This window comes from Paenibacillus liaoningensis (assembly GCF_059609455.1).
On sequence record NZ_JCAALU010000002.1, the window covers coordinates 230,687 to 288,357 of the forward strand.

The following is a 57,671-nucleotide window of genomic DNA, read 5'->3' on the forward strand; positions in this document are numbered from 1 at the left end:
TTGGAGATGATGATTCGCTCCGTATCATCTACAATATGGCTGTCAGCGGTCTGCGGGTTGCCGAATTCGCTCACTTCATTTCCCGTATCATAGGTGACATAATGATGCTGATTATTCAAGCTGACCGTAAATGATTTAAGCGAGATATTATCAGCCTGAACGGTTTCCCCTGCCACCAGTGTCTTATTAAAGCTTACGGGGCTCAAGCGCGATACGAACCTAAAAGCATCATAAGGCGCAATAATTTCCGCTGCCCCGCTGCCAACATTCGTAAAAGCGGCGCGTTCTCCCGCACTGATGCTGAAGCTGCCTAAAGAACGATTTGCATAGTAATTATTAATATTCCCTAAGCTGTCGTACATCGCATAATCGTACAGGCCATTCATCGTAAACGATCCGTTGCCTGACAAGCGATTCGTCGCTTCATAGCTTTGTCCTACTGCTATTGAGCCAATAAAAAGAGCTGGGTCTGTGCGGCCAGTGAAGCTGAATCCGTCTGGAGGCCCGACGACTTCGGCTGTACCACCGTCTGTTTTGGTAATGACGATGCTGCCGCCAGCAGGAATTGTCTTCGTCCCTGCCGTTGTCGTTATTTTCCGTCCATAATCGGCAACACTGCCGTTTGCGCTATATTGTGCAAAATCATATGCCCCTTTTAAATTCAGGACATAGCTTTCGGATGATGTGTTTTTGACTAGAACACTTTGACCACTGGTCAGCGTCTGCGTATAAAGCGCAGGGTAAGCACGTGCTTTAGTTGGAATCGCATCATAAGGACCCTCGATTACGAGCGGTACGTCCGAATAATTGCTCACAATCATTTTTCGACCAGCATACAACATATCTGATGTAAAGCCTGTATGACCATAAGAGTCGAGAACGCCTGCTGCATCGTAAATCGCATAATCATAATTTTTATGGCTGAAATACATCGTGAACGTATAAGGGGTTACATTTAGAGCTTCCAAATGCTGACCCTGCTGCAGCGTTTTCACAAACACCGCTGGATTAGTACGGCTAGCGAACGAGAACACCTCATAAGGCGCAAGCACCTCATAGCTGACGGTTCCTGTATTTGTAATCGCTATACCTTCCCTTGCTGGAATCGGCATCGTTCCACCAGCATGAGTGCGGTCATAGGTGTTGGGAATATCATTGGCATTGTAATCGGCATGGCTGTTTTTGCCGCCTACGTCAATGCTTTCCGATGTGGTAATCAGATTGGTTGCCTTCATGCTCTGCCCTGGAAACAGCAAATATTTTTTTAAGGCAGGTGTAGAAGTATAACTTGCACCGAGCTCTCTTGTTACCGTCTTCAGCACAACTCCGCTTGCTGACGTATTCGTAATAACGAGCCGCTGCCCGCCTACGATGCTAAGCGACTTTTTGCCTGTACCTTGGCCAAAGTTGACAACTGACCCATTGGCCGCATAACGGGCATAATCATAAGACGTGCCTTCAGCGGTTACCGCTGTAGTGGATGCAGCAAAACTAGAGGTTACAACCGCTGAAGAATAACCTGGAACGGTATAGTTAAGCGGAGCTGCATAAGTGACATTTGGCTTCACGAGGAAACCCATCGTAAAAGCTAAAGCAAGGCAGGCTAAGGTCAGCCACTGTATCGTTTTGCGAATCATTATGGTTGCCTCCGGCTGATTGTGAAGTCATCTACATAAAATCCAACGGTTGCATCAGAGCTTTCGACATACAGAGAAAGCTCCGATGCATCTCCGCTATAGCTGTAGGGCCCTTCAAGAATCGCCCATTCCCCAGCCTTTACGACATTTACACTGACGTTATCGTAGTAATCGGCACCTTCTGCTGTCTTTCTGTGAATCGTCATCAGCAGATTGGCTGGTGCAGAATCGTCTAGCAAACGGAAAGCCGCTCTCACCGTGTAGGACTGGTCCGCTTGCAAGGCGTTCGTCAAATTCAATAGCGGCCCTTGCCACTCTGCCGTGCGATTGGTTACTTTGAGACTGCGCTGGCCGCTGCTGGCTGCCTCATCGGAATTGCTGAGTACGACTCCTTCTCCAAGCGCATTCCAGCCTTGCAAGCTGCCATCTTCAAAATCATGGCTGACGACAGGAGGAGCAGCTTCATGCTTCTTCACCTGAAATTCATCCAAATAGAAGCTGGCGGTGGCGTTTGCACTTTCCATATAAACGGTCAAATGGGTTACTTCCCCGGTAAAGGTATAAACCCCTTCGAAGAAAGCCCAGCCATCTGCCGTCACATGGCTCGCACTAATATTTTCATAATAATCCGTACCATCCGCGGCTTTGCGATTCATCGTTAATAAAATATCAGAGGAGGGCGTTCCTTCCGAAAGCTTAATTTTGCCGCTAATATCGTAAGTGACTCCTTTCTTCATAAAGGAGGTCAAATTCAGAATAGGGCCTTGCCAGGAAGCTGTTCTTCCCGAAATTTTGAGGCTGTGGCTTCCCGCACTTGCTGCCTCTTGGGAATTGGCTGCCACAACACCATCACCCTGCGCGCTCCAGCCTTGCGTCGTCCCATCTTCAAAATCATGCAATAGCGTTTCAGTAGAAGGGGCAGGAGCAACATAAACATCAAAGCTCGCATCATCCAAATAGAAGGCAGCTGTATCGCTTGCACTTTCCAAGTAGAGAGACAGATTAGACGCCTCTTGGCTAGTCATATAAACTCCCTCTAAAACAGCCCAGCCATCAGCGGTAACCGTTTGGGTATTCAAATGGTCATAAAAGCTGCTTCCATCAGCCAATGTCCGCCTAATCGTCATCATGATTTGTGTCGATTCCTCACCTTGAGGAAGACGTACAGCTGCTTTAATGCGGTAGCTTTTTCCTTTCTCTATCCATTGGGTTGCATCAAGAATCGGGCCCTGCCACGCCGCTGTGCGGTTGGTGACTTTCAGACTGTGCTTCCCGCTTCTCGCGATCTCCTGAGAATTAACGAGTTGAACACCGTCGCCTTGCGAGGTCCAGCCCTGGGTGGTGCCATCTTCAAAATGGTGGACTACGCCTGTTCCACTAACCGGAGGAGCTACTGGGGGAACTACGTCCGCTTTCGTATACTTGGAAGAAAGCATATTTCCATTTTTGTCATAAACATATTCCACACGATCGCCATTGTCATAATCTACAGCTACCAGACGATTAAGCTCATCATACGTATACGTAGCCGCAAAAGCCGATGAACTAAGCAAACCAAACATAACCAATGTAAACAAACTAATTTTGCCCCACAAGGTGAAACGGCTGCTGCTGTCCTCTGGCGGTGCAGCGCGTTTCATTCCAAGAAATATAGAGAAAGGATGAAAATCATCTACTTTCCTATATTTAGAAAAATACGTAAAACCTTTTAACAATCGACTTCGCCTCCTGCTTTCTCTTGCTGCATCCTGCATGTCATCCATCCTTTTTTGTCATTTATTAGGTCCCAACTTTAATATACAGACATTTCCAATCCTTTTCATTGAGTGATTTTGTCGAATATAGCTTTAAGATGTCGAATCGTGTGAACAAATTTTGATTTAACGACATTTTTCTCCTTTTTATTTTCCTTTTCAAGGTTTTAAAACAAAAAAATAGAACGATTTGTTAACCGTCTATGAAGACAGTTAAACAAGTCGTTCTATTGTTATAGCCACGCTATGAAATATCGGTTACCCCTCGCGCGCTGCCTCTCCACCGGAAGCATAATACAGAATACGCTCAAGCGTCGCTTCCTCTCTTAACATCGTATGGCGGATGGATCCGCCGTGCATGACGGCAATTCTATCGGACATGCCGAGCATTTCCGGGATATCGGAGGACAGCATAATGATCGATTTGCCGGACAGCACCAGCTCGTTCATAATGTTGTAAATGTCGATTTTGGAGACGACGTCGATGCCTGCCGTTGGCTCTTCAATAATGAAAATACGGGCATTGCTGAACAGCCACTTAGCTAAAATGACCTTCTTCTGTTTGCCGCCGCTGAGGTGCATTGGCAGCTCCGTCTCTTCGCCGGTAATTTCCAGGCGATCCATCAAATCTCTCGCATAAGCAGCTTCCTGTCCGCTGCGAATAAATCCGGCTCGCGACACGCGCGGGAGATTCGTCAGCGTAATATTTTTAGCAATCGGCGCATTTAAGATCAGCCCTTCCTCTGAATGGAGGCCCGTCACATAGCAAATGCCATTTGCCTTCGCCTTATGCGGCGTCATCGCCCTAAAGGTACGCCCATTCAAATGAATGGCACCTTCATACGGCCCCTCTATGCCAAAAAGCACCTTGGCGAGCGTTCGCCTCCCTGCGCCGCCAAGCCCGGCAATCGCCAAAATCTCGCCCCTGCGCAAGCTCAAATTGACATGGTTCAGCCTTCCTGCCACGCTGAGCCCTTCCGTTCTCAGCAGCTCGCCGCCGAGCTGTACCTTCAGCTTCGGATAGCGGTTATGCAGCTCCTTGCCCGCCATCGCTTCCATTATTTCCGGCATGCTGGCCGCATCGTTCATGCGCCAGGTCCGAATGACCGCACCATCACGCAGCAGCGTAGCCTGATCGGCAATTTGCTGGAGATCCTCCATGCGGTGGGAAATGTAAATGATAGCCACACCCAGCTTTTTCACATGGCGAATAGCCTCGAACAGCCGCTCGCATTCCTGATTGTTCAGTGCGGCCGTCGGCTCATCCATAATAATGATCCGGGCCTGCTGGGACAGCGCCCTGATCAGCTCGACGAAACGTTGATCGCCGATGGACAGCGTATTTACGCGAGCCCGGGAATCGACCGCCATATTAAATTGCTGCAAGTAGCTTGCGGCCTGCTCATGCAGCCGCTCCCAGTCGATCAGCTTCGGCCATAACAGCGGCTTCAAGGGCTCGCGGCGCATAAAAATATTTTCCGCAATGCTCAAATCCTGAAACAGCCGCAGCTCCTGATGAATCGCTGCAATGCCAAGCTCCTGCGCCTCATTCGGGCTGCTGATGCTGACAAGCTCCCCGCCAAGCGCAATCTCTCCAGAGTCTGGCGGAAACAGTCCGGCTAATATTTTCATCAGCGTCGATTTGCCCGCCCCATTTTCCCCGATAATCGCATGAACCTGGCCGCTTTCAATCGTCAAATGGATGCCATCCAGCACACTCATTTCATTAAAGCGCTTTCTAATATTTCGCAGCGTCAATAATTCGCTCAACTTCGTTCTCTCCCCCGCAGGACTACTCCAGCTCAAACGTCGTATACAGCTTGATTGCATGTTCAAAATAATATTTTTTATATTCGGCCGGCAGCTGTTTGTTTGTGATTACTTTGCCCGCCATCGTCAGCTCTCCCAGCTTCGCAAAGCCCGGCGCATCAAATTTCGTATAATCCGCTGCTATAATGATTTCACTCGCCATGCGCTGCACGCTCTGAATCATCATCGCTTCCTCATAGCTGTCTACCGTATAACCCGCCTGAAAATGAGCTCCCTTCACGCCAATAAACGCCTTCGTCACATAAATGCCGCTCAGCGTCTGCAGCGCAAAACCGCCTATGAGCGTAGAGGTGCCTGCAATTAAATCGCCGCCTGTCAGCATAACCTTCACACCTTGCGTATCTTTAAGTGCTAACGCGACTAGCAAATCATTGGTGACGACCGTCACTTTCTTCTCCTTCAAATGCCTGGCAATTTCCAAACAAGTTGTACCCGTCCCGATAAAAATCGCTTCGCCGTTCTCAATATGCCGCGAGGCAATTTGCCCAATAAGCCGCTTCTCGCCCTGCAGCTTGTCTTCTACTGCCAGTGTCGGCATGCCCGGCTGATCTTCCTCATTCAGCACGGCACCGCCATATATTTTCACCAAAAAACCTTGCTGCTCCAGCTTGTCGAGATCCCGGCGAATCGTTACCTCGGTTACCGAGAAGCGTTCGCTCAGCTCCACAACGTCAACACGCTTGTCTTTTAATAAAATTTGTTTAATTTTTTTGATTCTCTCTATCGCAAACATAAGGTATGCTCCACTTTCTATGAATGATTCTTATGGTGCGATTATAGCATATTTCTGTTTGTTTGTGATTGGCCCTCTGCCCGCCCTAATAACGCCTTCTATTTTTGCCGATACATATAGGTAGTAAAACTTACGAACTATTGCTGCAAAAGATGCCAGGGAGGCTGCTTTCATTGATGAATAGCTTGTTTATGCGTATTTTTTTGTTTTTCTCGATTATTTTGCTTATTATTGGCTCGGTGCTTGGTGTTACGCTCTATCGTGCTTCCGCTCATTTAGTAGAAAACTCGATGGGAATGCAAGCGCAATCCGTAGCGGAGCGGGCAGCCAGCCTTGTTGATACGCAGCAATATGATAAGCTCAGCGAAGGCATGGAGCAAACTGATTATTACAATGAGCTTCGTGCCCAGCTTAACGATATGCGTGAAGCGAACGGCTTAAAATATTTATACACGCTCGGCATGCGCGAAGAGGACGGACAGCCGGTCTACTTCTACGTCGTTGATGGCGCCCCTCAGGACGTAGCAGAGGATGATTTTTCCCCCTTCGGCTCGGTCGAAGAGACTCCCTATGCTGGCATGATTACAACCTTTCAAGAAATGAAGCCGAGCATTGGCGAGCTGACTCAAGATGATTATGGTTCTACTTTATCTGCTTATGTGCCGATTATGTCTGCCGATGGCAAGCTGCTTGGCCTCGTCGGGGCTGATCTTGATGCGACTAAGGTGTTCGAGCTAATGGAACAAAACCGCAATACGATGATATGGATGGCACTGGCAATTTTTGTGCTCAGTCTGCTGCTCGTTTATTTGCTCGCCCGATATTTGACAGGGCCGCTCGTCCAGCTTAAAAAGCTGATTGCCCGTGTCGGCAGCGGCGACTTAACGGTCGCCATTGATCTGAACCGCAAGGATGAGGTTGGGCAGCTGGCTGCTGCTTTCAAGACGTTTGTAGAAGATACGCGGATGGTCATTAGCGGCATTCGCAGCAGCTCAGACCGGCTGCTTACAGCTGCCGAAGCCGTTTCTTCCCATTCCCTTGCGACGAAGGAAGCAGGCGTTACGATTACAGACAGCATTCAGCAAACGTCGGAAGGCGCTGCCGCACAGGTTGTACGCGCCGGAGAAGTCACGCATGCGATGGAAGCGATAACTTCAAGCATGCAGCATATTGCCCATTCCGCTGCCATCGTCTCATCCGTTTCGGAAGCGACGACAAGCAGCGCTAAAAATGGCGAAGAAGCCATTTCCGCTGTCATTGAGCGGATGGACACCATTCATGCCGCCACTTCCAAAATGACCGCAACGTCTGTACAGCTTGAGCAGCATTCCGGTAAAATTGTCGAGATTATTGCGATTATGAAAGGCATTGCCGCACAGACCAATTTGCTTGCCCTTAATGCTGGAATCGAGGCTGCCCGTGCAGGCGAGGAAGGGCGCGGTTTCGCCGTCGTTGCCTCCGAGGTGAGAAAGCTTGCCACACAATCCCAGGAATCCTCCGAGCATGTGGCGACGCTCATCGCTGAAATTGTCCGCCATACCTCCGAGCTGTCCAGGCAGATGGAAACGAGCAATACGGAAGTAGTCGCAGGACTAAGCGTTGTACAGGAGGCCGGAGCATCGTTCTCCTCCATCCATTCCGGCATTGGCACGATTAATGAGCGCCTGCACGAAGTATCTGCCGCATCCGAACAGCTATCCGCCGGATCGCAGGAGGTTGCAGCCTCCATCGAGGATATGGAGAGCATCTCCCGCGGGTCGGCCTCCCGTTTTGAACAGGTAGCTGATGCTTCCGGGCTGCAGCTGGCCTCGATGAATGAGATCAGCTCATCAGCGGAATCGCTGCGTCAGCTCTCTGAGGAGCTGAACGCACTCATTAGCCGTTTTAAAACGGAACAAGCGTAAATAAACGTTTCCTTCCTTTGTATACGGCGTGCGTTTCGCAGTGAAATAGAAGCATAAAATACCGTCATTTCTAGGGCCTTCATTTCCCCGAAGGCCCTCCTTGTTATATAATGAAGGTTGGCCCACTAGCCTGCCACACTGGCATGGAAGCCTGGTTGAAAGATAGGAGAGTAGATATGGACATTATACAAATGGATATTAATCTGATTGATGAAGATACGGACCAGCCCCGTTACCAATTCGACGAGCAGTCGCTGCAGGAGCTCATAACCAGCATCTCGGAGCTCGGCTTGCTGTCGCCGATCAAAGTCAGAAAAACGGATAACGGACGTTACAAAATCATATATGGCAACCGCAGATATAAAGCTTGCATTGCGCTTGGGAAGCCGACGATTCCTTGCATCGTCTCGACGATGACCAATGAAATGGATATTTATTTGGAGCAAATCGCCGAAAATTTGACGCGTGAGGGCTTCTCGCCGATTGAAGAGGCGGAGGCGTTTCACAAGCTGCTGAACAATGAGAAATTCAGCAGCTCGGTGAAATTTCTGGCGAGCAAGCTCAGCAAGCCGGAATCGTATATTAAAAATAAATGCGAGCTGCTCAAATTCAGCAGCGCGGTCAAGAAGCGGATCGTCAGCGGCACAGCAATCCGCAAGGATATGCTGACGGAAGATCAGCTGCTTCCGATTAAAGACTTGCCGATGGAGCTGCGCGACCCGCTCGCGCTTATTTTTGCGCGTGACGAAATGCCAGTCAGCGATGTCAAGAAAATCGCCAAGCTATTCAAAGATCCAGACATTTCCGCTAGCACGAAGGAGAAGCTGCTGTTCAAGAACGGCCCCGCGCTGCTCGAAACGTGGTCCATTCGCCAGAACAACAAAGCTGAACGGGCCAAGCCCGCCCAGCCAGCAGAGCCGAAAAAGAAAGCTGCCCCCTCGCAAGCGGAGCAGCAATCTGGGCAGCAGCCTATGCAGCAGCTTGTACAAGGGCAAGAACAGCAGCAGGTCGGCGTATTGGACAATCTGCCTAATCAAACAGCTTTGCTTGCTGCTGATGCGGCTTCTGCAGATATCGCAGCTGTTTCGGTTTCGGCCGCGCAGCCACCAGCTGCTAATGGGTCTGCAGCAACTGCTCCTGCTCCTGTTACAGGCGTAGTGACAGGAGCTACTGCCGAAGCAGAAGCGGATGTCGATGGGGATGTCGATGGTATGCCTCCTGTGCTAGCCCAGCTTCAGCAATTAATGATGACGCTGGAGGCTGCGGGCGCGCCGCCACTGGCAAAAGCGCTTGAAAGCATGGAAACGGAAGCCAGAGACACTTTTCTACAGGACGTCGACAAGCTAATTGTCCATTTGCAGCATCAGCTGATGGAATGGAACCAGCTTAAAGAATAGCCTACCTAATACCAAGCTTTATACGTTCTTTGAGAGTTTACTATTGCTATTGCTATTGCTAGTGCTACTACAATTGCTATAAACCCGCTGCATCAAACACAAAAAAGGCTGCCCTATCGTCCATACAGACGAGGGGCAGCCTTTCTCTATTGCAAGCTGAATCCAGCTCTATTATTCTGCGTACATTTTTTCCCGAAGCGCTTTAACCTCTTCGCTTTCAAGGTACTCATCATACGTCATCATGCGATCAATCAGTCCGTTAGGCGTAATTTCCATAATGCGGTTGGCAATCGTTTGAACGAACTGATGGTCATGCGAAGTGAACAGAACCGTGCAATCCGTATCGATCAAGCCGTTATTGAGCGCTGTAATGGATTCGAGATCCAAGTGATTCGTCGGCTCATCCATCAGGAATACGTTGGAGCCGCTGAGCATGATTTTGGATAGCATACAGCGGACCTTTTCTCCACCGGACAATACGCTTGCTTTCTTAATCGCATCGTCGCCAGAGAACAGCATGCGTCCAAGGAAGCCGCGAATGAAGGTCTCATCCGGATCTTTGGAATACTGGCGCAGCCACTCGACCAAGTTCAGATCAACACCGTCGAAGTACGACGAGTTGTCTTTCGGGAAATAGCCTTGCGTTGTTGTAACGCCCCACTGGTAAGTACCAGCATCCGCTTCAACCTCGCCCATCAAAACTTGGAACAACAGCGTCTTCGGCTGTTCGTTCGGGCCAACAAAAGCGATTTTGTCGCCTTTATTAACGGCAATCGTCAGGTTATCCAGCACCTTCACGCCATCTACAGACTTCGTCAAGCCTTCTACGAGCAGCAGCGATTTGCCTGCTTCGCGTTCGCCCTTGAAGTTGATAAACGGATATTTCCGGTTCGAAGGACGAATGTCATCGAGGGAAATTTTATCAAGCAGCTTCTTACGGGAAGTTGCCTGCTTGGATTTCGATTTGTTCGCGCTGAAACGCTGAATGAACGCTTGCAGCTCTTTAATTTTGTCTTCCTTCTTCTTGTTCTCGCCGCGCATCAAGGAAAGCGCCAGCTGGCTGGACTCATACCAGAAGTCGTAGTTGCCGACATACATCTGGATTTTACCAAAATCGATATCGGCGATATGCGTACATACCGTATTCAGGAAGTGACGGTCATGGCTGACCACGACGACAGTTCCTTCATATTTTGCAAGGAAATCTTCTAACCAGCGGATCGACTCAATGTCCAAGTGGTTGGTAGGCTCATCGAGCAGCAAAATGTTCGGTTCGCCGAACAATGCTTGCGCGAGCAATACACGTACCTTCTCGTTACCGCTCAGCTCCGACATCGACTTGTCATGCAGATCTGGCGTGATGCCAAGGCCGTTCAGCATTTCTGCCGCTTGCGACTCGGCTTCCCAGCCGTTCATGTCGGCGAATTCAGCTTCCAGCTCGCCTGCGCGCATGCCGTCTTCATCGGTAAAATCAGCTTTCGCATACAGCGCATCTTTCTCTTTCATTACATCATAAAGCTTCTTGTGGCCCATCATAACCGTTTCAATAACAGCAAACTCGTCATATTCAAAATGGTTCTGTCTCAGTACAGCAAGACGCTCGCCCGGTGTAATATGAACCTCACCGCTTGATTGCTCTACTTCTCCGGACAATATTTTCAAAAACGTCGATTTACCTGCGCCGTTCGCGCCAATAAGGCCGTAGCAGTTGCCCGGCGTAAACTTAATGCTAACATCTTCAAAAAGCGCCCGCTTCCCAAATCGAAGCGTTATGCCAGTAGTACTAATCATGGTTCCAATCCCGTCCTTCACATTCATTCTCATTATCTTGCATTATTATAGCACAGTATGCCCGCAAACGAACCTCGAATTGTCAATTCGCTGCATTTTTGCGCGCGAACAGGCCCCGGTGAAGCTGCCGTTTCAAACGGCGACCTTCGGGACCGTGCTCCTTATGTGCCCTGCGCCTGCAAGGCCGCATAAGGCCTTCTGCGCTGCTAACCCTGCTCCAAGCTTAGTCCCAGTGCAGCTTCACTTCATTGCCGGTACGGGAGGATTCGTAGATCGCATCCAATATCCGACTGTTCGTATATCCACTTAGCGCCGAAGCAATCGGCTGCTTGCCTTCGTTAATGCAGTCGATGAAATGCCTGCTCAGCAGCACGCGGTCCTCTTCTCCATCAAATGGCGCGATTTCTGATTCCACTACTTTATCATCCTCATGGGTAACGAAGCAGCCGTTCGTGCCAACAAGCGCCGCTCCGCCTTCCGTACCCATCAGATGGATAAATGGCTCCTCGCTTAGCGAAGCCGAATGTGCAGCCCAGCTTACGTCCAGCGACAAGGTCGCGCCATTTTCAAACTTGATCAGCGCTGTCGCCAAATCCTCAACATCATAATAGCCGTCCCAATTCGGCGTACCCCAAGTGCCGATGCCGCGGCGCTTCGGGCCAAACTCGGCATACGTCGAGCCATATACCGATACCGGACGCGGGTTTCCCATCAAATATAGCGACAAATCAAGCATATGCACGCCAATATCGATAAGCGGGCCGCCACCTGCCTGATCCTTGCGGGTAAACCATGAACCCCAGCCTGGAATGCCTTTTTTGCGGAACCAACCGGTTTTTACATTGTAGATGGAGCCGAGATCGCCATTTTCCACACGCGCTTTAATGGCACGGTTAATGCCGAGCCAGCGCATTTGATGCGCCATCATAAGTACTTTGCCAGCAGCCTGCGACGCTTCATAAATGGTGCGGGCCGCCTCGGAATCAATTGCCATCGGCTTCTCAAGCAGCACATGCTTGCCCTGCTTCAATGCCTCAATGGCTAAAGGCGCGTGAAATTGGTTCGGAACGCCGATAATGACTGCATCGAGCTCCGGATCTTCCAAGAGCGCCTGCGGGCTTTCGTGAATCGTCGCGATGCCAAATTCCGCTGCGCGCTGCTCAGCAAGCGGCAAATATACATCCGTTACTGCCGTTACAATTGCGGCTTCGGCCCCAACCTTCTGAAACGTTTCCATATGCACTTTGCCGATAGCCCCGGCCCCAATAATCCCAATACGAATCGGTTGACTCATTACGTGCTCCTCCTAATAACGATGCGCTGTTATTTATTATTGTCGTTCATTGTCTATTTGCCTGCTTACTAAGTATACGCTTGAAACGGGCAGGAAGTCATTTCACAGTTTTGGCTTTCTATTGTCCGCGTTTGGCATTTATTGTCCTGCAAGCCGCCAAGATTCCCCATGAGGCAGCACGACTATCCGCTCTTCCTCAATACAGCGGCTTTCCCGGCAAGCTTCTAGGCGGTCCAGCGCTTCGCGCGGCGTATCATCAGCCAGCTTGAAGGCACCATAATGCATCGGCACAAAATACTTCGCCTTCACATCCTCGAACGCCTGCAGCGATTCCTCCGGCGTCACATGCTGCGGCCCCATGAACCATTCCGGCTCATAGGCGCCTATCGGCATGAGCGCAACATCGATATGGAATTTGCGCCCAATGTCCTTAAAGCCGGGAAAATATCCGCTGTCACCTGCAAAATAGACGGTGGGCGCAATTCCCGTTACAGGACGGGCAGCATGTCCCGGCCCGTGGGAATGGCCCAGGCGATCTGCTGCTTTGACTGCTTCCGATGCTGCTGCTGCTGCTGGCTGCTCACGCTCCGCCACACTGCTACTTCCGCCCATGCCGTGCAGATGCACTTGCGCGTGCGAGTGGTCGCCGCTTCCGCTTGGCAGCGTTGCATATGGCTCCATCACCCAGCCGCCCCAATGCGAGCTGTTCGTATCCCACGGATTGCGCCTCGTCCAGTGCTGAGACGGCACGAACGTGAATTTTACGCCATGAATATGGACCGATTCCCACCAATGCAGCTCCTTAATGCGGCGAAAGCCCTTGAGCTTAAGCTTGCCTGCAAGTCCCGCAGGGACGAGAATTTGCTTCACGCCTCCCAGCTTGCGGAGCGAGTTAATGTTCAAATGGTCATAGTGCGAATGCGAAATGAGCACGACGTCAACCGGGGGTACATCGCTGATGGGAATGCCCGGGGGCGCAAGCCTTTTTTCAAAAGCCATATTCCCTGACCAGACCGGGTCCGTCACAATGTTGAGCCCCGCCATCTGGATTAGAAAAGTCGAATGTCCGACCCATGTGACGGAAGGATGCTTGCGATTGTGGTGCAAATATTGCAGATCCGGCTCTACATTCGGCACGGTATATGAATAATCTTTGATTTTCATCTTGTTTGATCGTTCTGAGCGCCATCTTTGAAACTGTTTAAAGGAGTTATGCTGTTCAACCTGCTGCTGATTCTCAAATCTTCTGGGTTTCATCCTGGCTTCCTCCTACGCGTTACGAAAATAGAGTATAGCTTTAAGATACCAACTAAGAGTGATCGAAGCAACTTTCCTGACACTTCTAATGCACCTTGTATTCGCATCCTCCTGCAAATTCATGTAAACTAAACCCATAACCTTTGAATTGTATGAACGGAGGATGATAAATGTGAAGCTTTTATCCATTGAACCGACGCCCAGCCCGAACTCCATGAAACTGAATATGGATGAATCGCTGCCGCGCGGCGTAAGACAAACTTTTTCGAAAAAAGAAGCAGAAAGCGCACCGGAGCCACTGAAAAGCCTCCTTGCTATAGAAGGGGTGCGCAGCATTTTCCGCACCGCTGATTTTATTGCCCTGGACCGCGTATCGAGTGCGGATTGGGCGTTCATTCTCGCCGAAGCAAGAACGCTGCTGCACGGCGACGACAGCGGAGCTGGGCAAGCAGCCTTGACCGAGAACAGCTACGGCGAGGCGCATGTGCTCGTACAGATGTATCGGGGCATTCCGATGCAGGTACGAGTGAAAAATGGCGAGCGCGAAGCCCGCTCCGCGCTGCCCGAGCAGTTCACGAACGCCGTCAGCGAGGCGGCCGGCTCCTCGATGATCCGCGAACGCAAGCTGGAGGAGTTCGGCATCCGCTATGGCGAGCTTGAAGAAATCGCTGCCGATGTCGTCCGCGAGCTGGAAGCCGCCTATACGGCGGAGCGGCTAGTAGAGCTAATTGCCGCCGCCAAGGCGCAAGGCGCAGCGGACGGCGATGCCGCAGCCGCTCCGGCAAGGCCGGCTCCGCTAACGGCAGATGAAATTGCCGAGCGGCTGGAATCGCCGGACTGGCGCATTCGTTATGCCGCGCTTGACCGCCTGACGCCCGAGCCTGCGCTGCTGCCGCTGCTTGCCAAGGCGCTGACCGACGACACGGTGTCGATCAGACGGCTCGCCGTTGTCTATTTGGGCGACCTTCGCACAGATGAGGCGATGCCTTATTTATTCCAGGCGCTTCGCGACAAATCGGTATCGGTTCGCAGAACAGCTGGGGATACCCTCTCCGATTGGGGCGATCCTGCCGCTACTGCGCCGATGATCGAATCGCTCAGCGACACGAACAAGCTTGTGCGCTGGCGGGCCGCCCGTTTCCTGTATGAAGTTGGCGACGAATCGGCTATTCCTGCCCTGCGCATTGCAGCACAGGACAGCGAGTTCGAGATTCAGCTGCAAGCGCAAATCGCCTTGGAGCGCATCGAGCGTGGCGAGGAAGCTGCTGGCTCCGTCTGGCAGCAAATGACAGCCGCTCGCCAGCAGGGCAAATAAAGCTCGAGCTGCATATGCTTTGCGCTCTTACTTAAAGATTACCTTTTCTTTTGCCGCTATAAACAAAAGACCTCCTGGCTCACCTTCAGTAAGTTGAAGGGAGACAAGAGGTTTTTTTGCTATTTAACTCGCTTTGCTATTGGGATCATTTTTTCGTTGTAAAGCTTATGCTTTACTGTGCGGCTTGTACATTTTTCAATAGGTCAGCTGCAATTTCACCAGCTGCGAGCCATCATGCAAATAGGGCTCATAGCGCGCAGAGTAGCCAATCGGCACTTGCAGCGCAGCTACGGCGCTTTTGAGATCAGCGGAAAACGTATCGCCTTTCATATAACGAAACTCCAGGCTGGTCGCTCCGCGTTTTACGCCAGCGCGGATTTTTTCTGTCAGCGCCGCGCGATCAGCGACGATGTTTTCCGGCTTCAGCCACTGAAAGCCAAGCTGCTGCCCAAGCTTTTTGTAAGAAGCTGCGGCGGAGCCGCCTTTCTTCTCAAGCTTGTCTAGCTCTGCGGAATACGAAGTAGTCGCGGCTGGATAGCTTTTTTTCCATTGATGGTCATGACGCATTTCCTTGTCCGTTTTTAAATAATAGCTGTACTGGATCGTATCGGCTGGCGCTGCGGGATCGGTCGCTACCGGATCATCCCATGTCACATCGAGATGGTACCAATGCCCATCCAGCTTCACCATATTCCACGCATGATCGCCCGTATCAACTGTACCCTCGGCAATTTTCGTCGTAATGCCCGCTTCACTCAGCATTTTGTAGGCAAGCAGCGCATAGCCCTGGCATACCGCGCTTCCAGTCGTAATCGCTTCATAAGCGGTATAATTGCTCAGCGACTGGTCATATCTCAGCTTGCCCGCAATCCAGTCATGAATAGCCTTCACCTTCAAATGGTCATTCATGCCTGAGGTTATAAGCTTCTTAAGCTGCTGCGCGACTACGCGGTCAACCTCGGCCGTCTGCTCCTTCGATTCCCGGTAGCTCGCCTCCATCTTGATCGTTGAACGAGTACCGAGACTGCGCGTCGTATACACATACGACTCCAAAATATACGCCGTATAATCATCCTTCGCCATCGCGCGGTCAATAATAGATTTAAGCTCCGCCGACAGCTTGCTGCTATCCCCGTTATATTGAAGCGTAAAATGCTCTTCTCTATTTTTAAAATGTGCGGCCAATTCCTGCTCCAATTGACTGATCGTTCCGCTGCCTTGGCCATGCTGCTCCGATGCTGCAAATACAGGCAGCCACTCCGGCTTCATTGTAAAATAAAGCGTGCCTAACACCGCCACCGCAATAACTGCCGGTTTCCAAATGGAAAAACGCATCATGCTCACCCACCTTTTTTGTAACCGATTTCCTTCTTGTAATAAAACTGTAATATATCGCTCAGGTTATATTCATCTTATCCAATTATACTAGCTTTATGACCCCCCTTTATTATATATTCTCTCTTGCAGCCTGCGGCCTTGTTGCCGCAGGCCCTTTTGTTTATTCATTACCCCCATTGGATGATAGAAAACTCATAATATACAATTGCTAGTTTGGGGTAACGATGGATGAGCCCGAATTACAGCTTGCTCACCGCATCAACGAACTGCCGCGCCCGCTCCGTAACAAGTTCAAGCTTGCCTTCGCGTACCCATTCAAGGTTAACGAGCTTGCTGCCCAGACCGACGGCATTTGCGCCAGCGCCGAAATATTCGCCGAGATTGTGCAAATCCGCTCCGCCTGTCGCCATAATCGGAATATGGTCCAGCGGGCCGCGAATTTCTGCCAAATATTTAGTGCCCAGCGTTCCCATCGGGAACAGCTTGACCGCTTCCGCTCCAGCCCTCCAAGCTTTGACGATTTCGGTAGGAGTCATGACGCCAGGCCACACAGATACGCCATGCTCCGCGCCGTAAGCAATAACCTCCTCGTCGAGATTCGGCGAAATAATAAACTGGGCCCCTGCCGCTACTGCCTCCTGCGCCATCTTAAGGTCCAGCACCGTACCTGCGCCGACAATAGCTTGTCCGTCAAACTTGGTGCGCCAGCGATGGATCATCGTTGTAGCGCCTTGCGTATTCAGCGTAATTTCCATTAGGCGGATTCCGCCGTCTATTATTGCTTGTCCTGCCGCATCTGCATGGCGATCCTCAATTCCTCTAAGAATTGCAACGATTTTGTGCTCAAGCAGCTGCTTCAACGTTTCGCTCATTCCAAAGCTCTCCCTTCGGCTTTACAAATCCTGATTCCAATAATCTCGTAAAATTTTCAAAAATAAATTCGGAAAGGCCAGCTCATCCATATGCTCCGGTCCAATCCATCGATACGGCTTGCGGGGCTCTCCCTGCTGTTCCGTCTGCTCTGTTCGCTCTGCCTGCCCTGCTTGCTCAACCTGCTCTGCAAGCTGCTTTCCAGCAGCTGTATAGACAGCCGCAGCTTCAGCAGCCATTTGCGCCATTGGCACCGTAGGCCCTGCATTCATCGTACCTAGATCCGCCTTATAAACTCTCATTTTCCAATGGATATGGCTGAAAATATGATCGGCATCCATCAGCTGGCGCTGAGGACGAATGAGCAAGCCCGTATCGCCTGCGACGGCCTCGGTCAGCAGACCGCCAAGCGGTGCTTGCTCTGTCAGCTGCTCTTCCCCGAAACGCAGCAGCGGTTCCAGCTCCTTCGGCACGAGCAAATGCGGCAGCTCCCACATTTGGGCAAGCAGCCCGGTTGCCGGACGCTGCCGGACAAGCACCTTGCCTTTATGCTCACCTGAGCCTTCGATTATGACGCCAATGCGCGCTTCCGGCCGCGGCGGCTTCGCCTTCGATTTAATAGGAAGCACCGTCTCGCGGCCTTCGATTCTTGCCTCGCAATGCTCCATAACCGGACATGGCAGGCAGCTAGGCGACTTTGGCGTACAGACGAGCGCTCCCAGCTCCATTAGTGCTTGATTGAAATCGCCTGCTGCGCCTTCAGGAATGAGCTCGGCGGCGAGCTTTTCGATTTTCACCCGCGTGGCTGGCTTCGCAATATCATCCTCCAGCGCAAAATAACGGGAAAGCACGCGCATGACGTTGCCATCTACAGCTGGCTCAGGCCGATTAAAGGCGATGCTCATAATCGCCCCGCTCGTATAAGGCCCAACGCCTTTCAATGCGGCGACGGCTGTTTTATCATCCGGCACCTGCCCTTGATGCAGTTCCATCACTTGGCGCGCTCCCGCTTGCAAATTCCGCGCCCGCGAGTAATAGCCAAGCCCCTCCCAGCACTTAAGCACCTCAGGCTCGGGAGCTTCGGCAAGCGCCTGAACCGAGGGGAATTTGTCCATAAATCGTTCATAATAAGGAATAACGGTATCGACTCTCGTTTGTTGAAGCATAATTTCCGATACCCATATCCGGTAAGGATCGCGGCTTTTACGCCATGGCAAATCGCGATTGCCTCTCCGGTACCAATGCAGCAGTTCTCTGCTGAAATGTTGTTTTGCTTCCGCTGTCATGTATTTCTGTACTCCTCTCGATCTGTTTGCCCCGCCTCCTGCCAAGCGCTGCTGCATATAATTCGGCGGTATTCCGAAGGCGTAATGCCCGTCTGCTGCTTGAACAGCCGTGACAAATAATGATTGAGCATGCCGACCTCCGCCGCAATTGCGGCAATCGGCAAATTCGTCGTGCGCAGCAGCTTCTTGGCGGTCGCTATTCTCCGCTGCGTGATGTATTGAACGAGCGAGCAGCCGACTTTATTTTTAAACGCAGCATGAAATCCTTCAGCCGACAGGTCTGCCAGTCTGGCCAGCACACCAATTGGAATTTGATATTTCAAATTTTCTTCAATAAAATTAAGCACTTCATCATAGACGAGCACATCATTCCAGTGCTCATGCTCGGACAGCTGCAGCAAAGTTGTGTTTTGCGTCCGGCTGTCCTCCATGAAAAGCGCAATCAGCTCGAAAAGCACAGCCTTCGTCCGCAATTCTCCCGTGAGGTCGCTCTCTTCCTGCGCCGCGAGCATCTTCGTAAACAGCTGCTTCACGATCTGCGCATCCTTTACTTCAACCTCTAACGGCAAATGAGCCAAATGGATATAGGATTCGGCAGCCATCTCCGCGCGGAAATGGCACCAATAATGGATAAAATGATTATCGCCCAGCGAGCCATACCTTCGTGCCCAGCCTGGACGCAGCAAATACAGCCGCCCGGCGCTGACCTTATATTGGGTCTCGTTCATTTCCAGCCAACCTTCACCTTTATCGACGTAGCATAAGCAGAAATAGTCAGGCTCAGCGCGCCTCATTATCCAGCCTGCTGGGCTTTTCGAATAGGATGCCACCATCACATCAGCCTTTAGCTGCTTAAACTGTTGGTTGAGCATATGTTCGCCAGTTATTTCCATATTCCTTCCATGCCTACCGATCTCTTGTCGTATTTTCTTGTTAGCCTTTTCTATTATAGCGCCCCCCTTGGCAAAATCCTATGGAAGTTGCAGCAAGCAATCCGCTATACTGAGTCTATGATTTCCTAAAATTGATAACTTGGGAGGAACCCTTATGTTACGCATTTCTCTATCAGTCTGGGGCAAAATGCTGCTGCTTGCAGTCCTGACTACCGTTTTGCTTGCTGCCTGCGGAGGCACTTCACAGCCAGGAACGAAAGCAACGCTGCATATGGATGCGCCTGACGGCACCGCCTCTGTCTATAAATCCAATTGCATCAGCTGCCACGGCACAGACCTGCAGGGCCGCATGGGTACTGAGACCAATCTGCAGCAGGTTGGAGCCCGGATGAGCGAGGCAGACATTGTGAAGCAGCTCCAAAATGGCAAAGGCTCCATGCCGCCCTTCAAGGATCGTCTCACAAGCGAGGAAATCGCTGGACTAGCCGCTTGGCTTGCTGGAAAAAAATAGACGAGCAGGCTTGTCCGCCGCCATCGGAATAGGCGGCGAGCAAGCCTGCTGCCAACACATGCTGTATAATATAACGTGCCGAATGATAGCGGCAGCTAAGATGCTTGAATTCAGTCTCCTTATCTTTATCGGCAGCAAGCCCCCTGATAATGACAAAGTTGACATCAACATTACAATTCGTAGCATAATTTTGTATAACCAACTATTTTGCTACAATAAGCAGCTCGTTTAGGCAAGCCGTTCGACAATGGCTACGGCAGATGCCAGCTCCCGGTCATGCGTAATCGTAATATGAACGCGTATTGCGGCAGCAGATAAACCCAGCCTTTGCCACGCCCCTTCGGACAATACACACTCCGGCTTCCCGGCTTCCGAACGTAAAATATTAATATCGCCAAAGCCAATAATGCCGCCAATGCCACAGCCAAACGCTTTGACTACCGCCTCCTTCGCCGCAAAACGGCCCGACGCAAATTGAACTTTTCGCTTCCCTTCATAACCCTCTCCGAGTTTAAGCTCCTGCTCTGTCAAAATTCGCTGCAAAAATCTCCTCGCCGAGCTGCCGGCAAGTATCCCCTGCATTCTGTTCATATCCGTTATATCATGGCCAATTCCTACTATCATTGCTTCGCCTGCCTTCAATGATTACTCGCTCTGTGCTCTGCCTGACTCCTGTGTCCTATCGCTATCCCGCCTGCAAGTGCTACCAAGGCCGCTGCGAGCCATCTGGATTCAAAAGCATAAGCTCCGGTCTTGCCCCTGACTTCACTTCGACAAGCTGGCGCTCCATAATTTCAATAAGCGCAATCGCCGAACGATCCGGCGTAAAATCACCTTCTGCATCAAGCTTGCCCTGCATATAGGTTTGAACCCGGCCGGGATGAAGCACGAGCACATGGCCTCCGCCCTCTTTAATACGGTTGTAAACGAGTTTGGATTGCATATTTAATGCTGCCTTCGACATACAGTAGCCAAACCAGCTCGTACGCGTGCTGTCTTCGATGCTGCCCGCTTCAATCGAGCTCATCCACCACGCTGGCCTCAATATCGCCAAGTATGGCCGCATTGTTGATAACGATATCCAGCTTATCGGTATGTATAGCTACAAGCCGCGATACTTCCTTAACGGAAGCATCCTCCGCAACGTTTAATTCAATCATATGAAGCCGCTCGCCGTACTGCTGCTTTAGCTCAGACAAGCCTTGCCAATCCGAGGCATAACGCCCGGCAAATACGGTAAATCCCTTCAACAGCAGCTGCCTGACAAAGCCGAGGCCCAGACCGCGATCCGCTCCGGTCACTAACGCATATCCCATGCCCTATTCCCCCATATGACGTATTTGCTCCATAATAACAGAAGCTTGCCCGCTTTTGCAGCGGACAAGCTTCTAAAAATACGTTTTTAACTATATGCCAGGAATAGGCGAGCGCTTGTGCTCGGTTTTCAGGTATTGCTTCTCCAGCTTTTCCTTCGCCTCTGCGCCAATTTCCTTACCTTCCAAATAATCGCTGTTGTCATTGTAGGTAATGCCAAGCTCATCCTCATCGGTCTGCCCATCCCATAAACCAGCGGATGGCGCTTTATCCAAAATGCTCTTCGGCACGCCAAGATGCGAAGCAAGCTGGCGTACCTGGCGTTTGTTCAGCGAGCTGAGCGGCGTAATATCAACCGCTCCGTCGCCCCATTTTGTATAAAAGCCTGTAATCGCTTCGGATGCATGATCCGTACCAACAACGAGCAAATTGAGGTCAAAGGCGAGCGCATATTGGACAACCATGCGCGTTCTCGCCTTCACATTGCCTTTGCCGCCACGGCTAAGATGACGATGGATGCCGATACCTTTCAAACCATGCTCCGTTTCAATGGCGATTTCGTCTACTGCTTCGCCAATGTTCGTTTCCACAGTCTTCGTAATACCGAATGCCTCCGATACCGCGTAGCTGTCGGAAATATCCGACTGCTCGCTGTACGGCTGGTACACGCCAAGCGTCATATAGTCACGGCCGGTTTCAGCTGTCAGCTCATCGGTCGCTTTTTTGCAGAGGCCCGCTGCGACAGCGCTGTCGATGCCGCCACTGATGGCGATCAACAGACCCGTCGTATGGGAGTCCAATACATATTTTTTGAGAAAATCAACGCGGGTGCGGATTTCCTGATCTACATCAATGACCGGCTTAACGCCAAGCCTTTTAATAATATCTGCTTGTAAGCTCATAGTTCCTCCTGCCCTTAGCGGCAGAACCGATCGAACGCATCAGCCAGATCGGCTGCAATATCCGACGCGGAACGGTTCTCGATTTGGTGACGCTCAATGAAATGAACAAGCTCTCCGTCCTTCATTAGCGCGATGGATGGGGAAGATGGCGGGTACGGTGCGAAAAACTCGCGCGCTTTAGCCGTTGCTTCTTTATCCTGTCCAGCAAATACAGTAAACAAATGATCTGGTGTAATATCATGCTGCAGCGCTTCCGCTACACCCGGGCGGCACTGGCCAGCTGCACAGCCGCATACGGAGTTTACGACTACAAGCGCCGTTCCTTTTGCATCGGGAAGATTTTGTTCCACATCCTCCGGTGTGCGAAGCTCTTGAATGCCAAGACGCGTCAAATCATCACGCATCGGTTGAACCATATCCAACATGTATCTCTCAAATGACATGGACACTGAAATACACTCCTTTTTGATAACCTAAATTTAGTTACTATTATAACGCCGGGCAGGAAAATAAAGCAACAGCCGTCCATGTCGCAACTGCTGCTCTATGTTTCCGCACTCCTCCTGCAAGCAGGCAGCGCTCATCGCTCGCCTCATTAAATAGACGGACGATTCGGGCCGTCCAGCTTCTTGTCGAAACCAGCTTCTGTTTCGGACGCCCCTTTGCGCTTCTTGGCATTTTCAGCATTTTGCTGCTCCTGTTGCAGGGATTGTTCAGACTTCGCTTGATTGCGCTCCATATGTTCTCCTCCTTCATCCGTCTTATGATGACTGACAGGCAAAGGTAGTATGTGCAGGTTTAGTTTCCATTATGTTAATAGCGCGCAGACAAGGCATCCGTTTCCCCTAGCATAAAGGTTAAAATAAAAGTCGTCCCCTCGCCTTCCTCAGACTCCACCTCCAGCTTGCCATTATGCCTTTCGGCAATGCTGAGGCAAAGCGGCAGCCCGAGTCCCGTTCCTTTGGACTTCGTCGTATAAAATGGCTTAAATAGCTCGCTCATCTGATCTGCTGGAATACCTACACCATTATCACGAATGCGAAGCACCACTTTATTTTCCAGAGGGATATAGCAAGTAAATATGTGCAGAACGCCCTTCTCCCCCATCGCTTCCATGCCGTTGCGCACAAGATTAATAAGCAGCTGCTTCATTTCCTTGTCTGACATAAGAAAGGCGGGCAAATCCTCGGCAAGCTCCGTCTGCACAACCTGACCTCTAAGATTGGCGTCTGCCTCAAGAAGTGGCAATATTTCCTGAATAATCGTTTGCAAGGAATGTTTCTGCATCGGAACCGAACGATTTTGCGCCAATGACAAAAAGTCGCTAATAATCGTATTCGCCCGATCCAGCTCCTCCATAACGATCTGATAATACTGCTGCTCATTCAGCCGGCTGCGCTCCCGCATCAGCTGCATAAAGCCCCTTATTACCGCCATCGGATTGCGGATCTCATGCGTAATGCTTGCAGCCATTTGACCAATTAGACTAAGGCGCTCCATTCTTCCCAGCTCATCGCGCAGCAGCGTAAGCTCCGTTACATCTTGGACAATAAGGGCGGCTCCCGCAATGGATTGATCCTCCTGCCTACGGATGGCGAATGCTGTCTTAAGCAGCGTTTTGCCATCATAGGTGTGCGGTCCTGTACTGCTCTTGGCTCCAGCGAGCGCATCCTCAAGCAGTTTTATATAAGCACCGTCCTCTTTTGCAGCAAAAAAGGTGTCCATACGTACATTTTCGGAAAATAAATCTCCGCTTGCCTCAAACTGCCGCTGGAACAGCTCCTTGCCCTTCGCATTCAAATGCGTGATGACGCCGTGCTCATCTGTGAACAAAATCGCCAGCAGCATTTCATCTATGAACTGCTGCTGTTTTTCTACTTCGAGCCGATAGCTGGACGAAACATTTTTGAGCTCCAGCTGCAGCCGCGAATTTTCAACAAATTTTTCCACAATAAAAATAGATAACCAAATGGCAATGATCGAACCAATCATAAGTAAAATAAATACCGCCACCAGCTCAGTCGACCAGTAAAAGTCCTCATTCATCATAAACATGACAAACATAAATGATATGTAGACGGAGATCGGCGTTATCGATTTCACGCCTATGAGCCGCTTTCGATGCAGAGGCTTTTTGCTGAATCGCTTGGCATAGAGCAATATAATAGGCACATGAACAAACATAAAAAAGACAAAAACCATTTTCTCCGCATCGGTGTCAAGCGCTGGCACTCTAAGGAAAATATAAAGCAGATCAAGAACGAGCGCGCCATACACCCCTCCGTATAAAGAGCCCAAAATAAACGGAACGAAGCGGAAATTCAGCTCATATCCATTAAAATCCATCGAAACCGACATGCACGCAACCATTGCGATAGCGCTTGCAGCCGTTATAAACACTCGAATATGGTTTTCCTTGCGCTGCTTATAATGCCAGAGCTGAAAGGAAAATACAGGAATAAGTGAAATAACGAATTGTAACAGCAATTCTTTCAACACGAACGACAGGTCTCCCCCCCTAATCGCTTACTAGATTAAATTGCGTGATCCTTATTTTCATCTGTATGCATATCCAGCCAGTTCGTCACCACTTCAATAAAACGTTGTGCTTCAAGATCATTATGCAGTTCATGATAGCCGTCAGGCCAAGAAACAAAGGTACATGCCTCGCCAAGCCGCTGCGCCACCTGCTCGCTCGCATGATGAGAGGTGATTTTGTCAGCTGCCCCGTGAATGAGCAGCAGCGGCACCTGCAGCTGCCCGCAATTGGCTATCGCCCATTCGCCTGAATCATGGAGACTCAGGAAGGTTTTAACCGTAATTCGGGTATGGCACAGCGGATCTCCTTCAATATGGACGGCCTCCTCATAGCCTCGCCGATACAGCTTCCCACTTCCCAATCCCGTCGATTGCGGCAGCCCTGGCCAAAAGGCAGCCAGCCGCTTCCCCAGCCAAAGCTGGGCACGGGGTGGTGTAAAGGCCAGCCTTAGCCATGGACTGGACAGCACGAGCGCCTTCACTGCAGGCTGGAGCCGCAGCGCGCAATTCATCGCGATATTGCCGCCCATGCTGTGCCCATAAAGAAAGATTGGCAGCTCTGGATGGCGCTGCGCTGCCTGCTCCACCAGCATGGCGGCATGGGCTGCCGCATCATCCACAGAAGGCAGATGCCCTCTGGGGCCGGATGAACGGCCGTGACCTTGCTGATCGAGAGCAATTACAACATATTGAGCCGCAACGAGCTTCGCCGCGTAGGAGCTATAACGTTCACCATGCTCGCCCATGCCATGTATTAGACATAAAACGCCTTTTGGACGCTCCTTCTCAGGCTTCCACTCCCTTACGTATAGTTCGGTATCCCCACAACCTTGAAACGTCCATTCCTTACGAATCATCCAAGGCACCTCCAGCTGATGAATTATGTTCTATTATAACTCAATATTTTGTCGAAAGAATGGTACAATGAACAAGATTGTAGAAAGAAAGGCTGAGTGAATCATGTACGATATTATAATTGTTGGCGGAGGCCCTTCCGGCTTAATGGCAGCAGTAGCTGCAAGCGCGCACGGAGCCTCTGTTCTTCTCGTTGACAAAGGAGACAAGCTGGGGCGCAAGCTCGGCATTTCCGGAGGCGGACGCTGTAATGTAACGAACGCAAAAGAGATGGATCAGCTCATCCAACATATACCCGGAAACGGGAAGTTTTTATTCAGTGCGCTAAATGCGTTCGGCAATCGCGATATTATCGCCTTTTTCGAAGGGATGGGCATCGCCTTGAAGGAGGAGGACCGCGGCCGGATGTTCCCGGTATCGGACAAGGCCAAAACGGTCGTCGATGCGCTCATTCGCAAAGTCCGCGAGCAAGGGGTCGACATTCGGACGAATACGCCAGTACGAGAAGTTCTATATAAGGACGGTGCGGTAAAAGGGCTGCTGCTGCAAAATGGTGAAAAGCTCGCAGCGAAAGCCGTCATCATCGCTACGGGAGGCAAATCCGTCCCCCATACCGGCTCAACTGGAGACGGCTACCCTTGGGCGATCAGCGGCGGGCACACGATTACGGAGCTGTATCCGACAGAAGTGCCTCTCACATCCTCCGAGCCTTGGATACGCAGCAAAACACTGCAAGGCATTTCACTGCGCGAGGTAGAGCTTACGGTATGGAATGCGAAAGGAAAAAAATTGATTACCCATGAAGGCGATATGATCTTCACCCACTTCGGCTTATCTGGCCCAACCGCCCTTAGATGCAGCCAGTTCGTCGTCAAAGCGCTCAAACAGGCGGCTAGCAAAGAGAAGAACGCTTCTGGCACCGTTGAAGGTTCCAGCGCAGCAAATGGCAGTATAGGTGACGCAGGCGCTTTAGAATCGATAGAGCATTCAGGAAGCGGCGCAAGGGAGGCTGCAACTGTGCTCCTCACAATCGACCTGCTGCCGGGACGCTCCGAGGCTGAGGTTTATCAGGAAATGATGCAAATGGCGAAGCTGGAGTCGAAAAAAGCGATTAAAAATGTGCTTCGGGGCTATTTGCAGGAGCGGCTGCTGGATTTTCTGCTTCAGCAAAATGGCATCAGCGGCGATATTACGTATGACAATCTTCCCAAGGGGCCGTTTCTTGCGCTCGCCAAGCAAATCAAAGCTTTCCCCGTAAAAGTGAACGGCACGCTGTCCATTGAGGAAGCTTTCGTCACCGGCGGCGGAGTCCATCTGAAGGAAATCGATCCGAAGACGATGGGCTCCAAGCAAAGCGCTGGCCTTTATTTTTGCGGCGAAGTTCTCGATATTCATGGCTACACAGGTGGCTATAACATTACTGCGGCCTTCTCAACAGGCTATAACGCAGGAAAAAGCGCGGCACTGGCTGTCTCAGACAGCTAGGAGACCGCGCTTTTTCTTTTGCCGAAAATGCTGGCTACAGCTCCTCGTTCCAATCCTCATTCACAATATGCGCGGGGATGGTGATGCCGTCAAGCGAATAAGCGGTATCTGTGTAAGCGTTCGCATCAATGGCAGCTTCCTGAATAAGCCGCCCGCCATGCACCTGCATAATTTCGAGAGCAGAGATGAGATCATTGCCCTCCATATGAATATGCAGCCTGCCTCCTTCATGCAGAACCGGATCATAGCCAAGCTGCTCCAGCGTATCAAAGGCCATTCCAGCGCTCGTAATATCTGCGAAATCAAACAATAATGCCGAATTCATCGGTTATTTCTCCTTTCGGGCGTTGACTCTATTTGTAGTCTGCCCCAATTTGTTAACGAAGTATGACTAAAGGGTGTTGTCATTTCGAGTTTTTTTCTGCATAATTTAAAATACGAGATATGTCACGTTTAATAACTCTTAATGTAATCAAACATAACCTTGAGATATACCACTGATTGAAGGAGGCATTATTAGCATGCATACGATCTTTTACCAGCTAGCCGACCCGATGATGATTGTGGAATATGATTTTAACCGCTGGTATATTCGCGATATTAACAAAGCCTTTACCGGGCTGTCCGGCTATCGAAAGCATGAGCTTCTAGAGGTCAACCCGGAGGATTTTGTAAAGGATTCGCAGCCCTTCGGGCAGCTGATGGCAAGGCTTATTGAAGATGATCAACTGACGTTCGATTGCGAGCTGACGACGCGCTCTACGATGACGGCGACCGTTCGGCTGAGCTGCCGCAAATTTCAAATGGAGGAGCAAACGTATTACATGCTCGTCTGCAAGGATGTTTCTGCCGAGCGCTGGGGCGATGAATTCGCTGTCGATCATAAAATTATGATGGCTATCGGCATCTCTGAACAATTCCGCATTTTTTCGCTGAAGCGTTATTTCGCTCCGCTTGCCCAAGGCTCAGCTAGTTTCTTGAATCGCAGCATCTTTGATCTGGTTGCCGAGGAGCACCGCGCGCCGCTGCGCCGCATCATGGAACGGGCCAGAAGCATCGGCAAAATCGAGCATTTGGAGCTGCATATGCATATCGGAGAAGACAAAAACACGGCAAAAGCATTGATTAAGCCATTTTATTCGGGCAACAGGGCGTTTAACAGCTACTTGATCATGCTCACCGAGCTTAACCAGCAGGCGCCGGAGGAGGACCCTTCCTACAAGCTGAGAATGCTGATGCTGAACAAAAATATTTCCGCTACATCGCTTGCCCGCTCCACGCTCATTTCCTTGACGACCATTTCTAAAATCCGCAATGGCAAAATAAAAAAGCCCCAGCGGCTCACAGCCGAGCTGATCGCCGGAGAGCTGGGGGTAAAGCCGGAAGCGATATGGAGCAGCTTCAAACAGTGATTGGGCAGGTGAGCAGGTGGTGTAAGCTTATTGTTCAGAGAATATAAAGGATTAGACTGGCCTATTAAAATAAGCAGCGGCGGCCTAGACTTGAGAAATAAAGTCTTAGACTGCCGCTGTTGCCATTAAACAGACGTTACCCGTTAATTAAATATTAATTTGCTGAATAAATCATTACCTCCCTATTAAAACTTTGCTGTCGATTGAATAAAGGCTAGTGAGAATTTAGTCCGTCATTTGTCTAACATTTTTGAAAAGTACTTAGGAGCCTCCTTAAAACCTTGTCTCTCATAAAATTTATGAGCGTCTATTCTTCTGGAATGACAATGAACTTGGATACTGTCACATCCCCTTTTTCTGGCAGAGGCAGAGGCAAATTCCTCTAATTCCTTTCCAATTCCTTTACTTCTAATTGAGGAGTCTACAACAAGATAACTAATTGATGCAATATCTCCTCTAATACCTAATTGTGGGATATAATGAAGGGAAATACAGGCAATAACGTGTCCTTCATCTTCATAAACCATTAATTCTTCGTTGGGGTCAGTTAGAAGTCTTTCCATGTTCTTTTTAATAAAAAATTCGGTATCCGGGTAGCCTAACTGTGCCAATAGTTTGGCTATATCTTTCCTATCCTCCAATTTTGCAACTCTAATCATAAATTTCATCTCCACTCATCTCACACTTTATAGGGTGTCGCTCGACATAAATCATAATTTGGTTTTGATATGAATAAATAACTATCGGCAACTGTAACCCTTCACCATAATCATGGCATTATATTAGCGAATTTACTAGAACCACGGTGTGACTATTTCAATGCAGCTGTGGTTTATTGTTGCTAGACCATAACTCATAAAATATGCCAGCTAGCGCTTTTACGCCATTTGTTTAAATAAGAAAAGCCATAACAAGGACCGTCTGCTTTCTTGTTTTTTTATTGAGTTAAACTGCCTGTTAGCTTAATGAAGCTTCATCAGTCTAATACCTTAATTTCTCTGTCTAGAACTTTATTTTCTTCTGACACTTCTCACTTCTTCACTATGTTCATTCCACAAAAAAAGCCGCTTCTCCTGAACGACAGAAGAAGCGGCAGCCATATGTGTTCTTGCGGGTAACCTCGCTAGCTGCGGTAAGCGGCTAACGCTTCGTTCAAACTGCGCGTTTGCGTGTAAACCTGCTGGTAGATGCGGAACAGCCCTTTATAGGCTTCTACAGCTTCAGGCTGCGGCAAATATTGCTCGGCATGCTTCACGAACTTCGCTGCACAAGCCTCCAGGCTCTCAAACCAGCCGCTGCCATAAGCAGCAAGCATAGCTGCGCCGAGGCCAGGCCCCTGCTCGTTCTCGAGCGCTACTACCTTCGCATCAAAAATGTCCGCCTGCATTTGCAGCCAAACCGGATTTTGCGCGCCTCCGCCAATCGATACAATCGTATTGACCGTTTTACCAGCCGCACGGAACATATCGACTGATTCGTGCAGTGAGAACGTAATGCCCTCCATCACTGCACGGGCAAAATGAACCCGCTCATGCGAGCCATCAACGCCGATAAAGCTGGCGCGAATAAGGGAATCCGGATGCGGTGTACGCTCGCCTACGAGATAAGGCGTAAACAATAGACCGCCTGCTCCCGGCTTCACTTCCCCGATGCCTGCAAGCAGCTCATCAAAGGATTCGCTCGGCGCAAACGTCTTCTTGAACCAGCTCAGGCTGTAGCCTGCCGCCAGCGTCACCCCCATCGCGTAGAAAGCATCTTCCTTGCCGTGATTGAAGAAATGCACCTTGCCGGCAAAATCCTTATTTTTGTCATTTTCATAGGACAAAATAACGCCGGACGTGCCGATGCTGCATAACGTCAAGCCTTCGCTCAAAATACCTGCGCCGATTGCGCCGCAAGCATTGTCGGCTCCGCCTGCGAACACTTTTACTGTAGCTGGCAGTCCTGTGCGCTGTGCCAATTCAGCAAGCAGCGTACCCGTCTGGCCATGTGACTCGGCGAGCGGCGGACAGAAGCTTGCCGGCAGCTCAAATGCGGCCAGCACCTCTTCACTCCAGCGCTTCGCTGCTACATCCAGCAGCAACGTGCCCGCTGCATCGGAATAATCCATGTGCTGCTCGCCTGTCAGGCGATAGCGCACATAATCCTTAGGCAGCAGGAACAGCTCCGCCTGTTCAAAAGCAGCAGGCTCATGCTCGCGCACCCACAGGATTTTCGGCAGTGTAAAGCCTTCCAGCGCAGGATTGCGCGTAATGCCGAGCAGCTTGTCGCCAAGCGTACGCTCGATTTCACGGCATTGCGCCGTTGTGCGCGTGTCATTCCAGAGAATGGCATTGCGCACCGGATTGCCTGCACCGTTCAGCAGCACAAGACCATGCATTTGACCGGAGAAGCTGATGCCCTCAATTTGCGCGCTTGCTTCTGGTCCAATCGCAGCAGCCAGCTCGCCAAGCGCTTCAAGCGTTGCATCGACCCAATCATCAGGCTTCTGCTCGCTCCAGCCCGTATGCTCATGATAAAGCGGGTAGCTGCGTGAAGCTTCGCCCGCAACCGTGCCTTCTTTATTAATGAGGAGCGCCTTGACGGCGCTCGTTCCTAAATCTATTCCAATGACATAGCTCATAGCCGAAGTCCTCCCGACTTAAACGCTGAAAATAACTTCGCTCAGTTGCAGTCTAATGCGCTCTTGACGACCGGACTCCAGACGGATCGGGTTGTTTTGCAGCGCGTATTGCTCAAGCGAAGCCAAAGTCGCTTTGCCGGAAACGATGTCAGCGCCGATGCCTTCTTTGAACGTACGGTAACGGTTGTCTACGATGCCATCCAGAATTTTCTCTTCTGTTAGCTTCGCAGCTGCTTTCAGACCCCATGCAAAGCTGTCCATACCCGCAATGTGACCGAGGAACAGATCGTCCGCTTCGAAAGATGCACGACGAACCTTCGCATCAAAGTTAACGCCGCCACGGCCGATGCCGCCAGCTTTCAGCACTTCAAACATGGTCAGTGTAGTGGAATAAAGATCAGTCGGGAATTCATCTGTATCCCAGCCCAGCAGCAAATCGCCTTGGTTCGCATCAAGGGAGCCGAGCATGCCGTTGATAGCTGCTGTACGGATTTCGTGCTCGAACGTGTGGCCTGCAAGTGTCGCATGGTTCGCTTCAAGGTTCAGCTTGAAATCGTTGTGCAGGTTGTATTTGCGCAGGAACGAGATCGTTGTTGCTGCATCAAAGTCATATTGGTGCTTCGTTGGCTCTTTCGGTTTAGGCTCGATCAGGAATTGCGCGTCGAAGCCGATTTCTTTCGCATAAGCAAGCGCCATTTCGTACAGGCGTGCCAGGTTATCCAGCTCGAAGCCCATATCTGTGTTCAGCAACGTTTCGTAGCCTTCGCGGCCGCCCCAGAAAACATAGTTTTCAGCGCCAAGCTCTTTACCGACTTCAAGGCCTTTTTTCAGCTGTGCGCCAGCATAGGCATAAACGTCAGCGTTGCAAGTTGTGCCTGCGCCATGAACGAAACGCGGGTGCGAGAACATGTTAACGGTGTTCCAAAGCAATTTTTTGCCGGAAGTTTTCATATTTTCTTTCAACAGGCCTACGATAACATCAAGGTTTTTGTTCGTTTCTTGCAGCGTAGCGCCTTCTGGAGCGATGTCTACATCATGGAAGCAGTAGAACGGAATGTTCAGCTTATCCATGAATTCAAAGTTAGCTTCTACGCGTGCTTTCGCACGGTCAAGACCGTCAAGCTTATCCCACTCGCGGAACATCGTTGCCGAACCGAAAGGATCTGTGCCGTTAGCGTTAAAAGTATGCCAGTAAGCAACCGCGAAGCGCAGGTGCTCTTCCATTGTTTTTCCAAGAATGACTTGCTCCGGGTTATAGTGTTTGAATGCAAACGGATTGTCCGAACCTTTGCCCTCAAATTGAATTTTGCCAATGTTAGAAAAATAGCTCATTTTTATAAAACCTCCTGATTATGGTATGGGATAAATGCTTAGTTTCAAATCTGATGATGTAAACGCTCCCCAACAGCATAACATGATCAAACTTAGTTTGTCTATTGACTAAACTAAGTTTTTTTGTGCTAAAATAGTCCTATTAACCCTTACTAATGATTCCGCTTGCATTTCAATAGGACACGAGCTTTTTCGCCTGCTGGACGGTCATATCGTTTACGCCTGTGATACAATACACTACATGGATTTTTAGATGGACGGAGGCAATCTGTTGAAACTGAAGACGACCGGCGACTTGGCGCTTATCAAAAAAATGAATACCGCGATTGTGCTGGAGGCCGTTATTAAGCATGCCCCCCTCTCTCGCGCTCAAATATCCGAACGGACCGGACTTAATAAAGCGACCGTTTCCAGCCTTGTGCAGGATCTGATCGATAATCATCTCGTTTTTGAAAATGGCCCCGGCGAGTCCAGCGGCGGACGCAAGCCCGTCATGCTGCTGTTTAATGGACAAGCCGGACATGCCATCGGCATTGACCTTGGCGTCAACTATATGCGCGGCGTGTTAACCGATCTGCAAGGGACTGTCATTAGTGAACGGCAGCTTAGCTTCAAAAAACGCGAGCAGGATTTTGCCCTGAACCAGCTCATCGCCTTTATTGAGGAGCTGGCTTCTCAAGCTCCGAGCAGCCATTACGGCCTGATCGGTATCGGAGTTGGCGCGCCGGGCATCGTCGATGACAAAGGCGCAATTTTGTTCGCGCCTAACCTCGAATGGCAGCACGTTGAGCTGCAGCAGATGCTGGAAGCGCGCTTTCAGCTGCCAGTCACCATCGACAATGAAGCGAATGCTGGCGCGCAGGGCGAGCAGAAATACGGCGCGGGCCGCGGCATCGCCAACCAAATTTACGTCAGTGTCGGCATCGGCATCGGGACAGGCATTATTTTAAACAAGGAGCTGTATAAAGGGGCTTCCGGCTTTTCCGGCGAGTTGGGGCATTTGTCGATTGAGTATGGCGGCAAGCCGTGCCGCTGCGGCAATCAGGGCTGTTGGGAGCTTTATGCTTCGGAGAATGCGCTGCTGGAGCAGGCTGAGCCGCTTGGCTTTGAGTCGCTTGAGGAGCTGATTGCTGCCGCAGAAGCAGGAAACCGCGAGGTGCAGGCGTTATTTTATGCCATTGGCGAATATTTGGGCGTAGGCATTTCCAACATTGTGAATGTGTTTAATCCAAACGTCGTCATCATCGGCAACCGCATGAGCCGCGCACAAGCTTGGCTGGAGGAAGCCATCCACGCCTCCATCGCTCGTCGCACTCTAAGCTATCACCGGGAAAAGCTGCAAATTTTGTTCGCCGAATTGCAGGATCAGTCCGCCGTTCGCGGCGCCGCTTATTATGCGATTAGTGCTTTTTTCGCGAAGGTTAAGAGCGGTCAGCCAGTTTGAGGCTGAAATAGGATTGGTTTTTTCGACTAAGAAGCCGACCATAGCAGGTCGGCTTTTTGCATGATTACAAACAACAATCCGTGGAACTCCCTCTGCAAATAGGTGTAAGATAGGAGTAATTACGGCTTTATATCGTACTCGCAGCGGAAGGAGCAAACTACCCCAAATGAAGGAAATCGACAGAATATATAGGCTCATTGATGCTCACAGCGTTAGCTCTGTCCCGAATGAACAAGTACTTCACCATTCAGACCACTGCACCCTTCTCATTACTACGAAAGGCATCGGGGAAGGGGATTGGAACGGGCAGCCGTTTATTTTGCCCCCTTCACATGTCCTTCTGCTTTCACCGAAAATGAGCTGGACGTTAAGAGGTCGGGGCCAGGCGCCATTTGAATATGAACGAATTTCGTTTGATGTCTATATAGAAGGCTCTGATAGCACACTTCACCGCCAGATGACAGAACCGAGCCTCCAACAAGCTGTATCAATACCAGAAGTACCGCAGTTGGCTAAGGAAATAAGCACAGCATGGAGAGCAGGCAACAGATGGGAGCGCATGGAAGCCAACATTCGCTTTCAAGAGCTGCTCTTGCTAGTGCTTAGGCATGCCGAGGCGGAGCCTGAGCTGCTGCATAACCATGTCCGTGAGCTGATGCAGCGATCTAAAGCTCATATCGATGCTGCTTTTCACCACAGCCTCACCCGTGAAGTATTGGCGGCAAAAGCAGGTATGAGCGTGGCGCATTACTCCAGGCTTTTCAAAAGGGAATTTGGACGTGGGCCTATGGAATATTTAAATGAAGTCCGCCTTTCACAAGCGAGCAATCTGCTGATCGGTTCTGAACATACAATCCGCGAGACGGCACATAGGGTCGGTTACCAGGACGAGTTTTATTTCAGCCGCAAATTTAAAGCTGCCACGGGTGCTTCGCCAACGGTTTTCATTAATAAATATCGAAATTCGGCGCGGGTCGCTTCTGTAGCCATCCCTTACACGAGCCATTTGCTGGCACTCGGCATGCAGCCTTATGCCGCAATGGTCAACCCTTCGCAAGAGCCCCTTGCCGAGCTGCGAGATACTCTGGAGGTCGGCAATGATCAGCCTGATCTGGACAGGCTCTTGCAGGCCAGACCCGAACTGATCATTGGATTTGAGCGTACAGATTATGAGGAGCCAGACAAAGCTGATCTCTTTCGGCATATTGCCCCTACCTGTACGGTGCCCTTCCATGGGGAGTGGCGCGACCATCTTCGCATGATTGGACGGGCAGTAAATCGGACCGAGGCGGCTGATCTATGGCTGGAGCAGTATGAAACATCGGCTGAACGCTCGCGTAACGCTATTCAACACCAAATCGAAGATCAGACCGTTGCCGTTGCCCAATTTGAAAATGGTCGATTCCAGCTGTTTGGAAGCCGAAATCTGGGTACGGTTCTGTATCGCGATCTAGGGTTTGCAATGCCGAGAGAACTCGCGAATGTCTCCCATTCCCAAATGCTTACGATTGAGGAGCTAGCCGCCTATAATATCGATCATTTGATTTTATTCACCGGAGAGGAGCATCAGAAACGGGAGGCATTCAAGCATTCGATCGAATCAAATGCAGCTTGGCGTGAACTTAAAGCGGCGCGCAGCGGACATATTTATGATCTCGGAGCTTCCCGCAGCTATTCCTGCTACACCTCTCTATCCCATGCCTTGTTTCTGCGCCGTGCAACCGAATTATTCATGAGCCAAACGTCCATGCAGTGAGCATGATCGTCCATGGCTTTAAAACCTACGCCTGCCTATAATAAATAACGATAATGATTATCAAAATCATAAAGGAAGGCGTGTGGCAAGTTTTGTTTAAAATAAGTGTGTTCTCTCAAATGATGAAGCGGGGGACTCTTCTTCTCTCGATCCTGCTTCTTATCGGATTGTTAGCCGCCTGCGGCCAAAGCAGCAGCACCGGAAATACAGCAAGCGGATCGCCTTCTGCGTCGGCGGAGTCGTCAGGCACGGAGTCTTCAAGCGCAGAGTCCCCATCAGCTTCGCCAATGGAATCTGATACGGAAACCCGGACTATTTCTACGGTTAAAGGCGATGTTGTCGTACCTGCTCATCCGAAAAAGATAGCCGGCATGCTGTATGTTTTCGCCGACCATCTGCTTGCGCTTGGCATCGAGCCCCATGCTATGGTTACTTATAACGATCTTGGTTTTCCTGACTACATGGCTGACCAAATGAAGAATACGATTGAGATTGGCTCAGGCGAAGCGCCAAATTACGAAGCACTGCTTGAAGCAGCGCCAGATCTTATCCTCGCGTCGAAAACACTCAGCGATTCCAATTATGACCAGCTGTCCAAAATCGCGCCAACCATTCTTTTTGACAATGAGAATGAAGGAGACTGGGAAAGATTCCATGAAACCGCTGCTGTGTTTGGCATGGAAGCTGAAGCAGAGCGCATTCAAGCGGAGTATGACAAGAAAGTCGCTGATGCACATGACAAGCTGGCTGCCGCAGCCCCGAATGAAACGGTTGCTTTTATGAGGGTACAGGACAAGCAATTACAGCTGATTCAGCCTAGCGATAACTTCGTCATGTTCGGTGCACTAGGCTTAACACCAGCATCGGTAGAAGCTGTCGATTTTAAAGATTCATGGAATGTCCCGATTTCGGCAGAGGTGCTCCCTGAGCTGAATCCGGATCGCATGTTCATCATTCTTCGTCCTGGCGATGTCAACAAGGTAGCGCTGGATACCATTATGAGCACCTCCATCTGGTCGAACTTAAACGCTGTTAAAAATAATCGCGTCTATATCGGAGATGCAAACTTATGGTTTGCAGGCTACGGTCCGATTGGGCTTAACAAAATAATCGACGAAATTACGACTGCTTTTTCGTTGAATTCCTAATGGCGATTGGGGTATGAAAGTAATGAATAATATTGCAAATATCATTCGAGAACGAAGGACGATTCAGGATTTTAATGGTGTGCCGATTCCAAAGGAAGTAATATATACGCTTCTGGAGGACGCTGTATGGGCACCGTTCCATTCGAAGAAAGAGCCTTGGCGGTTCATTCTTTTTATCGGTGAGGGAAGACGCGGATTTGCAGAGGCTGTCCTTCATACAAGGCCGCCGGAGTTCGTTGCAAAGTATGGAGAGCAAATACGCGAGGCCTATTGCAGCCAGACACCTGTTCATCTCATTGTCGTGATGAAGGCAGACTTGCCTCAGAAGGCATGGGAAGAAGCTTTCGCAGCCACATCCGCGCTCATTCAAAACATTCAACTGCTTGCTTGGGAAAAGGAGATCGGATGTGTATGGAAAACAAGTCCTTACAATGAGCATGCCGATTTTCAGGCGGCAGTCGGAGTAACAGCGGCGGAGAAAATCGTCGGTACGCTGCATCTGGGCTATTTTAACTCGGAAGCGCAGCCTGCGCCGAAGCCTCGTACGCCTTTGGCAGAGCTTTTGACAATGATTGAGCATTAGATAGCTTAGCTAAGGGGCAACTCCCTTGCTCATTCTACTCCATGAATCAGAAGAATAGGCATTATCACCAAAATCGACGATTGGTCTGAATGCCGGATATAATAATTGTGGTTTTGTACATCCACAATTTGCCCCTACCACCACAAACACCATCCATATGAGGATGGTGTTTGTGCTTTATATTTGAGGAGTAATTTGCTATTATGTACATACGTTATAAAAGTTATTACAGTTATAAGGTATAACAAATTGAGTATAGATCATACTTATAGAGATGAGAATATCAATGAATGGTGTGGTCAAAGTGACAAATAATAAACCAAATGTAACGCGGTATTCCCGCAAAATTGGACGAATGGGCAATAGTTTGGGAGTAAGCTTGCCAAAAAGCCTGGCTGAGAAGCTGAATATCTCACAAGGTGATGAGATCGAATTTATTGAGAATGATCGCGGTGAAGTGGTGTTGAAGAAGGTGCGGCAAGGTCAACTCCCAGATAATGTAAGACCAGAAGTTCTTGAAGCCTTCTTTGACGTGTTTGAAGAAGATGAAGGTATCCTTAAAGATTTAAGGGATCGATGATATGGCCATATTCCTAACCAAAGAAGAGGTTATTTCGGCCCACTACTTCATGATGAAAAAAATGAACGACGCAGACCAAGCAGGTGTGAAGGATCACGGCCTGCTGGAATCTGCGGTACATAGACCTCAGCAAAGTGTTTTTGAAGAAGATGCTTACCCCCATTTATTCGACAAAGCTGCAGCCCTACTAGAGTCGCTAGTTAAAAATCTTTGCTTTCACAATGGAAATAAACGGACAGCTCATCTGGTGACAAAATCATTCCTTTTGTTAAATGGAAAACATCTAAGAATGGAACGTGAATATGCCGTGGAGTTTATCGTAGATATTGCAAAAGGAATTCATTCGTTGGAGACTACTGCGCATATATTGAAAGAACATTCTGTAAGCAGATGAGCCAAAGGCGGCTTCTCAGGTGACATCAAATCCTTTACTACACCTATAAAAGCAAGCTTGGCGTAATCTTCGAAAAGGGGTCCGACTCCCTCGCCATCACCATGTAATCCGCAACCGCTTCGGTTGTGGATTTTTTGCATGTCAAGCAGCACTACCCCATTGCTAGGTTCGATCCCAATTTCCATTGCAGTAGATGATGTCCATCATGAAAAACCTAACCTATACATATTCAGGTTCTACTTATCAAAAGAATTATTAATTTTTCAACCTAAATAAATATAATTTCTTAATAGTTAATGAGTTTTAAATTTACATAGCGCTGTTATAGTACTCGTTGGACAATCATTTTATTAAAGGGAGTAGGAAAAGTAATGAAAATCAGAGCATGGCGCAAGGCAATAGTAACCTTATCATTGGTAACATTGCTGGCAGGAGGATTAAGTCCAGGTTTTGTTCAAAATAATCATGTCTATGCTGCAGATATGGTTACGCCCTCCGTTATAGTTGAGGATTTTGAAGATGGAATCTCAGATGTGAAATTTAATCCTAAACGGATGTATGACGCTACGCTGCACCTGGAGGATAACCAGAAGCATGTAAGAAATGGACAATATTCGGCTAGAATTGATTACGATATGATTGGCATAGTGGATAACCCGTCTCAAATCGAAGTAGGGTACAAAACAGGGAATATTCCCCTAACAGGTTACCCTACTAAAGTAGGCATGTGGGTTTATGGCAACAATGAAGGACATTTGCTAACGACAAAATTTAGAGATCAAGGCGGCTCCTCTTTCCAAGCAGAGTTTTATGACGCAAATCAAACGGGTATCAACTGGTCTGGTTGGAAATATATTGAGGCTGCTGTTCCGCAGGACAAGCCAGGTCCAATTGTCCTTGAATTGTTTTTCCAATTGAAACAATCGAATATGAGCAAAAAAAATAAAGGCTCGATTTGGGTAGATGATATTACCCTTATCTATGAGGATTCGGATGAGGATAAAGACGTGCCTAGCATTAAACCTATATCCCCCGTCGAGAATGACGTATTAAATGCTCCGCTTGATGAATTAAAGGTTGAGCTAACCGACAACGGAGCAGGTCTAGATTTAGATACGTTATCGGTTCTTTTGGATGGATCGGATATTACACAAGGAGCAAACTATTCTTCTGACACTGGTTTATTAACCTATCCGGGAGCATTTCTGGACGGCGGTTATCATGAGCTTATTATTGACGTGAAGGATACGGCCGGCAACCCAGCAAGCAAAACATATGCTTTCACGATAAATGCAGGTGAACGTTTGTTCATGACTGCTGACGGAGAAGCAGTCAGCAATGAAATCTACCCTGTTCAAGTTAACATCAAAGACTACTTGAATGCTGAATCGGTAAAATTCGCATTAAATTATGATGCAAGCACTCTTCAAGTTGAAAGCATTACTCAGGCGGCTGGAGTTGCCTTAGACTCAGCTATCGACAATGATCACGGAATGGTTCAGGTAGCTCTTGATAACGTGACAGCCGCAACCCATGATGTCGTTACGGTTAACTTCAGAGTGAGCTCTCATGCCATTTTAGAGCGTGGTGAAAATTACAAAACCATAACTATGAGTAATCCTAATCTTACAGCGGGCGGAGTTCAGACTAGCTCACCGCTAGCTTCCCCCATCCACTATACAATCGCATTTCCATATCAGCTAGCAATGACGGGAATGGGTTTGGGCACATCGTCTACTTTTACTGTATTAGACCGTGAAGGCAAACCTTATGAAGGTGCGGATATTGTTTTCACTGGCTTATTAAAGCAAAGCTCGGTAGTTACAGTTAACACGGTAACGTCTAGTGTATATGAGGATGATGATACATCTTCTGATGTCTTAATGGTTGCAAAAGCTGGAGAACGCTTCTATGCTTCAGCTGAACCCGAGGATGGATTATTCGAGGTTATTCTCGCAGATGGCCAAACAACAGGCTATATCTCTGAAGCCGATGTTAGCAGTCAATTACTGAGTAGCAGCCTCGGTAAAACAGATGCTAAAGGACAATTAACGACAGACCTGACTACGTTGGCACTTGGAACCTATCAGGTTCAAGCTGTCATCGGTGATCAGAACAGTAAGGTTGTCCATTACGAAGTTGTGGAGCAGTATGGGACGGATGAGCCGCAATATGTTCAGACCTATGTGACAGAGGATATGTCTTCACAACTGAGCGCCGCCTGGCAAACAAAACCAGACCAAACTTCTACTTATATTCAATACATCGAAGCTAGTGATTGGGGAACAGGAGAAAGCCCTGATTTCAACCATGTAAAACAACAGCATGCTGAAAGCGAGCTTCAAGTGCTGAGTATGAAGGAAAATGGAACGAAGGGCGAGATCCGCTTTCATAATATCCTGATTGAAGGCTTGAAAGCAGATACTGCTTACAAATATCGTGTAGGATATGAGGGCAATTGGTCGGAGTGGCATGAATATTCTACTGTAGACCAGAACAAATCAACCCCGACCTCATTCTTGTTTATTACGGATTCGCATACGAATCAATCACAAGGAATACAAGCATATCAAGCACTAATGACTAGCGCTTTGACACAATATCCATCAACGCAGTTTATTATGCATGGCGGAGATATGGTTGATGTAGGCGGCGCATTTGAAGAATGGCAGAAGTTCTGGCAAGCTTCTTCGGTTTATGCAGCAACACTTCCAACGGCTCTAACCTTGGGTAATCATGATGTGAAGAGCGAAGGTAAGGAAGTATTTACTAAAGGTGCTAATTTTCCAAAGAACGGACCCGCATCCCAACTGCAATATGCTTATTCTTATGAGGTCGATGACACTCATTTCGTCGTATTGAACTCAGAAGGCACAGAGGAACAAATGATTGAACAAGCAGCATGGTTGAAAGAAGACTTGGATCAAAATGATAAAAAATGGACGATCGCTATGTTCCACCGTCCTGCCTACCATACGGAAAATGGTCGGGAATCCCTTGTGGAGTATACCCAAACGTATTTTGCGCCTATTTTGGAAGAGAAGAAAGTTGATTTGGTTCTAGTGGGTCACGATCATGTGTATGCCCGCACCTATCCAATGCTGGAGGGCAAGCCGAATAAAGCTACAAATGAAGGTACTGTATACCTGGATGGCGGTGCTTCGGGTTGGAAATTCTATGATGGCACCCAGTATAATTATTTGAATTTCATATTTGATGAAGACGTTCCTGTATATTCCGCTATTGAAATTTCCGATGATAAGATTCGTGTGGAAGCACGTACGAGTGCAGGGAATATCGTAGATGAGTTTTCCGTTGTGAAAACAACGGATAATGAGCCGTCGACACCAACGCCAACACCTACACCGACGCCGACACCAACTTCGCCATCTACATCGACACCAGTAACAACACCATCGCCAGTACCGACGTCGACACCAGTACCAACGCCAACGCCGGCACAGACACCAACGCCTTCGACGCTGGTTTTCAACGACAAGGTTGATGTAGACGTAGTTAAGGCTATCGTAGAAAAAGAGCAATCTGCTCCTACCGTAAGCTTTACGGACGTTCCAGCAGCTTCATGGAGTGCAACAGTAGTCGAGCGTGCCGCTAAGATGGGCATTGTAACAGGGTACAGTGATGGCTCTTATCATCCCAATGAAAAGGTAACTCGCGCTGAGTTCGCCACAATGCTTGCGAAAGCTTTTGGCTTTGCGGATGCAAGCGGCTCTTCCTTCTCTGACACACAAGGGCACTGGGCCTCAGAAGCGATTGCAGGCTTACAGGCTAAAGGGATAATTACGGGTTACAGTGACGGTTCTTTCCATCCTAATCAAGAAATTTCCCGCGCTGAGATCGTTGCAATGCTTGCTCGGTTGACGAACTATGCTCCTAACACATCCAATCCTTTCTCGGATGCAACTGCGAATTGGGCCTCTGAACAAATCAGTGCTTTCGCAGCTGCCGGTATCGTAAGTGGCAAAGGCAACGGCTTGTTCAAACCGAATGAATCAGCTTCCCGTGCGGAGTCCGTTGCGATGATCATTCGCTTGTTGGATAAATTGCTCGCACAGTAAGTACAAAGTGATCATTTTCAAATAGCGGAATCCAAAACCATAGTCGTAACGAGGCTGTGGTTTTGGCGTTTCTGCTGTCCATCATAAGCTTGCCTTCGAGCTGAATTTTCATAAATAAATAACTCCACACAAGGGCAGACTTACTTAAGTCCACAATCGTCCCATCAAAAAAATAGTCTAACATTAAAATTAATAAATCACTTATTGAAATTAACTTAAAAAAAGTTATAATGGAGAAGTACCATTTAAATTTGAAGGGAAGTTATAATTATGTCTACTGTATTGTACATTACTGCACACCCGCATGATCACTCCACATCTTTCAGCCTTGCTGTAGGTGAAGAATTCGTTAACGCTTATCGTGAAGCTAATCCTTCTGATGAAGTCGTTCGTCTTGACCTGTTCAATCTTGATATTCCTGCTATCGATGCTGACGTATTCAGCGGCTGGGGCAAGCTTCAATCCGGCACTGCTTTCGACCAGCTTTCTGCTGCTGAGCAAGCTAAAGTAGCACGTCTGGGCGAGCTCGTTGATCAGTTCGTTGCAGCTGATAAATATGTTTTCGTTTCCCCAATGTGGAACTTCTCGTTCCCTCCAGTTCTGAAAGCGTACATTGATGCGGTTTCCGTTGCTGGCAAAACGTTCAAATACACTGCTGAAGGTCCTGTAGGCCTGCTCACCGATAAAAAAGGCTTGCACATCCAAGCTAGCGGCGGCGTTTATTCCGAAGGTCCTGGAGCTGCAATGGAAAGCGGCTTTAGCTACCTGAAAAAAATCTCGCTGTTCTACGGAATTCCTTCCTTTGAGCCGCTGTTTGTTGAAGGCATGGCTGTATCGCAAGATCAAGGCCAAGCCATTAAAGCACAAGCAATCGTTAAAGCGAAAGAAATCGCAGCAAGCTTCTAATTTTTCACTGCTATCTTTTCACTGCTTTAATAACAAAAACGGCCGAGATCGGATCTCGGCCGTTTTTTTGTCGTTGGTTGTGCTAAGGTCAATGCTTTACTGCATACCGATTACTCGGCACTTCAAGTCCTAAATTGCCGCGCAGCGTATCGCCTTCGTATTCGGTACGGAATAGCCCGCGCTGCTGCAAAATCGGAACGACCAGCTCTACGAAATCTGCCAAGCCGCCTGGGACGACCGTTCGAACGTTAAAGCCGTCTGCCGCCTCCCCTTCAAACCATTGCTGAATTTGGTCTGCAATTTTCTCCGGCGTACCGATAAACGAGGTGCGTGGCGTCGATGCCCGAAGCGCAACCTGGCGCAGCGTAAGTCCCTGCTCCTTTGCCTCCTGCTTGATTTTGTCCGTTGTGCTGCGGAAGCTGTTGCTGCCGATATTGCCAATGTCGGGGAACGGCTCATCCAGCGGAAACTGGGAAAAATCAAAATGATCAAAGTAACGCCCCAAATAAAGCAGCGCTTGTTCAATTTCCACAAGCTCAGCTATTTCCTGATACTTCTGCTCCGCCTCCGCTTCGGTTCTTCCGACAATTGGCCCGATCCCCGGGAAAATCAGCAGCTCGCCAGACTCCCGGCCCAATGCTGCCGATCTTCCTTTCACATCCTGATAAAAAGCCCGCGCTTCCTCAAACGTTTCATGTGCCGAATAAATCGCATCAGCCGACCTCGCTGCTAAATCCTTGCCCGCTTCCGAGGAGCCAGCCTGGAACACAACCGGATAGCCCTGCCGAGAGCGCGCCACATTAAGCGGCCCCTGCACTGAGAAAAAAGCTCCTTTATGATGCAGCGTATGCAGCTTCTCCTTGTCAAAAAACACACCAGCCGCTTTGTCGCCGACAAAAGCATCATCTTCCCATGAATCCCATAAGCCTTTCACTACTTCCAAATGCTCTTCGGCTATTTCGTAGCGGAGCGCATGATTCGGATGCTCGCCCTTGCCAAAATTGAGTGCCGAGCCTTCCAGCGGCGAAGTGACAACATTCCAGCCCGCTCTGCCTCCGCTCAATTGGTCAATGGAGGCGAACTGTCTAGCGACCGTAAATGGCTCGCTGTAGGAGGTCGATAACGTCGCAACAAGGCCGATATGCGAGGTTGCTCCCGCGAGCGCAGACAACAGCGTCAATGGCTCAAATCGGTTTAAAAAATGCGGATTGGACTTCTCGTTAATAAACAAGCCGTCCGCGATAAACAGCAGATCAAATTTGCCCTGCTCGGCTATTTGCGCCTGCTTTTTATAAAAATCCAAGCTTACGCTCGCATTAATCGGCACATCTGGATGACGCCAAAAAGAAATGCTATTCCCTACCCCGTTTAAATTAGCCCCTAGCTTTAATTGTCGTTTTGTCATGACTTGCCTCCCTTATTCCCCATGCTGCTCCCAGCAAAGTAATGCCCGTTAATAAAAATACAAATGGAATACCGGCCCACCCGCCGAGAAATCCGCCCAGCAGCGGGCCTACTACAATGCCAAATTGACTGGCAGTTTGGCTCAGACTAACCGCTCTCCCCCGAAAATCCTTATCCGCATATTGGATAACGAGCGCATTTAGCGCTGGATACACAGCGGCGAAAAACAAACCGTAGCCAAAGCGTAAAATGCCAAAGCCGATCAGATGCTGCATGGTCAGTTGAAGCAAATTGCCAATGCCGCCGCCAATCAGCCCAATAAGCAGCACCTTGCCATAACCGATTCGCCCGCCAAGCCTCCCCCAGTAAGGGCCCATAATGACGGTAGCAACCCCTATCGCCGAAAATACTATACCCGAGCTGAGCTTAGCGTTGCTTATGCTGCCGCCAATTTGCACAACATAGAGCGTCACCAATGGCTCCAAAATCATAACCGAGGTGGACACCAGCAAAATCAGCCCATAGACGCGAAATAATTTGGAATTAACCGCTGCCTGCTTCAAATCCTGAAGCACGCTCGGCCGTGCCTCGGTTCGGCGCTCATGCACTTCTTTTACACCTAGAACAACGGTTGCTGAAATCAGCGTAATGATGCCTGATGCAATGAAGCATTCACGCAGTCCAATCCACTGGCTCAGCACCCCTCCGACAAGCGGACCTACAATGCCGCCAGCAGCGGTTGATGTGGAGATGACGCCTAGCGCGTAGCCAACGTGTTTTTCCGGTGTGTTCGTCCCGACCAAAGCGAGCGAGGCAGGCGTAAAACCCGCCATCACCCCTTGAAAAATCCTCACAACGATAAACGTATAAGGATCATGGACAAAATAGTTCGCCACATGCGCGGCCCCAAGGCCAACGCCTGAACGGACAAGCATCAGCTTGCTGCCATATTTATCGGCAAGCGAGCCCCAGAAGGGGGCACATAAACCGCTGATCAGAAAGCTGATCGCAATGGAAACGCCGGACCAAGCCTCCAAACCTTTGTCGACACCCAAATCATGCTGCAAAAACAACGGGAAAAATGGCACCGAGAGCGTATATGCCATGTGATTGAAAAACAGCCCAAACCATAAAATATAAAGATTACGCTTCCAGTGAAGCACCGCGCCGCTCCTCCATTCGTTCCCGCCCTTCACCTCTCGTTCAATTCCCGATAATTCTCATTAACTTAATTGGTTTTAATATAAACAACACTCTATCACTTCCCATCTCTTACCGTCAATTTACTTGCTAATAGAAATTGTCTATGAGCCGATTCAGTTTATCGATTAGGCACGCACCTTACCTTCGTACTGCATAGCTGCCAGCATACAAAAACAGGACCATCCATCCCCTTCGGGCGAATGATCCTGCTCTCTTTTTTCGAAACGCTTTATAAGCTTGCTTCATGCTCGCTTACCTAGCCTGCCGCGCTTAGCCTATTCCGGCTCGTTATAACAATCGACGCCTTCAGCCAGCAGCTTTTCCAGCCATTTCTGTTCCAGCTCTTCAGCCGCTTTTTTATATTTGCGCATTTGCTCGGCTGACGTGCCTCCCTGCTCCGCTGGGAACACATCCTTATAATCGTACAGCACCTTCTCTTCAAGCTTCATTTTCTCCAAAATATCAAATTCGAACTGCGCCGCTCCCTGCTCATTCCAGTCCATTTGCAGCTCATCATTTTTGTGCGTGCCAAAGTCCAGCTCAAACCGCACCCGATTTAATGCCCCATCCATATTGGAGGTCGAGCCAATAAACTTGCGTCCGTTTTGCGTATTCGTAATTTGATAGACGCCCATCACCCGTTCCTGCTCCATATACTGTGCCGTCAGCTGCTTGCGCTCTTCTTTATTCATCGCTGCTCCTCCTCAAATTTGTCTCTTCGTCCTATTCGTCCCCATCCATAAAGCTGCCTTGCCTCAGTCAGTTCTTAACCCAATATTCGCTGCAATCATCCGTGCGGTCAAGAAAGCCATATTCGATCAAATAGCGGCGCAGCGTCACATAGTCCGCTTCCCAGTAGCGTTTGAGCTGCTCATTTATTTCCTTCTCCGTGTACTTGCGCGATGCTTCAAAATCAGCTGAAATATGGCGCAAAATCGCCACCTTGCGCTTCTCCTTCCGTGGAAAAGAAGCAAGCGGACCATCCGGCCCCTGTGGAAAATATTGCTTCATGATCAACTCGTACTCATCCTCGGTAATTGCATACCGTTCATCAACCTGCGTCGCTGTGCGGTGGATCGGCATAAAACGCGGCGTATCTGCGGACACTCCACTCTCCATCAGCTCAATAGCAGCAAGCAGCAGCTTCGCCTGCTTCGCTTTCTCCTTCAGCACAAACCGATGATTGCGAATCGTCGATGCGCTGCCGCCTCCCGAGCTTTTGACGATTTCCGCATCGGACATGCCCGAGGCAAACTGCCGGATGAGCTGCTTTTGCAAATCGGTCAGCCCGCTCGCCTTCTTATCCAGACCGAGCAAGTAGTCGAGCATCGAGCCATGGCTATGCTGAACATGATATGCTGCATATTTGCGGGCTTCATACCATTTATCACTATCCGGTACTCGAAACACTTCTCCGTCCTCAAAGGCTGCTCCACACACGAGACAGCTATATCGGCCTTCGTCTTGAACGAATACAAAGCCTTTCTTTAGGTCGGCAAGCTCTGCTGACCAGAACAAATCATTTTGCGACAAAACAAACACCACCCAAATGAAAACTATTATTTTATAGACATAATAACATTTTGTTTGGTTATTTTCAATATCCATTTCAAATGCTCAAAGAGCATAAATGATTTCGCTATATTTTCATTTTTATAATACCTTGCATTATATAGTATTATAATTTATATTCATTTCAGGGGGGATGAACGTTTTGGAAATTAACAAGGAAGTTTTGAAGGGGCATATCGATACGATCATATTGTCCTTGCTGCACAGCCGGGATCGCTACGGTTATGAATTAGCTAAAAATGTGCGCGACCAAAGCGCCAATCAATTTGATCTAAAGGAAGGCACCTTGTATTTATCGCTCAAGCGGCTGGAGAAAAATAAGTGGATTACATCCTATTGGGGCAATGAGCAAGGGCCCGGCGGCAGACGCAAATATTACAAGCTTACCGCGGAAGGCGTAGAGGGCTATTTGGTTAAACGCTCCGAATGGGAGTTTCTGAAGCATATGATGGAATCATTTTTGCAAGGGGGAGACCATGTTGAAGGAAATTGAAGTGTATGTGAACAGGTTGTATCAGCATGCGGCCGGGAATAAGAAGGAAATAAAAGAACTGAAGGATGAAATGCGCAGCCATCTAATGGAGGCCGTACATGAGTTAAAGCAGGAGGGCAAATCCGAGCAGGAGGCCGTTCATCTGGCTATTGAGCGATTTGGAGGAGAAGCCGAGCTGCAATTGGTCATTGGACAGCTGTTTCAGGCACAGCGGATTTTCGCAAAAAGAGTGCTGTACACGGCGATTTTTTTCCTAATCGCCAGCCTTCTCACCGTTTTCATCATCTGGGTAGATGAACTCGGAAATAACAACGAGAACCGCGCTATTGCCGATCGTATTTCTGACCTGCTAGGGACTCAGTCCAGTATTACCGCTGATCAGCAGGAGCACATTAAGCAGCTGGCGCAATCCGCTGGACAAATTGCCAGCATTAAAGTGTACAAGCTTGATAAGGTCGAGCGAAGCAACGGGGAATCCTCCGATTTTAATCCCGAAGGCGCTATTCCTGACTATCAATATGATACGTCCGTCCCTATTTTTGAATGGATGGATTACTACTACTCACTTGATCAGGAATGGTTCATTCATATTAAATCCCGCCATTTCGCTGGAGTGTTCGATGCCGTCCTTGTTGGCGGACTTACAGCCTATATTGTGCTTTTCACCATTTGGGCCATTATCAACGCCTACCATCATAGAAGGCTTAATACCGGTTGGATAATCGTCTTTACTTTATTTAACGCAGTCGGCTATATCGCTTACCACCTCATTAGGCGAAAAGCGCGCTTGAACGCTGCGAGTTAAATCAGCAGTCTTACAACCCACCCTTTTGTATTATTCAAAAAAAAGTCTCCAAAGCCGCTCTAATCCACGGTTTTGGAGACTTTTTCATTCGCAACTTAGTTCCGCCGATCCTTCGGCAGCAAAATGCCGAACAGGCCGAGCAGCGGCAGCACGCTGGAGGCGTACATCACCTGCGCAATGCTGTAATGGTCGGCTGCTGTGCCAAGCACGATTGCTCCCAAGCCGCCCATGCCGAAGGCGAGCCCGGTAATCAGCCCGGATGCCATGCCGACTTTGCCTGGCATTAGCTCCTGCGCATAAACGACGCTGACCGAGAAGCTCGATTGGAGAATGAGGCCAAGCAGCGTAATAACCGGATACACCCAAAAAATCGGCAAATGCGGCAAAATGACGGTCAGCGGTGCTGCCCCAGCAATTGAGAACAGCAGCATCCGCTTGCGCCCGAAGCGGTCGGACAGCATGCCGCCGAGGAACGTTCCAGCGACGCCCGCCGCCATAAACAGAAAGAGCGGCACCTGCGCGGCGCCAATCGACAATCCATAATCCCGCTGCAAATAAAATTGGTAAAAGCTTGTGAGCCCAGCTGCATACCAAGAGCGGGCAAACACCATCACGAGCAGCAGCACTAGCGCAATGGCTACTGCTTTCGTGCTGAGTGTATCCGCATTTGCTGCTGCGCCGCTCTGTTTCGCCTTGCGATCGGCGAGTCCTTTCGCTGCGAGCTCCGCCGCGTACCAAGGCACGATGCGCAGCAGCAGGATAATGCCTGCCAGCGCCAGCAGCGTCCCCCATACGGCGCCTCGCTGCCCAAGCGGGACGAATATAAAAATCGTCATGAGCGGCGCTAGCGCTTGTCCAAAATTACCGCCGACCTGATAGATCGACTGCGCCAGACCTCGTCTGCCGCCCGCAGCAAAATAAACAACCCTCGAGCCCTCGGGGTGGAATACCGCTGAACCAAAGCCAACGAACACGACAGCGAGCAATAGCGTCCAGAAATTTGGCGCATAGGCGAGTCCCGCCATCCCTGCCATACTGCAGCACATGCCGGCGATAAGCATCCACGGTGCAGGCTTTTTATCCGATAAAATGCCAATAACCGGCTGCAGCACGGAAGAGGTCATATACAGCGTAAACGTAATCCAGCCGATTTGTCCGAACGTTAGACCGAGCGATTGTTCAAAAATCGGGAATAGGGCTGCGACGACCGACTGCATTGAATCATTCAGCAGGTGGACGCCGCTAATGGCGAATAATATGCCAAATAACGCTTTATTTTTCGTATCCATCGTTTTAATCGGTTTGCTTAATGTATCTACATTGGACATGCCGCCCGCCTTCTCTCACTGATTGTGCTGTAATTATCCGATCCAGACGAACACAGGGCTCGAAACTTGTAAAAGCTCGCCCTCAGGCGTCAGCATACCGCTGCCTGCATCAACCTGATAGCTCAAAAGGTGATTGGTCTTCTGGTTCGCCACGAGCAGCCTGCTGCCATCAGGGGCAAGTGCAAAATTGCGCGGGCCTTCCCCGCCGCAGGAAATATGCTGCACCAGCGTTAGCGTCCCATCAGCCGCATTCACTGCAAATACCGCAATGCTGTCATGGCCGCGATTGGAGCTGTACAAAAACTTGCCCGACGGTGCCAGCGCAATATGCGCCGCATCGTTGTAAGCATTAAACCCTTCAGGCAGCGCGCTAATAGTCTGCACCAGCTCCAAAGAGCCTGCATCCTCTCCATTCTTTCGCAGCACCGACACCGTCGAATCCAGCTCATTCATCACATAGACGATTGGCAGCTGCTCATGCAGCGCCAAATGCCGCGGCCCTGCTCCCGCATGCAGCTGGTAGGAGGACGCAAGCTGAAGCGGCTCTGCTGCCTGTGGATTGTGGCGGTAAATAAGGATGGAATCCGTGCCGAGATCCGTTATGTAAACATAAGGCGATGGCCCGCCGAGCGGCAAAATCGCATGGGCATGCGGCGCATCCTGACGGCCCGCATTTGGCCCAAGCTCTCCCTTGCTGCCGACAACTGCTGCCGCCGGCTGCAAAGAACCATCCTCTGCAAGCGGCAGCACCGCTGCATTTCCCCCTGTATAATTAGCTACGAATACCGACTGGCCATCCGAGCTGACATAACAAGGATGCTCGCCATGCGTAGACTGGCGGTTCAACTCGCTCAGCTTGCCGGTTTCCGGGTCAATCGCATAAGCAGCAACCTCTCCGCCCGGCACGCCGTTCGCCTCCGCCGTTTCACTGACCGCATACAACCGGTCCCGTGCTTCATTCACGCTCAAAAATGACGCATTTTCAATGCCTGTTACCTGCTGAATCACATTCAGCAAGCCGGATTCGCTATCCTGTTTCGCTACGTAAATACACGGCTCCGAAGCACTGCCATAGCAGCCGATATAGACGATTCCTGCGAGCTTATTTGCTTTCAATCGTATTCATCCTCTCGTACTCTCATTATGTAAGCGTAATTTTTATATTTATAGTGACCATAGCACAATGAAAATAAGCAGACAACCGTTTTCGAAAAAACGCTTTCCAATGTCTTCTGCCCATGATATAATGTAAGCGCTAACAATTTTCCGTTTTCATTCTCATTTCTTGAAGGGGGCTTATGGAATGATGAATACTGGATTGAACGGTGAACGCAACATTTACGAGGATTTTGAAATTGAGTCGGACGTCCTTTTTTTCAAGGTCGGCATGCCCGAGCTCGTCAGCTTCCACGGCAGAAACTACAATATAAAGAAAAGAATGACCGGGGACCAGATTCGCAAGCTCATTGATGACAGCCACTTTTATCAAGTGAGCTCCAATTGCTACATTAACATTCGCAAGGTGAAGGCGATCACGGACGGCATTGCTTATTTCGGAACCGATGCATCCGACTCCAAGAACGTCCCTATCCCTAGACGCAAGCAAACCGTCATCAAGCAGCTCTTAGGGCAAGCGCAGTAATCGGTTAACAGGCACATACCGCACAGCACACTAATAAACGACGTCCATATGCGCACGCAGTCGCCGTTCATTCACACACAACCGCCGTATACCGTGTCTAACGGAATACGGCGGTTGTGTGTTTACATTGATCCTGTTATTCTAATCTGGAGCATGAATCGCCAAATATTCGCCAAATTTAAGGAGGCTATTATGAGCAAGCAAGGACAAGCGCTTGAGCAAGCATTTCATGGAGAACCAGCCGTTTGGCTAAAATGGGGCGCCTATGAGGCTGCGGTTTTGCCCGCAGTAGGGGCTAACCTGATTGCGTTCCGCGATGTAGAGAAGGGCTATCATTTTTTGCATGAGCCAGCTGAGAGTGAAATGGCCGCATTTAAAGCAAGTCCCGGCACTCACGGCATTCCCGTGCTGTTCCCTCCGAACCGTTATCAAGATGGCACGTTCACAATGAACGGCAAGACGTATACGTTCCCAATCAATGAGGCAAGAACAGGAAACCATTTGCATGGCTTCGTACATACGGCTGCATGGGAAGTGCTGGACTACGGCACACTGAAAACCGAAAGCTTCGTGCTGCTTCAAATCGCAGTGGATGAGCAGCATCCGATTTATACGTATTTGCCGCATCGTTTTGCGATTACGCTGCGTTATTCATTGAGTGATCAAGGACTATTTCAGCATATTTCCGTACATAACCGCGGGAACGACGCTATGCCTTGCCTAATCGGCTTCCATACAGCGATCAACGCGCCTTTTGCCCCACAAAGCTCTTCCGAAGACTACAGCTTCACGCTGACAGCCGGAAAACGCTGGGAGCTGAACGAGCGCATGCTGCCAACCGGACAGTTTTTGCCGCTTAGCAGCGACGAGGAGAAGCTGAAGACGACGGGCTCTTCCCCTTACTTTGAGCCACTGGACAATCACTATACGGTGGAGACGCGCAATGGCCGCAATCAGATGGAGCTCACAGATGCCCGCGAGCAAGTGACTTTGGTCTATGATGCAGGAACAGCCTATAAACAGTGGATGGTGTGGAACAGCAACGCCTCCGGTCAGTTCTTCTGCCCTGAGCCGCAGCTTAACCTCGTCAATGCACCGAATGTCGATTTGCCAGCAGACGAAATCGGCCTGGTCAGCCTGGAGCCAAACGGCATCTGGGAAGAGACGAGCCGCCTGTATGTGAAGCCAGCTGCCAAGTAATAGGCAGCAATAATATAGGAAAAAGCCGAAGCCCCGCGTACGAGCGGGTGCTCCGGCTTTTTTCATGAAAGGAACAGCGGGAGCTTCAGTACAGGGGCTTTAGCGCGCACCCTACTCCTCTACTTCAAAAATCGAATCCACAATAATCGGGAGATTATTTCTTACTGAAACGGCTCCGAGGACGGAGCGGGCATGGCTTCCTTTTTCCCCGAACACATCCATCATTAAGTCCGAGCAGCCATTCAGCACCTTGTGATGCTCTTCAAATTCAGCTGTCGCATTGACGAAGCCTTGAATTTTCACGACCCGTTTTACTTTATCGAGAGAGCCCACTGCTTGCTGCAGCACAGCGAGCACCTCCAGCCCCGCCTGCCGGGCAAATTCATAGCCTTCCTCCGTAGAGAAGTCTTTGCCCAGCTTGCCTTTCGGGTTTCCAGAAGGCCCCTTGCCGGAAACAAACAGCAGTCCATTCACATTTACAAAGTTTGCGTATTTAGCCGCCGGCTCGCTCGCCGCTGGCAGCACAATATCAAGCTCAACAAGTCGTTTGCTAATCGTAGACTCGGACAAGAGAACTCCCCCTATCGATTTATGTAGCTTAATTAAATGGCTGGCATAACATTTCCGCCATTGACCGGCACATACGCCCCCGTAATGAAGCTGGACAGCTCGGAGGCCAGAAATGCGACTGTGTTGGCAATTTCCTGATCGCTTCCCCGCCGCTTCAGCGGCACATTTTTCTCATAGCCTTCATTGCGCTCGCTGCCTGTCGCACGGTCCCGATCGCTGATCGTCCAGCCCGGTGCCACTTGATTGACCGTAATGCCGCTCTCGCCAACCTCTTTGGCAAGCACGCGGTATACGCCGTCCATGCCTCTTTTGCCTGCTACGTAGGCCGATTGGCCGGGCGCATTTTGCATGGCGCATTCCGTATTAATGCCGATAAAACGGCCGCCGCCGCGCTCCACCATTGCCGGAACGAATGCTTTGGCCAAATAGACGCTTTGCATGACGCAGGATTCGAACTGGCTTTCATAGTCCTCCACCGGCTGCTTCAGCACGCTTTCCCATTGGTACTGAATGACGGCATTTGCCACGACAATGTCCACATGTCCAAGGCTTGCCGCTGCTTCCGCTTGAAGTTTTTCCACATCGCCTTGCTTCGTAATATCTGCCTGAACCGTAATCGCACGTCTGCCCAAGGCCTCAACCTCCTGCTTCAGCTCCAGCGCCTTGTCCTCATTGCTCCGATAATGAATGACGATATCCGCCCCGCAATCTGCGAGCGTTCTAACCATTACGCGTCCCAAATCTCCAGTTGCTCCGGTTACGAGCGCGGTCTTTCCAGTCAAGTCGAGTTGCAGCATAAACGTTCAGCTCCTTTGTTCATTCATCATTCGTCGTTCATCATTGGTAACGCTTCCCTCCTAGGCTACCATATCCTTGTACCATGCGTATATTTAAAATTTCAATATTGTGCTTATTTTGACGAATGATGCCTAATGCTGTTCATAGGTCCGCTGGCAATGGGCTTTATGCCGAAACGTCAGCCGTTCGCATTCGGTAAATGGCACCGGCGCTGAATGCAGCTGTATAAAGCAAATTCACAATCACAACCGTTAGCTGCTGCAGAGGCGGCAAACTCTCCGGGCTAAGCACGCCCATTCCAATCGTCAGCAGCGAATGCGGAAAAAACAGCCCGGCCTTCGCTACATACATGCCCAGTCCCAGAAAAGTTGCCCCTAGCCCGATTCCTACGGGGACGGCAAAGCTGCGTATCTGCATGGACAGCAGCAATTGGAAGCTGCTGATCGTAACAGCAGCCAGCCAGCCCCGCACCAGCCAGCCGAATAATTCTCCCGGCAATTCGGAGAGGCTTAATCCAACCATCGTGCCCCCTATTATATACAGCAGGACAAACACTACTTGTACAAAAGCCGTCAGCATGCTTGCTGTAAAAAGCTTGGCCCAAAAAATGCTGGCAACCGGAATCGGCGCTGTCATCATCATGTTCCAGTTTTTACCTGAATGCTCCAGTCTGCACAGATAGGCACAACAAATAGCGATCAGCACCGGAAAGAAAAACTCGCCATAAAACAGCCCGACTTGCGACCATAAGCTATACCAGCCATTTTGCAGGACACCCTGATTCATATAAAAATTACCGCAGCCCATCAGAATACTGACGATCGGCAGCGCTATCAATACGATCCATAGATGCGAATGGCGCAGCTTCAGCCATTCAGCGGGAACTACCCTTTTTAGCATAAACATTCTCTACACCTCCTGCCTGGATATATGCCATCGGCCTGCTCCATAGATCAACAACCCCATGAATAGCAGCAGCCCCAGCAACGGAAGCCCCGCCCCTAAATCACGTGCTATAAATTCAAGCTGATTATCCGTATAGCTCTGGGCAACCGGACTAAGTCCCGAATAATACGACCAAATGAACAATGGCCTTATCGCACTCGGAAACAGATCAGCAGCCATGCCAATGAACCCGCCAAGCATACCGAGACATAGCGCGAAGGCCTGATTTTTAAGCGCCATGGATAACCACTGCTGCAGGGCAATGACAGCCAAGTGGGCAGCCATCGTTCCAGCAAGCAAGCGTCCGAGCAGTATAATAGGCACCACTTCTTCAAAAGCATTTATTTTGCCGAAGCCGATTAGCGCCAATACTTGCACAAAACAGGCAAGCAGCAAAATAAGCGCCACACAGCCATATTTGGCAGCATATAACCTCTCCCGCTTGACAGACATGGAAAGCAGCAGCTTCCACGTATTGCCTTTATGCTCTATATCACAAATACGCGATACGCAGATCGCTGCGAGAATAGGGGCAAACAGACCGTTCAAGGATGCCGTCATCGCAATAAGCGGCTCCCAGCTAGCCTGATCAGGATTGCGGGCGATGGACATGCTTGTTGCCATAAACGCCCACCCCATTTCCACCCCAATCATCAGCAGTACCGTCAACCCGACGTATCTTCGGCGCAGCTTGTAGCCTTCCAGCCAAATCGAGCGAATCATAGGCTGCGCTCCTTCCCCGTCAATTCGAGAAACAGGCTCTCCAAGCTTTTTTTATGCTCTTCAATGCGCAGCACGTCAATATCTGCTGCAAGCAGCTCCCTATTAATTCGCGCTATCTGGGCATCTGTCAGATGACGCAGCCGCAGGAAGCCATCCTGTAAAATCGGCGCAAACCCTTGGGCAGCGAGCAGCGAATGCGCCATTGGATTTTGGCTCGTCTTAAAGGCAATCGTCGGCAGGCTTTCATTTCGCAGCTCATCCAGCTTGCCTTGGAACAGCATTTTACCTTGATGGATAATGCCTACCGAGGTGGCGATCTGTTCGATTTCCGACAATAGATGGCTGGATATTAACACCGTCATTCCCAAGCGCTGCGGCAAAGATTTAATCAGCTCGCGGATTTCACCGATACCTGCCGGATCAAGCCCATTCGTCGGCTCATCCAGCACCAGCAGCTTAGGCGAAGCCAGCAACGCCATCGCAATGCCTAAACGCTGCTTCATGCCCAGCGAATACTGCGATACTTTTTTATGCTGCTGCTGCTCCAGCCGGACAATTTTTAGCGCCTCCCGCACATGACTGCCAGGCATATTCCGCAGCCGCTGCACGACGCGCATGTTTTCTAGGCCCGTCAGATGTCCGTAGTAGGAAGGGGATTCAATTAGAGAGCCCGTTTGGCTTAAAATAAGACGGCGGTGCTTGGCCAGCTCCTTGCCGAATACGGTCACGCTGCCCTCCGTCGGCTGGGCGAGCCCAAGAATCATTTTTAATGTCGTCGATTTCCCGGCTCCGTTCGGCCCAAGAAAGCCATAAATCTCTCCCTCTTCCACCGATAAATCGAGCTTTTCGACGGAATAGCTGCTGCCGTATCGTTTGGACAGGCCGCGGGTAGATACAATCGCTTGCATCGTCATTCACTCCAATCTTGATTTTGTCAATCAAGCATAACGATGCCGCCTTGCTGTAAACTGAAGCTAACCTTACGCCAGCCTTAAATCGGGCCAATGGCGGCCCGTCACGCTCCAAAACCAGCAAAAGCAAGGTATACTAAAAATGGGTGATGAACAATATGGAAGACTTAAAACATAAAAAGCTGCTCATCGTCGATGATGAGAGCGATTTGAGGGAAATGGTCGAAGGTTTTTTACGTAAAGAAGGCTTTACCCGCATTTTCCAGGCAGCTACCTGCGCGGAGGCACTGCGTACCATTAGGTCGGCCAAGCCGGACCTCGTCCTTTTGGATATTATGCTGCCTGACGGGGACGGGTTCTCTCTGCTCAAGTCGCTGCGGCACTTCTCAAGCGTTCCTGTGCTGTTTCTCTCTGCCAGAGGAGAGGATGAGGATCGTTTGCTCGGCCTTGGGCTGGGCGCCGACGATTATATGGTGAAGCCTTTTTTGCCGCGCGAGCTGCTGCTGCGTTTGAGCGCGATTTTACGGCGAGTATATGCACCGTTCCGCCAGGAGCAGCGCCCTATTTTTCAACTGGGGCCCCGTGTCATTGATTTGGAAAGCGGCGTTGTGCGGACGTCCAGCGATGACGTTTCTTTAACCGCCAAGGAGCTTGTCCTGCTAACCAAGTTTTACGAAAACCGGAACCGCATTGTGACCAATGATGCCCTTTGCCAAGCAGCGTGGAGCGATGATTATTATGGGTATGAAAATACCTTAATGGTTCATATTCGCCGCATTCGTGAAAAAATAGAAGAGCTGCCCTCCAATCCTGAGCATCTGCTGACCGTTCGCGGCTTGGGGTATAAGCTGCTAGTCAAGGGGGAGGAGTAATGGGAGGCACCGTTCGTATTTTAAAGCGTTTTATTGGGGCGACG

The 57,671-nt window shown here is 49.7% G+C and carries 53 protein-coding genes and 1 pseudogene (2 of these 54 running past the window's edge); 20 read left to right on the forward strand and 34 right to left on the reverse strand.

Features of this window, described 5'->3' with window-relative positions:
• The 4 genes and pseudogenes from AC6B99_RS03725 to AC6B99_RS03740 all read right to left on the reverse strand — a co-directional run.
• A pseudogene (locus AC6B99_RS03725) lies at positions 1 to 1,637 on the reverse strand (RHS repeat-associated core domain-containing protein); its annotated part reaches 6,433 nt to the left of the window's first position; the annotation flags it as partial.
• Entirely contained in the window at positions 1,637 to 3,352 is a 1,716-nt protein-coding gene (locus tag AC6B99_RS03730; protein WP_496662780.1) for a carbohydrate binding domain-containing protein, read from the reverse strand. The gene AC6B99_RS03730 and the pseudogene AC6B99_RS03725, both read right to left, overlap by 1 nt.
• Positions 3,353 to 3,649: 297 nt before the next feature.
• Positions 3,650 to 5,161, reverse strand: a complete 1,512-nt coding sequence (locus tag AC6B99_RS03735; protein ID WP_496662781.1) for a sugar ABC transporter ATP-binding protein — start codon at positions 5,159 to 5,161, stop codon at positions 3,650 to 3,652.
• Positions 5,162 to 5,183: 22 nt separating this feature from the next.
• Positions 5,184 to 5,954, reverse strand: coding sequence for a DeoR/GlpR family DNA-binding transcription regulator (locus tag AC6B99_RS03740; protein WP_056042675.1), 771 nt, complete (start codon positions 5,952 to 5,954; stop codon positions 5,184 to 5,186).
• Between the two features lie 176 nt (positions 5,955 to 6,130).
• Between AC6B99_RS03740 and AC6B99_RS03745 the strand changes: the two genes are divergently transcribed.
• Both AC6B99_RS03745 and AC6B99_RS03750 read left to right on the forward strand, forming a co-directional pair.
• Entirely contained in the window at positions 6,131 to 7,858 is a 1,728-nt protein-coding gene (locus AC6B99_RS03745) for a methyl-accepting chemotaxis protein (protein WP_496662853.1), read from the forward strand.
• Positions 7,859 to 8,034: 176 nt separating this feature from the next.
• Positions 8,035 to 9,255: a ParB/RepB/Spo0J family partition protein gene (locus AC6B99_RS03750; RefSeq protein ID WP_496662782.1), complete on the forward strand. Its 1,221-nt coding sequence runs from the start codon at positions 8,035 to 8,037 to the stop codon at positions 9,253 to 9,255.
• Positions 9,256 to 9,426: 171 nt separating this feature from the next.
• Here AC6B99_RS03750 and AC6B99_RS03755 read toward each other — a convergent pair whose 3' ends face one another.
• The 3 genes from AC6B99_RS03755 to AC6B99_RS03765 form a co-directional block, all read right to left on the reverse strand.
• Positions 9,427 to 11,046: an ABC-F family ATP-binding cassette domain-containing protein gene (locus tag AC6B99_RS03755; protein WP_496662783.1), complete on the reverse strand. Its 1,620-nt coding sequence runs from the start codon at positions 11,044 to 11,046 to the stop codon at positions 9,427 to 9,429.
• Between the two features lie 223 nt (positions 11,047 to 11,269).
• Entirely contained in the window at positions 11,270 to 12,340 is a 1,071-nt protein-coding gene (locus AC6B99_RS03760; protein ID WP_056042682.1) for a Gfo/Idh/MocA family protein, read from the reverse strand.
• Between the two features lie 138 nt (positions 12,341 to 12,478).
• Entirely contained in the window at positions 12,479 to 13,597 is a 1,119-nt protein-coding gene (locus tag AC6B99_RS03765; protein ID WP_494859440.1) for an MBL fold metallo-hydrolase, read from the reverse strand.
• Positions 13,598 to 13,769: 172 nt separating this feature from the next.
• Here AC6B99_RS03765 and AC6B99_RS03770 point away from each other — a divergent pair, with 172 nt between their 5' ends.
• Positions 13,770 to 14,912 (forward strand): virulence factor, encoded by a 1,143-nt coding sequence (locus AC6B99_RS03770; RefSeq protein WP_496662784.1) that lies wholly within the window; start codon positions 13,770 to 13,772, stop codon positions 14,910 to 14,912.
• Between the two features lie 195 nt (positions 14,913 to 15,107).
• Here AC6B99_RS03770 and AC6B99_RS03775 read toward each other — a convergent pair whose 3' ends face one another.
• From AC6B99_RS03775 to AC6B99_RS03790, 4 genes are all read right to left on the reverse strand, one after another.
• Entirely contained in the window at positions 15,108 to 16,250 is a 1,143-nt protein-coding gene (locus AC6B99_RS03775; protein ID WP_496662785.1) for a transglutaminase domain-containing protein, read from the reverse strand.
• Between the two features lie 239 nt (positions 16,251 to 16,489).
• On the reverse strand, positions 16,490 to 17,122 hold the full coding sequence (locus tag AC6B99_RS03780; RefSeq protein WP_496662786.1) for a bifunctional 4-hydroxy-2-oxoglutarate aldolase/2-dehydro-3-deoxy-phosphogluconate aldolase: 633 nt from the start codon (positions 17,120 to 17,122) through the stop codon (positions 16,490 to 16,492).
• Between the two features lie 21 nt (positions 17,123 to 17,143).
• Positions 17,144 to 18,406 carry an A/G-specific adenine glycosylase gene (mutY, locus tag AC6B99_RS03785; RefSeq protein WP_496662787.1) on the reverse strand — a complete coding sequence of 421 codons (1,263 nt, stop codon included), beginning with the start codon at positions 18,404 to 18,406 and terminating at the stop codon, positions 17,144 to 17,146.
• Positions 18,403 to 19,299 carry an AraC family transcriptional regulator gene (locus AC6B99_RS03790; RefSeq protein ID WP_056042697.1) on the reverse strand — a complete coding sequence of 299 codons (897 nt, stop codon included), beginning with the start codon at positions 19,297 to 19,299 and terminating at the stop codon, positions 18,403 to 18,405. Before AC6B99_RS03790 ends, mutY begins: the two co-directional genes overlap by 4 nt.
• A 154-nt stretch (positions 19,300 to 19,453) precedes the next feature.
• On the opposite strand from AC6B99_RS03790, the gene AC6B99_RS03795 reads away from it, so the two are divergent.
• Positions 19,454 to 19,810 carry a c-type cytochrome gene (locus AC6B99_RS03795; RefSeq protein WP_496662788.1) on the forward strand — a complete coding sequence of 119 codons (357 nt, stop codon included), beginning with the start codon at positions 19,454 to 19,456 and terminating at the stop codon, positions 19,808 to 19,810.
• 228 nt (positions 19,811 to 20,038) lie between these two features.
• Here the strand turns inward: AC6B99_RS03795 and acpS are convergent, their stop codons facing one another.
• The 8 genes from acpS to AC6B99_RS03835 all read right to left on the reverse strand — a co-directional run bounded on the left by acpS (position 20,039) and on the right by AC6B99_RS03835 (position 25,421).
• Positions 20,039 to 20,434 carry a holo-ACP synthase gene (acpS, locus tag AC6B99_RS03800; RefSeq protein ID WP_494879709.1) on the reverse strand — a complete coding sequence of 132 codons (396 nt, stop codon included), beginning with the start codon at positions 20,432 to 20,434 and terminating at the stop codon, positions 20,039 to 20,041.
• A gap of 79 nt (positions 20,435 to 20,513) precedes the next feature.
• Positions 20,514 to 20,837: a Rossmann-fold NAD(P)-binding domain-containing protein gene (locus AC6B99_RS03805; RefSeq protein WP_494879708.1), complete on the reverse strand. Its 324-nt coding sequence runs from the start codon at positions 20,835 to 20,837 to the stop codon at positions 20,514 to 20,516.
• Positions 20,824 to 21,126: an SDR family NAD(P)-dependent oxidoreductase gene (locus AC6B99_RS03810; protein ID WP_496662789.1), complete on the reverse strand. Its 303-nt coding sequence runs from the start codon at positions 21,124 to 21,126 to the stop codon at positions 20,824 to 20,826. The genes AC6B99_RS03805 and AC6B99_RS03810 overlap by 14 nt, the downstream gene beginning before the upstream one ends.
• Positions 21,127 to 21,216: 90 nt before the next feature.
• Entirely contained in the window at positions 21,217 to 22,026 is an 810-nt protein-coding gene (nadE, locus tag AC6B99_RS03815) for an NAD(+) synthase (RefSeq protein WP_056042708.1), read from the reverse strand.
• 14 nt (positions 22,027 to 22,040) lie between these two features.
• Positions 22,041 to 22,475, reverse strand: coding sequence for a BrxA/BrxB family bacilliredoxin (locus tag AC6B99_RS03820; protein WP_056042709.1), 435 nt, complete (start codon positions 22,473 to 22,475; stop codon positions 22,041 to 22,043).
• Between the two features lie 146 nt (positions 22,476 to 22,621).
• The gene (locus tag AC6B99_RS03825; RefSeq protein WP_496662790.1) at positions 22,622 to 22,765 is read right to left on the reverse strand and encodes a hypothetical protein; all 144 of its coding nucleotides are present in this window, start codon (positions 22,763 to 22,765) and stop codon (positions 22,622 to 22,624) included.
• Positions 22,766 to 22,839: 74 nt separating this feature from the next.
• Complete coding sequence (locus AC6B99_RS03830; RefSeq protein ID WP_056042711.1) at positions 22,840 to 24,525, reverse strand: two-component system sensor histidine kinase NtrB; 1,686 nt, start codon at positions 24,523 to 24,525, stop codon at positions 22,840 to 22,842.
• 35 nt (positions 24,526 to 24,560) lie between these two features.
• Positions 24,561 to 25,421, reverse strand: coding sequence for an alpha/beta fold hydrolase (locus AC6B99_RS03835; protein WP_494859416.1), 861 nt, complete (start codon positions 25,419 to 25,421; stop codon positions 24,561 to 24,563).
• A 100-nt stretch (positions 25,422 to 25,521) separates the two neighbouring features.
• Here AC6B99_RS03835 and AC6B99_RS03840 point away from each other — a divergent pair, with 100 nt between their 5' ends.
• Positions 25,522 to 26,904: a BaiN/RdsA family NAD(P)/FAD-dependent oxidoreductase gene (locus AC6B99_RS03840; RefSeq protein ID WP_056042715.1), complete on the forward strand. Its 1,383-nt coding sequence runs from the start codon at positions 25,522 to 25,524 to the stop codon at positions 26,902 to 26,904.
• A gap of 34 nt (positions 26,905 to 26,938) precedes the next feature.
• Here AC6B99_RS03840 and AC6B99_RS03845 read toward each other — a convergent pair whose 3' ends face one another.
• Entirely contained in the window at positions 26,939 to 27,229 is a 291-nt protein-coding gene (locus AC6B99_RS03845; protein WP_056042716.1) for a hypothetical protein, read from the reverse strand.
• A 196-nt stretch (positions 27,230 to 27,425) separates the two neighbouring features.
• Between AC6B99_RS03845 and AC6B99_RS03850 the strand changes: the two genes are divergently transcribed.
• Entirely contained in the window at positions 27,426 to 28,316 is an 891-nt protein-coding gene (locus AC6B99_RS03850; protein WP_056042718.1) for a helix-turn-helix domain-containing protein, read from the forward strand.
• A 233-nt stretch (positions 28,317 to 28,549) separates the two neighbouring features.
• Here the strand turns inward: AC6B99_RS03850 and AC6B99_RS03855 are convergent, their stop codons facing one another.
• The 3 genes from AC6B99_RS03855 to xylA form a co-directional block, all read right to left on the reverse strand.
• Positions 28,550 to 28,975, reverse strand: coding sequence for a GNAT family N-acetyltransferase (locus AC6B99_RS03855; protein WP_056042720.1), 426 nt, complete (start codon positions 28,973 to 28,975; stop codon positions 28,550 to 28,552).
• A gap of 464 nt (positions 28,976 to 29,439) precedes the next feature.
• Positions 29,440 to 30,939: a xylulokinase gene (gene xylB / locus AC6B99_RS03860; RefSeq protein WP_056042723.1), complete on the reverse strand. Its 1,500-nt coding sequence runs from the start codon at positions 30,937 to 30,939 to the stop codon at positions 29,440 to 29,442.
• Between the two features lie 18 nt (positions 30,940 to 30,957).
• Positions 30,958 to 32,271, reverse strand: coding sequence for a xylose isomerase (gene xylA / locus AC6B99_RS03865; RefSeq protein ID WP_056042724.1), 1,314 nt, complete (start codon positions 32,269 to 32,271; stop codon positions 30,958 to 30,960).
• 253 nt (positions 32,272 to 32,524) lie between these two features.
• Here xylA and AC6B99_RS03870 point away from each other — a divergent pair, with 253 nt between their 5' ends.
• From AC6B99_RS03870 to AC6B99_RS03905, 8 genes are all read left to right on the forward strand, one after another.
• On the forward strand, positions 32,525 to 33,715 hold the full coding sequence (locus AC6B99_RS03870; RefSeq protein WP_496662791.1) for an ROK family transcriptional regulator: 1,191 nt from the start codon (positions 32,525 to 32,527) through the stop codon (positions 33,713 to 33,715).
• A 166-nt stretch (positions 33,716 to 33,881) separates the two neighbouring features.
• The gene (locus tag AC6B99_RS03875) at positions 33,882 to 35,471 is read left to right on the forward strand and encodes a helix-turn-helix domain-containing protein (RefSeq protein ID WP_496662792.1); all 1,590 of its coding nucleotides are present in this window, start codon (positions 33,882 to 33,884) and stop codon (positions 35,469 to 35,471) included.
• 92 nt (positions 35,472 to 35,563) lie between these two features.
• Positions 35,564 to 36,619 (forward strand): ABC transporter substrate-binding protein, encoded by a 1,056-nt coding sequence (locus AC6B99_RS03880; protein WP_162241951.1) that lies wholly within the window; start codon positions 35,564 to 35,566, stop codon positions 36,617 to 36,619.
• A gap of 22 nt (positions 36,620 to 36,641) precedes the next feature.
• Positions 36,642 to 37,202, forward strand: coding sequence for a nitroreductase family protein (locus AC6B99_RS03885; RefSeq protein ID WP_081419136.1), 561 nt, complete (start codon positions 36,642 to 36,644; stop codon positions 37,200 to 37,202).
• Between the two features lie 286 nt (positions 37,203 to 37,488).
• Positions 37,489 to 37,782, forward strand: a complete 294-nt coding sequence (locus AC6B99_RS03890) for an AbrB/MazE/SpoVT family DNA-binding domain-containing protein (RefSeq protein WP_056042735.1) — start codon at positions 37,489 to 37,491, stop codon at positions 37,780 to 37,782.
• 1 nt (position 37,783) lies between these two features.
• Positions 37,784 to 38,176: a type II toxin-antitoxin system death-on-curing family toxin gene (locus AC6B99_RS03895; protein ID WP_056042737.1), complete on the forward strand. Its 393-nt coding sequence runs from the start codon at positions 37,784 to 37,786 to the stop codon at positions 38,174 to 38,176.
• A gap of 371 nt (positions 38,177 to 38,547) precedes the next feature.
• A complete protein-coding gene (locus AC6B99_RS03900) occupies positions 38,548 to 42,255 on the forward strand; it encodes an S-layer homology domain-containing protein (protein ID WP_496662793.1) in 3,708 nt (1,235 codons plus the stop codon).
• Positions 42,256 to 42,525: 270 nt separating this feature from the next.
• Positions 42,526 to 43,161 (forward strand): FMN-dependent NADH-azoreductase, encoded by a 636-nt coding sequence (locus tag AC6B99_RS03905; RefSeq protein ID WP_056042741.1) that lies wholly within the window; start codon positions 42,526 to 42,528, stop codon positions 43,159 to 43,161.
• A gap of 88 nt (positions 43,162 to 43,249) precedes the next feature.
• Here AC6B99_RS03905 and AC6B99_RS03910 read toward each other — a convergent pair whose 3' ends face one another.
• The 4 genes from AC6B99_RS03910 to AC6B99_RS03925 form a co-directional block, all read right to left on the reverse strand.
• On the reverse strand, positions 43,250 to 44,566 hold the full coding sequence (locus AC6B99_RS03910; RefSeq protein ID WP_496662794.1) for an LLM class flavin-dependent oxidoreductase: 1,317 nt from the start codon (positions 44,564 to 44,566) through the stop codon (positions 43,250 to 43,252).
• The gene (locus AC6B99_RS03915; RefSeq protein ID WP_496662795.1) at positions 44,535 to 45,728 is read right to left on the reverse strand and encodes an MFS transporter; all 1,194 of its coding nucleotides are present in this window, start codon (positions 45,726 to 45,728) and stop codon (positions 44,535 to 44,537) included. Before AC6B99_RS03915 ends, AC6B99_RS03910 begins: the two co-directional genes overlap by 32 nt.
• Positions 45,729 to 46,043: 315 nt before the next feature.
• The gene (locus AC6B99_RS03920) at positions 46,044 to 46,460 is read right to left on the reverse strand and encodes a GIY-YIG nuclease family protein (protein ID WP_056042745.1); all 417 of its coding nucleotides are present in this window, start codon (positions 46,458 to 46,460) and stop codon (positions 46,044 to 46,046) included.
• A 67-nt stretch (positions 46,461 to 46,527) separates the two neighbouring features.
• Positions 46,528 to 47,301, reverse strand: a complete 774-nt coding sequence (locus AC6B99_RS03925; protein ID WP_235533325.1) for a DUF2087 domain-containing protein — start codon at positions 47,299 to 47,301, stop codon at positions 46,528 to 46,530.
• 181 nt (positions 47,302 to 47,482) lie between these two features.
• On the opposite strand from AC6B99_RS03925, the gene AC6B99_RS03930 reads away from it, so the two are divergent.
• Together AC6B99_RS03930 and AC6B99_RS03935 are read left to right on the forward strand one after the other, a co-directional pair.
• Positions 47,483 to 47,833 carry a PadR family transcriptional regulator gene (locus AC6B99_RS03930; protein WP_056042747.1) on the forward strand — a complete coding sequence of 117 codons (351 nt, stop codon included), beginning with the start codon at positions 47,483 to 47,485 and terminating at the stop codon, positions 47,831 to 47,833.
• Positions 47,817 to 48,638: a permease prefix domain 1-containing protein gene (locus tag AC6B99_RS03935; protein ID WP_056042749.1), complete on the forward strand. Its 822-nt coding sequence runs from the start codon at positions 47,817 to 47,819 to the stop codon at positions 48,636 to 48,638. Before AC6B99_RS03930 ends, AC6B99_RS03935 begins: the two co-directional genes overlap by 17 nt.
• Positions 48,639 to 48,733: 95 nt before the next feature.
• On the opposite strand, the gene AC6B99_RS03940 is transcribed toward AC6B99_RS03935, so the two are convergent.
• The gene (locus AC6B99_RS03940) at positions 48,734 to 49,966 is read right to left on the reverse strand and encodes an MFS transporter (RefSeq protein ID WP_494859397.1); all 1,233 of its coding nucleotides are present in this window, start codon (positions 49,964 to 49,966) and stop codon (positions 48,734 to 48,736) included.
• Positions 49,967 to 49,999: 33 nt separating this feature from the next.
• Positions 50,000 to 51,082: a lactonase family protein gene (locus AC6B99_RS03945; protein WP_496662796.1), complete on the reverse strand. Its 1,083-nt coding sequence runs from the start codon at positions 51,080 to 51,082 to the stop codon at positions 50,000 to 50,002.
• A 187-nt stretch (positions 51,083 to 51,269) separates the two neighbouring features.
• Between AC6B99_RS03945 and AC6B99_RS03950 the strand changes: the two genes are divergently transcribed.
• Both AC6B99_RS03950 and AC6B99_RS03955 read left to right on the forward strand, forming a co-directional pair.
• A complete protein-coding gene (locus AC6B99_RS03950; RefSeq protein ID WP_327204957.1) occupies positions 51,270 to 51,608 on the forward strand; it encodes a LytTR family transcriptional regulator DNA-binding domain-containing protein in 339 nt (112 codons plus the stop codon).
• A gap of 192 nt (positions 51,609 to 51,800) precedes the next feature.
• Positions 51,801 to 52,808 carry an aldose 1-epimerase gene (locus AC6B99_RS03955; protein WP_496662797.1) on the forward strand — a complete coding sequence of 336 codons (1,008 nt, stop codon included), beginning with the start codon at positions 51,801 to 51,803 and terminating at the stop codon, positions 52,806 to 52,808.
• 111 nt (positions 52,809 to 52,919) lie between these two features.
• Here the strand turns inward: AC6B99_RS03955 and AC6B99_RS03960 are convergent, their stop codons facing one another.
• From AC6B99_RS03960 to AC6B99_RS03980, 5 genes are all read right to left on the reverse strand, one after another.
• Positions 52,920 to 53,378, reverse strand: a complete 459-nt coding sequence (locus AC6B99_RS03960; RefSeq protein ID WP_494883683.1) for an Atu1372/SO_1960 family protein — start codon at positions 53,376 to 53,378, stop codon at positions 52,920 to 52,922.
• Between the two features lie 32 nt (positions 53,379 to 53,410).
• A complete protein-coding gene (locus tag AC6B99_RS03965; RefSeq protein ID WP_496662854.1) occupies positions 53,411 to 54,172 on the reverse strand; it encodes an SDR family NAD(P)-dependent oxidoreductase in 762 nt (253 codons plus the stop codon).
• A 169-nt stretch (positions 54,173 to 54,341) separates the two neighbouring features.
• Positions 54,342 to 55,076 (reverse strand): ABC transporter permease, encoded by a 735-nt coding sequence (locus AC6B99_RS03970; RefSeq protein ID WP_056043015.1) that lies wholly within the window; start codon positions 55,074 to 55,076, stop codon positions 54,342 to 54,344.
• Between the two features lie 9 nt (positions 55,077 to 55,085).
• A complete protein-coding gene (locus AC6B99_RS03975) occupies positions 55,086 to 55,844 on the reverse strand; it encodes an ABC transporter permease (protein ID WP_056042754.1) in 759 nt (252 codons plus the stop codon).
• Entirely contained in the window at positions 55,841 to 56,758 is a 918-nt protein-coding gene (locus AC6B99_RS03980; protein WP_496662798.1) for an ABC transporter ATP-binding protein, read from the reverse strand. The genes AC6B99_RS03975 and AC6B99_RS03980 overlap by 4 nt, the downstream gene beginning before the upstream one ends.
• Before the next feature lie 155 nt (positions 56,759 to 56,913).
• Here AC6B99_RS03980 and AC6B99_RS03985 point away from each other — a divergent pair, with 155 nt between their 5' ends.
• A complete protein-coding gene (locus tag AC6B99_RS03985; protein WP_496662799.1) occupies positions 56,914 to 57,627 on the forward strand; it encodes a response regulator transcription factor in 714 nt (237 codons plus the stop codon).
• Positions 57,627 to 57,671, forward strand: partial view of a sensor histidine kinase gene (locus tag AC6B99_RS03990; protein ID WP_496662800.1) — the 5' portion only. The gene runs 1,344 nt beyond the window's last position; only the first 45 of its 1,389 coding nucleotides appear in the window; it begins with the start codon at positions 57,627 to 57,629; the stop codon falls past the right edge of the window. Before AC6B99_RS03985 ends, AC6B99_RS03990 begins: the two co-directional genes overlap by 1 nt.

Coding starts and splice junctions, on each gene's coding strand:
- AC6B99_RS03745 (WP_496662853.1), top strand. CDS start 6,131: ATGAATAGCTTGTTTATGCGTATTTTTTTGTTTTTCTCGATTATTTTG.
- mutY (WP_496662787.1), bottom strand. CDS start 18,406: ATGACAGCGGAAGCAAAACAACATTTCAGCAGAGAACTGCTGCATTGG.
- AC6B99_RS03900 (WP_496662793.1), top strand. CDS start 38,548: ATGAAAATCAGAGCATGGCGCAAGGCAATAGTAACCTTATCATTGGTA.
- AC6B99_RS03970 (WP_056043015.1), bottom strand. CDS start 55,076: ATGCTAAAAAGGGTAGTTCCCGCTGAATGGCTGAAGCTGCGCCATTCG.
- AC6B99_RS03935 (WP_056042749.1), top strand. CDS start 47,817: ATGTTGAAGGAAATTGAAGTGTATGTGAACAGGTTGTATCAGCATGCG.
- AC6B99_RS03835 (WP_494859416.1), bottom strand. CDS start 25,421: ATGATTCGTAAGGAATGGACGTTTCAAGGTTGTGGGGATACCGAACTA.
- AC6B99_RS03950 (WP_327204957.1), top strand. CDS start 51,270: ATGATGAATACTGGATTGAACGGTGAACGCAACATTTACGAGGATTTT.
- AC6B99_RS03920 (WP_056042745.1), bottom strand. CDS start 46,460: ATGAATAAAGAAGAGCGCAAGCAGCTGACGGCACAGTATATGGAGCAG.
- AC6B99_RS03910 (WP_496662794.1), bottom strand. CDS start 44,566: ATGACAAAACGACAATTAAAGCTAGGGGCTAATTTAAACGGGGTAGGG.
- AC6B99_RS03810 (WP_496662789.1), bottom strand. CDS start 21,126: ATGGGATATGCGTTAGTGACCGGAGCGGATCGCGGTCTGGGCCTCGGC.
- AC6B99_RS03790 (WP_056042697.1), bottom strand. CDS start 19,299: ATGGAAATAACTGGCGAACATATGCTCAACCAACAGTTTAAGCAGCTA.
- AC6B99_RS03750 (WP_496662782.1), top strand. CDS start 8,035: ATGGACATTATACAAATGGATATTAATCTGATTGATGAAGATACGGAC.
- AC6B99_RS03780 (WP_496662786.1), bottom strand. CDS start 17,122: ATGAGCGAAACGTTGAAGCAGCTGCTTGAGCACAAAATCGTTGCAATT.
- AC6B99_RS03775 (WP_496662785.1), bottom strand. CDS start 16,250: ATGATGCGTTTTTCCATTTGGAAACCGGCAGTTATTGCGGTGGCGGTG.
- AC6B99_RS03890 (WP_056042735.1), top strand. CDS start 37,489: ATGAATGGTGTGGTCAAAGTGACAAATAATAAACCAAATGTAACGCGG.
- AC6B99_RS03845 (WP_056042716.1), bottom strand. CDS start 27,229: ATGAATTCGGCATTATTGTTTGATTTCGCAGATATTACGAGCGCTGGA.
- AC6B99_RS03955 (WP_496662797.1), top strand. CDS start 51,801: ATGAGCAAGCAAGGACAAGCGCTTGAGCAAGCATTTCATGGAGAACCA.
- AC6B99_RS03895 (WP_056042737.1), top strand. CDS start 37,784: ATGGCCATATTCCTAACCAAAGAAGAGGTTATTTCGGCCCACTACTTC.
- AC6B99_RS03855 (WP_056042720.1), bottom strand. CDS start 28,975: ATGATTAGAGTTGCAAAATTGGAGGATAGGAAAGATATAGCCAAACTA.
- AC6B99_RS03795 (WP_496662788.1), top strand. CDS start 19,454: ATGTTACGCATTTCTCTATCAGTCTGGGGCAAAATGCTGCTGCTTGCA.
- AC6B99_RS03760 (WP_056042682.1), bottom strand. CDS start 12,340: ATGAGTCAACCGATTCGTATTGGGATTATTGGGGCCGGGGCTATCGGC.
- AC6B99_RS03875 (WP_496662792.1), top strand. CDS start 33,882: ATGAAGGAAATCGACAGAATATATAGGCTCATTGATGCTCACAGCGTT.
- AC6B99_RS03825 (WP_496662790.1), bottom strand. CDS start 22,765: ATGGAGCGCAATCAAGCGAAGTCTGAACAATCCCTGCAACAGGAGCAG.
- AC6B99_RS03940 (WP_494859397.1), bottom strand. CDS start 49,966: ATGTCCAATGTAGATACATTAAGCAAACCGATTAAAACGATGGATACG.
- xylB (WP_056042723.1), bottom strand. CDS start 30,939: ATGAGCTATGTCATTGGAATAGATTTAGGAACGAGCGCCGTCAAGGCG.
- AC6B99_RS03805 (WP_494879708.1), bottom strand. CDS start 20,837: ATGAGCTCGATTGAAGCGGGCAGCATCGAAGACAGCACGCGTACGAGC.
- AC6B99_RS03905 (WP_056042741.1), top strand. CDS start 42,526: ATGTCTACTGTATTGTACATTACTGCACACCCGCATGATCACTCCACA.
- AC6B99_RS03980 (WP_496662798.1), bottom strand. CDS start 56,758: ATGACGATGCAAGCGATTGTATCTACCCGCGGCCTGTCCAAACGATAC.
- AC6B99_RS03885 (WP_081419136.1), top strand. CDS start 36,642: ATGAATAATATTGCAAATATCATTCGAGAACGAAGGACGATTCAGGAT.
- AC6B99_RS03870 (WP_496662791.1), top strand. CDS start 32,525: ATGGACGGAGGCAATCTGTTGAAACTGAAGACGACCGGCGACTTGGCG.
- AC6B99_RS03755 (WP_496662783.1), bottom strand. CDS start 11,046: ATGATTAGTACTACTGGCATAACGCTTCGATTTGGGAAGCGGGCGCTT.
- acpS (WP_494879709.1), bottom strand. CDS start 20,434: ATGATAGTAGGAATTGGCCATGATATAACGGATATGAACAGAATGCAG.
- AC6B99_RS03765 (WP_494859440.1), bottom strand. CDS start 13,597: ATGAAACCCAGAAGATTTGAGAATCAGCAGCAGGTTGAACAGCATAAC.
- xylA (WP_056042724.1), bottom strand. CDS start 32,271: ATGAGCTATTTTTCTAACATTGGCAAAATTCAATTTGAGGGCAAAGGT.
- AC6B99_RS03740 (WP_056042675.1), bottom strand. CDS start 5,954: ATGTTTGCGATAGAGAGAATCAAAAAAATTAAACAAATTTTATTAAAA.
- AC6B99_RS03975 (WP_056042754.1), bottom strand. CDS start 55,844: ATGATTCGCTCGATTTGGCTGGAAGGCTACAAGCTGCGCCGAAGATAC.
- AC6B99_RS03985 (WP_496662799.1), top strand. CDS start 56,914: ATGGAAGACTTAAAACATAAAAAGCTGCTCATCGTCGATGATGAGAGC.
- nadE (WP_056042708.1), bottom strand. CDS start 22,026: ATGAGCTTACAAGCAGATATTATTAAAAGGCTTGGCGTTAAGCCGGTC.
- AC6B99_RS03850 (WP_056042718.1), top strand. CDS start 27,426: ATGCATACGATCTTTTACCAGCTAGCCGACCCGATGATGATTGTGGAA.